This window comes from Micromonospora humida, from assembly GCF_016901255.1.
Taxonomy (GTDB): domain Bacteria; phylum Actinomycetota; class Actinomycetes; order Mycobacteriales; family Micromonosporaceae; genus Micromonospora; species Micromonospora wenchangensis.
On sequence record NZ_JAFEUC010000006.1, the window covers coordinates 343,020 to 396,722 of the forward strand.

The 53,703-nt window shown below is 72.0% G+C and carries 58 protein-coding genes, 2 tRNA genes and 1 riboswitch (2 of these 61 running past the window's edge); of the genes, 35 read left to right on the plus strand and 25 right to left on the minus strand.

The window, feature by feature from the left end:
* On the plus strand, positions 1 to 265 hold the final stretch of the coding sequence (locus JQX11_RS14975; protein ID WP_204925562.1) for a YceI family protein. It extends 314 nt beyond the left edge of the window; only the last 265 of its 579 coding nucleotides appear in the window; the start codon falls outside the window, past its left edge; it ends in the stop codon at positions 263 to 265.
* A 233-nt stretch (positions 266 to 498) separates the two neighbouring features.
* Positions 499 to 1,977: a glutamate-cysteine ligase family protein gene (locus tag JQX11_RS14980; RefSeq protein WP_204925563.1), complete on the plus strand. Its 1,479-nt coding sequence runs from the start codon at positions 499 to 501 to the stop codon at positions 1,975 to 1,977.
* Positions 1,978 to 2,038: 61 nt separating this feature from the next.
* On the opposite strand, the gene JQX11_RS14985 is transcribed toward JQX11_RS14980, so the two are convergent.
* A complete protein-coding gene (locus tag JQX11_RS14985; protein WP_204925564.1) occupies positions 2,039 to 3,424 on the minus strand; it encodes a hypothetical protein in 1,386 nt (461 codons plus the stop codon).
* A gap of 114 nt (positions 3,425 to 3,538) precedes the next feature.
* Here JQX11_RS14985 and JQX11_RS14990 point away from each other — a divergent pair, with 114 nt between their 5' ends.
* Positions 3,539 to 4,219, plus strand: coding sequence for a PASTA domain-containing protein (locus JQX11_RS14990; RefSeq protein WP_204925565.1), 681 nt, complete (start codon positions 3,539 to 3,541; stop codon positions 4,217 to 4,219).
* Positions 4,220 to 4,364: 145 nt separating this feature from the next.
* A complete protein-coding gene (locus JQX11_RS14995; protein WP_204925566.1) occupies positions 4,365 to 5,162 on the plus strand; it encodes a PASTA domain-containing protein in 798 nt (265 codons plus the stop codon).
* 10 nt (positions 5,163 to 5,172) lie between these two features.
* Here JQX11_RS14995 and JQX11_RS15000 read toward each other — a convergent pair whose 3' ends face one another.
* Together JQX11_RS15000 and JQX11_RS15005 are read right to left on the minus strand one after the other, a co-directional pair.
* The gene (locus tag JQX11_RS15000; RefSeq protein ID WP_372444591.1) at positions 5,173 to 5,709 is read right to left on the minus strand and encodes a hypothetical protein; all 537 of its coding nucleotides are present in this window, start codon (positions 5,707 to 5,709) and stop codon (positions 5,173 to 5,175) included.
* 107 nt (positions 5,710 to 5,816) lie between these two features.
* Positions 5,817 to 6,101 carry a hypothetical protein gene (locus JQX11_RS15005; protein ID WP_088645737.1) on the minus strand — a complete coding sequence of 95 codons (285 nt, stop codon included), beginning with the start codon at positions 6,099 to 6,101 and terminating at the stop codon, positions 5,817 to 5,819.
* 637 nt (positions 6,102 to 6,738) lie between these two features.
* On the opposite strand from JQX11_RS15005, the gene JQX11_RS15010 reads away from it, so the two are divergent.
* The 3 genes from JQX11_RS15010 (at position 6,739) to JQX11_RS15020 (ending at position 8,362) form a co-directional block, all read left to right on the plus strand.
* Positions 6,739 to 7,620 carry a helix-turn-helix domain-containing protein gene (locus JQX11_RS15010; protein WP_204925568.1) on the plus strand — a complete coding sequence of 294 codons (882 nt, stop codon included), beginning with the start codon at positions 6,739 to 6,741 and terminating at the stop codon, positions 7,618 to 7,620.
* Positions 7,590 to 7,811, plus strand: coding sequence for a DUF397 domain-containing protein (locus JQX11_RS15015; protein WP_091253343.1), 222 nt, complete (start codon positions 7,590 to 7,592; stop codon positions 7,809 to 7,811). The genes JQX11_RS15010 and JQX11_RS15015 overlap by 31 nt, the downstream gene beginning before the upstream one ends.
* Positions 7,812 to 7,963: 152 nt before the next feature.
* On the plus strand, positions 7,964 to 8,362 hold the full coding sequence (locus JQX11_RS15020; protein ID WP_204925569.1) for a hypothetical protein: 399 nt from the start codon (positions 7,964 to 7,966) through the stop codon (positions 8,360 to 8,362).
* On the opposite strand, the gene JQX11_RS15025 is transcribed toward JQX11_RS15020, so the two are convergent.
* The 4 genes from JQX11_RS15025 to JQX11_RS15040 form a co-directional block, all read right to left on the minus strand.
* The gene (locus tag JQX11_RS15025) at positions 8,330 to 8,950 is read right to left on the minus strand and encodes a hypothetical protein (protein ID WP_232377859.1); all 621 of its coding nucleotides are present in this window, start codon (positions 8,948 to 8,950) and stop codon (positions 8,330 to 8,332) included. The genes JQX11_RS15020 and JQX11_RS15025 overlap by 33 nt on opposite strands.
* Before the next feature lie 158 nt (positions 8,951 to 9,108).
* A complete protein-coding gene (locus JQX11_RS15030; RefSeq protein ID WP_204925570.1) occupies positions 9,109 to 9,915 on the minus strand; it encodes a WecB/TagA/CpsF family glycosyltransferase in 807 nt (268 codons plus the stop codon).
* The gene (locus tag JQX11_RS15035) at positions 9,912 to 11,033 is read right to left on the minus strand and encodes an NAD-dependent epimerase/dehydratase family protein (RefSeq protein WP_204925571.1); all 1,122 of its coding nucleotides are present in this window, start codon (positions 11,031 to 11,033) and stop codon (positions 9,912 to 9,914) included. The genes JQX11_RS15030 and JQX11_RS15035 overlap by 4 nt, the downstream gene beginning before the upstream one ends.
* A gap of 64 nt (positions 11,034 to 11,097) precedes the next feature.
* Positions 11,098 to 11,183 (minus strand) — tRNA-Leu (locus JQX11_RS15040).
* A gap of 228 nt (positions 11,184 to 11,411) precedes the next feature.
* Here JQX11_RS15040 and JQX11_RS15045 point away from each other — a divergent pair.
* The 7 genes from JQX11_RS15045 to pknB are packed head-to-tail and all read left to right on the plus strand — an operon-like array spanning position 11,412 to position 20,447.
* On the plus strand, positions 11,412 to 12,209 hold the full coding sequence (locus JQX11_RS15045) for an FHA domain-containing protein (protein ID WP_204925572.1): 798 nt from the start codon (positions 11,412 to 11,414) through the stop codon (positions 12,207 to 12,209).
* Between the two features lie 6 nt (positions 12,210 to 12,215).
* Positions 12,216 to 12,704: an FHA domain-containing protein FhaB/FipA gene (locus JQX11_RS15050; RefSeq protein ID WP_088645730.1), complete on the plus strand. Its 489-nt coding sequence runs from the start codon at positions 12,216 to 12,218 to the stop codon at positions 12,702 to 12,704.
* Positions 12,701 to 14,143, plus strand: a complete 1,443-nt coding sequence (locus JQX11_RS15055; RefSeq protein ID WP_204925573.1) for a PP2C family protein-serine/threonine phosphatase — start codon at positions 12,701 to 12,703, stop codon at positions 14,141 to 14,143. Before JQX11_RS15050 ends, JQX11_RS15055 begins: the two co-directional genes overlap by 4 nt.
* Positions 14,144 to 14,172: 29 nt before the next feature.
* A complete protein-coding gene (locus JQX11_RS15060) occupies positions 14,173 to 15,663 on the plus strand; it encodes an FtsW/RodA/SpoVE family cell cycle protein (RefSeq protein ID WP_372444592.1) in 1,491 nt (496 codons plus the stop codon).
* Positions 15,660 to 17,165: a peptidoglycan D,D-transpeptidase FtsI family protein gene (locus JQX11_RS15065; protein ID WP_204925574.1), complete on the plus strand. Its 1,506-nt coding sequence runs from the start codon at positions 15,660 to 15,662 to the stop codon at positions 17,163 to 17,165. The genes JQX11_RS15060 and JQX11_RS15065 overlap by 4 nt, the downstream gene beginning before the upstream one ends.
* Position 17,166: 1 nt before the next feature.
* Complete coding sequence (locus JQX11_RS15070; RefSeq protein ID WP_204925651.1) at positions 17,167 to 18,645, plus strand: serine/threonine-protein kinase; 1,479 nt, start codon at positions 17,167 to 17,169, stop codon at positions 18,643 to 18,645.
* Positions 18,642 to 20,447: a Stk1 family PASTA domain-containing Ser/Thr kinase gene (gene pknB, locus JQX11_RS15075; protein ID WP_204925575.1), complete on the plus strand. Its 1,806-nt coding sequence runs from the start codon at positions 18,642 to 18,644 to the stop codon at positions 20,445 to 20,447. The genes JQX11_RS15070 and pknB overlap by 4 nt, the downstream gene beginning before the upstream one ends.
* 156 nt (positions 20,448 to 20,603) lie before the next feature.
* Here the strand turns inward: pknB and JQX11_RS15080 are convergent, their stop codons facing one another.
* From JQX11_RS15080 to JQX11_RS15095, 4 genes are read right to left on the minus strand one after another with little or no spacing between them, the layout of a single operon-like run.
* Positions 20,604 to 21,254, minus strand: a complete 651-nt coding sequence (locus JQX11_RS15080) for an aminodeoxychorismate/anthranilate synthase component II (protein ID WP_204925576.1) — start codon at positions 21,252 to 21,254, stop codon at positions 20,604 to 20,606.
* A gap of 4 nt (positions 21,255 to 21,258) precedes the next feature.
* A complete protein-coding gene (locus JQX11_RS15085; protein WP_204925577.1) occupies positions 21,259 to 21,537 on the minus strand; it encodes a hypothetical protein in 279 nt (92 codons plus the stop codon).
* A gap of 5 nt (positions 21,538 to 21,542) precedes the next feature.
* Positions 21,543 to 22,733: a class E sortase gene (locus JQX11_RS15090; protein WP_204925578.1), complete on the minus strand. Its 1,191-nt coding sequence runs from the start codon at positions 22,731 to 22,733 to the stop codon at positions 21,543 to 21,545.
* The gene (locus JQX11_RS15095) at positions 22,730 to 23,536 is read right to left on the minus strand and encodes a DUF881 domain-containing protein (RefSeq protein WP_204925579.1); all 807 of its coding nucleotides are present in this window, start codon (positions 23,534 to 23,536) and stop codon (positions 22,730 to 22,732) included. The genes JQX11_RS15090 and JQX11_RS15095 overlap by 4 nt, the downstream gene beginning before the upstream one ends.
* A gap of 228 nt (positions 23,537 to 23,764) precedes the next feature.
* Between JQX11_RS15095 and JQX11_RS15100 the strand changes: the two genes are divergently transcribed.
* Positions 23,765 to 24,028 carry a cell division protein CrgA gene (locus JQX11_RS15100; RefSeq protein ID WP_204925580.1) on the plus strand — a complete coding sequence of 88 codons (264 nt, stop codon included), beginning with the start codon at positions 23,765 to 23,767 and terminating at the stop codon, positions 24,026 to 24,028.
* Between the two features lie 288 nt (positions 24,029 to 24,316).
* The gene (locus JQX11_RS15105) at positions 24,317 to 26,533 is read left to right on the plus strand and encodes a (Fe-S)-binding protein (RefSeq protein WP_204925581.1); all 2,217 of its coding nucleotides are present in this window, start codon (positions 24,317 to 24,319) and stop codon (positions 26,531 to 26,533) included.
* Positions 26,534 to 26,628: 95 nt separating this feature from the next.
* Here JQX11_RS15105 and JQX11_RS15110 read toward each other — a convergent pair whose 3' ends face one another.
* On the minus strand, positions 26,629 to 27,306 hold the full coding sequence (locus tag JQX11_RS15110) for a GOLPH3/VPS74 family protein (protein WP_204925582.1): 678 nt from the start codon (positions 27,304 to 27,306) through the stop codon (positions 26,629 to 26,631).
* A gap of 117 nt (positions 27,307 to 27,423) precedes the next feature.
* On the opposite strand from JQX11_RS15110, the gene JQX11_RS15115 reads away from it, so the two are divergent.
* The 4 genes from JQX11_RS15115 (at position 27,424) to JQX11_RS33435 (ending at position 32,276) form a co-directional block, all read left to right on the plus strand.
* Positions 27,424 to 28,758 carry a hemolysin family protein gene (locus tag JQX11_RS15115; RefSeq protein WP_204925652.1) on the plus strand — a complete coding sequence of 445 codons (1,335 nt, stop codon included), beginning with the start codon at positions 27,424 to 27,426 and terminating at the stop codon, positions 28,756 to 28,758.
* On the plus strand, positions 28,751 to 29,755 hold the full coding sequence (locus JQX11_RS15120) for a hemolysin family protein (protein WP_204925583.1): 1,005 nt from the start codon (positions 28,751 to 28,753) through the stop codon (positions 29,753 to 29,755). Before JQX11_RS15115 ends, JQX11_RS15120 begins: the two co-directional genes overlap by 8 nt.
* A gap of 177 nt (positions 29,756 to 29,932) precedes the next feature.
* Positions 29,933 to 30,931, plus strand: coding sequence for a C40 family peptidase (locus JQX11_RS15125; protein ID WP_204925584.1), 999 nt, complete (start codon positions 29,933 to 29,935; stop codon positions 30,929 to 30,931).
* A 155-nt stretch (positions 30,932 to 31,086) separates the two neighbouring features.
* Positions 31,087 to 31,223: riboswitch (cyclic di-AMP (ydaO/yuaA leader) on the plus strand.
* 12 nt (positions 31,224 to 31,235) lie between these two features.
* The gene (locus JQX11_RS33435; RefSeq protein WP_204925585.1) at positions 31,236 to 32,276 is read left to right on the plus strand and encodes a C40 family peptidase; all 1,041 of its coding nucleotides are present in this window, start codon (positions 31,236 to 31,238) and stop codon (positions 32,274 to 32,276) included.
* Between the two features lie 49 nt (positions 32,277 to 32,325).
* On the opposite strand, the gene dcd is transcribed toward JQX11_RS33435, so the two are convergent.
* Positions 32,326 to 32,904 carry a dCTP deaminase gene (dcd, locus tag JQX11_RS15135; protein WP_204925586.1) on the minus strand — a complete coding sequence of 193 codons (579 nt, stop codon included), beginning with the start codon at positions 32,902 to 32,904 and terminating at the stop codon, positions 32,326 to 32,328.
* 146 nt (positions 32,905 to 33,050) lie between these two features.
* Here dcd and JQX11_RS15140 point away from each other — a divergent pair, with 146 nt between their 5' ends.
* Positions 33,051 to 33,605: a pyridoxamine 5'-phosphate oxidase family protein gene (locus tag JQX11_RS15140; protein WP_204925587.1), complete on the plus strand. Its 555-nt coding sequence runs from the start codon at positions 33,051 to 33,053 to the stop codon at positions 33,603 to 33,605.
* Positions 33,606 to 33,679: 74 nt separating this feature from the next.
* Here the strand turns inward: JQX11_RS15140 and JQX11_RS15145 are convergent, their stop codons facing one another.
* Positions 33,680 to 34,714 (minus strand): zinc metalloprotease, encoded by a 1,035-nt coding sequence (locus tag JQX11_RS15145; protein ID WP_204925588.1) that lies wholly within the window; start codon positions 34,712 to 34,714, stop codon positions 33,680 to 33,682.
* A gap of 233 nt (positions 34,715 to 34,947) precedes the next feature.
* Here JQX11_RS15145 and JQX11_RS15150 point away from each other — a divergent pair.
* A tRNA-Gly gene (locus JQX11_RS15150) sits at positions 34,948 to 35,021 on the plus strand.
* An 89-nt stretch (positions 35,022 to 35,110) separates the two neighbouring features.
* Here the strand turns inward: JQX11_RS15150 and JQX11_RS15155 are convergent.
* A complete protein-coding gene (locus tag JQX11_RS15155) occupies positions 35,111 to 35,458 on the minus strand; it encodes a hypothetical protein (RefSeq protein WP_204925589.1) in 348 nt (115 codons plus the stop codon).
* 709 nt (positions 35,459 to 36,167) lie between these two features.
* Here JQX11_RS15155 and JQX11_RS15160 point away from each other — a divergent pair.
* A complete protein-coding gene (locus JQX11_RS15160; RefSeq protein ID WP_204925590.1) occupies positions 36,168 to 36,431 on the plus strand; it encodes a bacteriocin immunity protein in 264 nt (87 codons plus the stop codon).
* Between the two features lie 65 nt (positions 36,432 to 36,496).
* Complete coding sequence (locus JQX11_RS15165; protein ID WP_204925591.1) at positions 36,497 to 37,378, plus strand: LLM class flavin-dependent oxidoreductase; 882 nt, start codon at positions 36,497 to 36,499, stop codon at positions 37,376 to 37,378.
* Positions 37,379 to 37,403: 25 nt separating this feature from the next.
* Here JQX11_RS15165 and JQX11_RS15170 read toward each other — a convergent pair whose 3' ends face one another.
* On the minus strand, positions 37,404 to 37,835 hold the full coding sequence (locus tag JQX11_RS15170) for an ASCH domain-containing protein (protein ID WP_204925592.1): 432 nt from the start codon (positions 37,833 to 37,835) through the stop codon (positions 37,404 to 37,406).
* A gap of 101 nt (positions 37,836 to 37,936) precedes the next feature.
* Here JQX11_RS15170 and JQX11_RS15175 point away from each other — a divergent pair, with 101 nt between their 5' ends.
* The gene (locus tag JQX11_RS15175; RefSeq protein ID WP_204925593.1) at positions 37,937 to 38,479 is read left to right on the plus strand and encodes an alpha/beta hydrolase; all 543 of its coding nucleotides are present in this window, start codon (positions 37,937 to 37,939) and stop codon (positions 38,477 to 38,479) included.
* A gap of 14 nt (positions 38,480 to 38,493) precedes the next feature.
* Here the strand turns inward: JQX11_RS15175 and JQX11_RS15180 are convergent, their stop codons facing one another.
* Positions 38,494 to 39,042: a phosphoribosyltransferase family protein gene (locus JQX11_RS15180; protein ID WP_204925594.1), complete on the minus strand. Its 549-nt coding sequence runs from the start codon at positions 39,040 to 39,042 to the stop codon at positions 38,494 to 38,496.
* A 157-nt stretch (positions 39,043 to 39,199) separates the two neighbouring features.
* On the opposite strand from JQX11_RS15180, the gene JQX11_RS15185 reads away from it, so the two are divergent.
* The 4 genes from JQX11_RS15185 (at position 39,200) to JQX11_RS15200 (ending at position 43,529) form a co-directional block, all read left to right on the plus strand.
* On the plus strand, positions 39,200 to 39,871 hold the full coding sequence (locus tag JQX11_RS15185; protein WP_232377860.1) for a septal ring lytic transglycosylase RlpA family protein: 672 nt from the start codon (positions 39,200 to 39,202) through the stop codon (positions 39,869 to 39,871).
* 87 nt (positions 39,872 to 39,958) lie between these two features.
* Positions 39,959 to 41,086, plus strand: coding sequence for a PP2C family protein-serine/threonine phosphatase (locus JQX11_RS15190; protein WP_204925595.1), 1,128 nt, complete (start codon positions 39,959 to 39,961; stop codon positions 41,084 to 41,086).
* 116 nt (positions 41,087 to 41,202) lie between these two features.
* Positions 41,203 to 43,059 carry an acyl-CoA dehydrogenase gene (locus tag JQX11_RS15195; protein ID WP_204925596.1) on the plus strand — a complete coding sequence of 619 codons (1,857 nt, stop codon included), beginning with the start codon at positions 41,203 to 41,205 and terminating at the stop codon, positions 43,057 to 43,059.
* 200 nt (positions 43,060 to 43,259) lie between these two features.
* Positions 43,260 to 43,529 carry a DUF6458 family protein gene (locus JQX11_RS15200; RefSeq protein ID WP_067300694.1) on the plus strand — a complete coding sequence of 90 codons (270 nt, stop codon included), beginning with the start codon at positions 43,260 to 43,262 and terminating at the stop codon, positions 43,527 to 43,529.
* A 137-nt stretch (positions 43,530 to 43,666) separates the two neighbouring features.
* Here the strand turns inward: JQX11_RS15200 and JQX11_RS15205 are convergent, their stop codons facing one another.
* Positions 43,667 to 44,197, minus strand: coding sequence for a SixA phosphatase family protein (locus JQX11_RS15205; RefSeq protein ID WP_204925597.1), 531 nt, complete (start codon positions 44,195 to 44,197; stop codon positions 43,667 to 43,669).
* A 125-nt stretch (positions 44,198 to 44,322) separates the two neighbouring features.
* Here JQX11_RS15205 and JQX11_RS15210 point away from each other — a divergent pair, with 125 nt between their 5' ends.
* A complete protein-coding gene (locus JQX11_RS15210; RefSeq protein WP_088645703.1) occupies positions 44,323 to 44,613 on the plus strand; it encodes a DUF6458 family protein in 291 nt (96 codons plus the stop codon).
* A gap of 86 nt (positions 44,614 to 44,699) precedes the next feature.
* On the opposite strand, the gene trhA is transcribed toward JQX11_RS15210, so the two are convergent.
* A complete protein-coding gene (gene trhA, locus JQX11_RS15215; protein WP_204925598.1) occupies positions 44,700 to 45,377 on the minus strand; it encodes a PAQR family membrane homeostasis protein TrhA in 678 nt (225 codons plus the stop codon).
* 107 nt (positions 45,378 to 45,484) lie between these two features.
* Between trhA and JQX11_RS15220 the strand changes: the two genes are divergently transcribed.
* From JQX11_RS15220 to JQX11_RS15230, 3 genes are read left to right on the plus strand one after another with little or no spacing between them, the layout of a single operon-like run.
* On the plus strand, positions 45,485 to 46,096 hold the full coding sequence (locus tag JQX11_RS15220) for a 5-oxoprolinase subunit B family protein (protein WP_204925599.1): 612 nt from the start codon (positions 45,485 to 45,487) through the stop codon (positions 46,094 to 46,096).
* Positions 46,093 to 46,968, plus strand: coding sequence for a 5-oxoprolinase subunit C family protein (locus JQX11_RS15225; RefSeq protein ID WP_204925600.1), 876 nt, complete (start codon positions 46,093 to 46,095; stop codon positions 46,966 to 46,968). The genes JQX11_RS15220 and JQX11_RS15225 overlap by 4 nt, the downstream gene beginning before the upstream one ends.
* Positions 46,952 to 47,701, plus strand: a complete 750-nt coding sequence (locus JQX11_RS15230) for a LamB/YcsF family protein (RefSeq protein WP_204925601.1) — start codon at positions 46,952 to 46,954, stop codon at positions 47,699 to 47,701. Before JQX11_RS15225 ends, JQX11_RS15230 begins: the two co-directional genes overlap by 17 nt.
* 10 nt (positions 47,702 to 47,711) lie before the next feature.
* Here the strand turns inward: JQX11_RS15230 and JQX11_RS15235 are convergent, their stop codons facing one another.
* Genes JQX11_RS15235 through JQX11_RS15245 form a run of 3 tightly spaced genes read right to left on the minus strand, consistent with a single transcriptional unit; the run spans position 47,712 to position 50,146 of the window.
* Complete coding sequence (locus tag JQX11_RS15235; protein WP_204925602.1) at positions 47,712 to 49,544, minus strand: NHL domain-containing thioredoxin family protein; 1,833 nt, start codon at positions 49,542 to 49,544, stop codon at positions 47,712 to 47,714.
* A gap of 45 nt (positions 49,545 to 49,589) precedes the next feature.
* A complete protein-coding gene (locus JQX11_RS15240; protein ID WP_307826193.1) occupies positions 49,590 to 49,844 on the minus strand; it encodes a flavin reductase in 255 nt (84 codons plus the stop codon).
* Positions 49,841 to 50,146, minus strand: coding sequence for a hypothetical protein (locus tag JQX11_RS15245; protein WP_204925603.1), 306 nt, complete (start codon positions 50,144 to 50,146; stop codon positions 49,841 to 49,843). Before JQX11_RS15245 ends, JQX11_RS15240 begins: the two co-directional genes overlap by 4 nt.
* Positions 50,147 to 50,580: 434 nt before the next feature.
* Between JQX11_RS15245 and JQX11_RS15250 the strand changes: the two genes are divergently transcribed.
* Positions 50,581 to 51,378 carry a helix-turn-helix domain-containing protein gene (locus JQX11_RS15250; protein ID WP_204925604.1) on the plus strand — a complete coding sequence of 266 codons (798 nt, stop codon included), beginning with the start codon at positions 50,581 to 50,583 and terminating at the stop codon, positions 51,376 to 51,378.
* Positions 51,369 to 51,560: a DUF397 domain-containing protein gene (locus tag JQX11_RS15255; protein ID WP_204925605.1), complete on the plus strand. Its 192-nt coding sequence runs from the start codon at positions 51,369 to 51,371 to the stop codon at positions 51,558 to 51,560. The genes JQX11_RS15250 and JQX11_RS15255 overlap by 10 nt, the downstream gene beginning before the upstream one ends.
* A gap of 77 nt (positions 51,561 to 51,637) precedes the next feature.
* Here JQX11_RS15255 and JQX11_RS15260 read toward each other — a convergent pair whose 3' ends face one another.
* From JQX11_RS15260 to JQX11_RS15270, 3 genes are all read right to left on the minus strand, one after another.
* Positions 51,638 to 51,991: a nitroreductase/quinone reductase family protein gene (locus tag JQX11_RS15260; RefSeq protein WP_204925606.1), complete on the minus strand. Its 354-nt coding sequence runs from the start codon at positions 51,989 to 51,991 to the stop codon at positions 51,638 to 51,640.
* A gap of 318 nt (positions 51,992 to 52,309) precedes the next feature.
* The gene (locus tag JQX11_RS15265) at positions 52,310 to 53,182 is read right to left on the minus strand and encodes a transglycosylase SLT domain-containing protein (protein WP_204925607.1); all 873 of its coding nucleotides are present in this window, start codon (positions 53,180 to 53,182) and stop codon (positions 52,310 to 52,312) included.
* Between the two features lie 51 nt (positions 53,183 to 53,233).
* On the minus strand, positions 53,234 to 53,703 hold the 3' portion of the coding sequence (locus tag JQX11_RS15270) for a hypothetical protein (protein ID WP_204925608.1). Its footprint extends 346 nt past the window's final position; the window shows 470 of its 816 coding nt (coding positions 347-816); its start codon lies off the right edge, out of view — the gene reads right to left on this strand; it ends in the stop codon at positions 53,234 to 53,236.

Here is a 53,703-nt window from a genome sequence, read left to right on the forward strand (position 1 = left end):
CGTGAAGTCCCACGACGGCAACGAGTTCGTCCTGCTCGGTGACCTGACCATCAAGGGCGTCACCCGCCAGGTCGAGCTGGAGGTCGAGTTCGAGGGTGTCGGCCGCACCCCGTTCGGCACCGACGTGTTCGGCTTCACCGCCAGCACCGAGATCGACCGCGAGGACTTCGGCCTGACCTGGAACGTCGCCCTGGAGACCGGTGGCGTGCTGGTCGGCAAGAAGATCAAGATCGAGATCGAGGGCGAGGCCATCCGGCAGGCCTGAGCCCGGCACGCCGAGGCCCCCGCTCGCCGCGAGCGGGGGCCTCGGCGTCTGCGCGTGCGGATTGTCACTGCCCGGCGACGGCGACATCCGGTGCTGGTGAATGGCCGCTGGGTAGAGAAGCGGGACAGCGCATACCCGGTGGGCACTGGCCCCGGCGCGTGGGCGCTCTTATGGTGGTTCACACTGCGCGCCGGGACGGTCACCGTCCCGCGCGTCTCACGCCTGGAGGAAACATGGGTAGGGACGTCGAGCAGGGCGCGTTCTCCCGGGAGGACCGGGTCCGCTACCGGCAGAAGGTGCGGCGCTGCCTGGACGTCTTCGCGCTGATGCTCGACGACTTCGGCTTCGACGCCGACCGGCCGATGACCGGACTGGAGATCGAACTCAACCTGATGGACCCGGACGCCGAACCGGCGATGCGCAACGACGAGATCCTCGCCGCCATCGCCGACCCGCTCTTCCAGACCGAACTGGGACAGTTCAACCTGGAACTGAACGCGGCACCCCGGCTGATCGAGGGGGGCGGCTTCGCCCACTACGAGAGCGACCTGCGCAGCAGCCTCACCCGGGCCGACGAACGGGCGGCCCGGTCCGACGCCCGGATCGTCATGGTCGGCATCCTGCCCACCCTGACCGAACGGCACCTGGTGGCCGACAACCTCTCCACCAACGAGCGGTACCGGGTGCTCAACGACCAGATCGTCGGCGCCCGGGGCGAGGACATCGAACTGGACATCAGGGGGGTCGAACGGCTGCGGACGCACACCGACTCGATCGTCCCCGAGGCCGCCTGCACCAGCCTCCAGTTCCACCTCCAGGTCGCGCCGGACAGCTTCGCCGACTACTGGAACGCCTCCCAGGCCATCGCCGGCGTCCAGGTCGCCGTCGGCGCGAACTCGCCGTTCCTCTACGGCCGGCAACTCTGGGCCGAAACCCGGATCGCCCTGTTCCAGCAGGCCACCGACACCCGCCCGGACGAGCTGAAGGCCCAGGGGGTACGCCCCCGGGTGTGGTTCGGTGAACGCTGGATCACCTCGATCTTCGACCTGTTCGAGGAGAACGTCAGGTACTTCCCGCCGCTGCTGCCGATCTGCGCCGACGAGGACCCGGTCGAGGTGCTGCACGCCGGTGGCGTCCCGCAACTGTCCGAGCTGCGGCTGCACAACGGCACCGTCTACCGCTGGAACCGCCCGGTGTACGACATCATGGACGGCCGTCCGCACCTGCGGGTGGAGAACCGGGTGCTGCCGGCCGGCCCGACCGTGGTCGACATGCTGGCCAACGCCGCCTTCTACTTCGGGCTGGCGCGTGGGCTGGCCGAGTCCGACCGGCCGATCTGGAGTCAGCTCACCTTCAGCTCCGCCGAGGAGAACTTCCACGCCGCCGCCCGCCGGGGCATGGACGCCGTGCTGCACTGGCCCCGCCTCGGCGAGGTGCCGGTCACCAAGCTGGTCCTCGACACCCTGCTGCCGAAGGCGGCCACCGGGCTGGACCGGTTCGGTGTCGCCCCCGCCGAACGGGACCGGCTGCTCGGCATCATCGAGCAGCGCTGCCGTACCGGCCGCAACGGGGCGGTCTGGCAGACCGAGACGGTGTGGGCCGCGCAACACCACCGCAACCTCGACCGGGACGCGGCGCTGCGCCACATGGCCAACCGGTACGCCGAACTCCAGCGCAGCAACGAACCGGTGCACACCTGGCCGGTGGACTGAGCCATCCGGTAGGAGGGCCGGCGTCCCGGAGTTACGTCCGGCCGGGGAGGCCGTTGCCGGGTCAGGGGGTGCGGCGTCCGGCGCGGGGCTTGGGCACCGGGCCCGGTCCCGTCGGCGGGGCCCCGCTCCCCTGGTCGACGCCCTGCTGCCCGCCGTCCGGCGAACCGTGGTGCTGGTCGGTAACCGGGCCGGACGGCGCTGCCCCGGCGCGGGCGTCACCGGCCGGGGCCGCACCGGGTGACGGAGCCGGCGGGGTGCTCCGACCCCGGCGGACCGGTCGGGCCCGGCCCACGGCCGGAGGCCGGGAATCGTCACCGGGTTCCGGCACCGGCGTCGCGGAATCCCCGGCCGGGTCGTCCGCCGGGCCAGAGGTGGCGGGTGACGCGGGCGGCCCGGGAGTGACCTCCGAGGTGCCGCCGGGGCCCGGGTTGTCGGCCGTCGGGTGGTCGGTCCCCCGACCGGGAACGTCCGGTTCGGAGGGTGCGGTCGGGTCGGTGCCGGCCGGCAGGTCGTCCGGTGCCCCGGTGCGGGGGTGCGGCACCGACGGCGTCGTCCGTGCGGCGGCCCGTCGCTCGGCCCGCTGGGCGAGCGAGGCCACCAGCACCGAACCGGCCGCGCCGACGATGACCGCGTACGGCGCGACGAGGTGGGCCGAGACCTGGGCCGGGGAGATCGTGGCCAGCCGGGGCACGGCGAGGAAGTAGGCGACCGCGACGAGCAGCGGCCCGGCGGCCCCGGAGACCACCGCACCGAGCCGCAGCTCGGGCGTCCGGGCGGCCCGTCGGGCGGCCGACGCGCCGATCAGCAGGGCCGAGCCCAGGGCGAGCAGTGCTCCCGGCCAGTAGAGGTGGTCCCGCCACCAGAACCGGGGGCTGTCCTGGGCGATCTGCCAGATGCCGAGCTGGGCGCTTGTCAGTCCCCGACCGGCCAGCACCCCGTCGACGACGGAGACGACGGCCAGCAACCACAACCAGCCGACGGTGGCGATCACGTTCGTCGCGGCGGCCCGCGAGTGCAGCGCCCAGACCGCGACCACCAACCCCACCAGCACACCCACCCCGGCGTAGCCGGCCGCGACGGTCTGCGGCGAGAAGGTCTCCGGTACGGAGGCGGCCCGGGACGGCACCGCGACCAGCAGGACCGTGATCAGCGCCCCGACCGCGCCCGCGACCGCGAGGGTGACCCGGTGCAGGGTGCCACCGGTGTCGACGTCCCCGCTGCGCTCGTGCAGCCGTTGGGCGCAGATCGCCCCGGCGACGGTGGAGACGGCGGCGATCCAGGTCGCCCAGGCGAGGCTGGCGAACCAGGACGGTTCGGTGGCACCGGCGTCGGCCGGCGCCCAGTTGATGATGCCCAGGCCGTAGCCGAAGCCCAGCTGCGCGGCGCCCACACCGGCGGCGACGCCCAGCGCGGTGAGCACCGATCCTCCCCAGCCCCGTCCCGCCATGTCGGGACTGTAGCGTTCCCTGGTCGAGGCGGCGAGTCGGACGAGCGCCGGAGCACGGCCGGTGACCGCTGGGCGGCGGCCGGTACCGTTTCGGGGACGAGGCGGGGGAGCGGCATGGACGACGACGAGTACACCGGACAGGACACCGCGGGCCGGGGCCGGCCGGGCCGGGGAAAGATGCTGCTCGGCGGCGCCCTGGCGACGGTCCTGCTGGCCGCCGTCGGGGGCACCGTCGGGTGGGTGCTGGCCGACCCCGGCGACCCGGAGACCGGCGCCACCCCGGCAGCGGCGGCCAGCGGACCGTCCACCCCGGTCGACGCGCCGACCACCGCCGGGCCGACCGCCGCGCGGACCACCCCGCCACCCGCCGCCACCGGTGGCGGGCTGACCGTGCCCCGGCTGGTGGGGCTCGACTTCGAGAAGGCGCGGGACACCCTGCACGACCGGAAGCTCGGCTGGCGGCTGGTGTTCGGCACCGGGTCGGGCCGGACGGTGACCCGTACCGTGCCCGCCCAGGACACGTCGGTGAAGCCGGGCACCACCGTGCGGGTGGAGGTCAGCGGGCCGGCACCCGAGGTCGAGGTGCCGGACCTGGTCGGCGAGGACTGCGACGACGCCGCCGACGAACTGGGCGACGTGGGCCTGTTCCCCCGGTATCCCACCGGGAACCGTGGCGAGGTCACCGCCCAGGTGCCTGCGGCCGACGCGACCGCGCACTGGAACGACCAGGTCGCCATCTCCTGCGGTGACCAACCGACGCCGACCGCCGAGCCGACACCGACGCCGACGCCCTGACGGGCGGGTCGCCGCGCCGGTACCGGCGATTGCCGGCGTCGACCGTTACCGTGGTGGGGCCGAGTGCCACGACCGCCGGGCCGGCCCGGGGCCTCGCCCGGTGGGTCGAGCGCCCGCCGTCCGCCAGGTGGCGAGAGGACGTGCGATGAGCGACGACCGCCAGGACCCACCCGCCGACGACGCGACCCGCCCACTGCCCCGTCCGCCCGACGACGCGACCGGCCGACTGCCGGCTGCGGACCGGACCGCGCCGTTGCCGGCGGACCGGCCCCCGGCGGGCGGGCCGTCCCCGGTCGACGCCACCGCCCGGCAGGAGCCGGTGGACGCGACCCGCCCGCTGCCGGCGGCCGACGGGCCGCCGCCCCGTGCGACGGACGCACCGGTCTGGTCCGGCCGGGCCGGGGTGCCACCGGCACGGGCGGACGACCCCCGCGAGTCGGCCGAGTGGTACGCCGAGGAGCAGCGCGGCCGACGCTGGTGGACGCCGATCCTGCTGGGCGTGCTCGGGCTCGTGCTGCTCGGGCTCGTCGGGGTGGGGAGCTGGCTGGTCCTGCGGGCGGTGGACACCTCGTCGGACGGGACACCGACCCCACCGCCGACGGCCGTGCCGACGACGGGTGCCGCCCCGACCACCGCACCACCCAGCACCCCACCGACCACCGGGCCGCCGACGACCCCACCGACCACCGCGCCGACGACCGAGCCCGCCGGAATTCCGGTGCCGCCGCTGGTCGGTCTCTCCCAGGAGACGGCGGAGGCCCTGCTGGGGCGGCTCGGGTTGTCCTCCCGGGTGCAGACGCGGGAGTCGGACCGGCCACCCGGCACCGTCCTGTCCACCGAGCCGGGCGCGGGTCAGACGGTGTCGCCGGGGGACGAGGTGACCCTGGTGGTGGCCGCCGAGCCGTCGGCGTCGCCGTCCGGCACCGCCACCCCGACCGGGTGACCGGCCCGGCTCACCACATCCGGCGTCTGGCCCCCACCAAGCCCAGCCCGGCCAGGGAGATGGCCAGCCCGAGCAGGCCGGAGTAGAACAGCGACCGGGCGACGGTCTGCCGGTCGTCCGACGGGTGCCGGGGCTGGGCGAGGGCGGACGCACCGCCACCGCCGACCCCGGACTGCGCGGTCCCCGGATCGGCCGCGATGCTCCCACCGGGACCAGCCGTCGGGTCGTCCTCGGCCGTAGGGTCGTCCCCGGTCCGCACAGCGTCCCCGGGCGGGTTTCCGGCCCCGCCGTCGGTGTCGGCCCAGAGCGGGGTGCGGGCGCGCCGGTCGGCAGGTAGGGCCGGATCGGGCGGTGTGCCGTCGGCGTCGGTGGGCTCGGCCACGGTGATCTCGGGGGCCGGCACCGGCTCGGCGAGCCGGGTGGCCGACTCGGCCGGGTAGCGGGTCACCACCACGAGGGTGAGGACCACGCCGACCAGGGCCAGCAGGCCGAAGGCGGGTCTGAGGCGGGACCTGTGGTGCCGCCGCGCGGCGGGCAGATAGACCATGGCCATCCCAGGTTCAGGGGCCGGATACGCGCGGGGTGGAGACTTCGCCGGGGTGGGCGTACCGATTCTATGGCGACGGCACGCCCTCCGGCCGGGTAATCGGGGAGTCAGCCCACCGCGATCGGCGCGCGGTTGACCGGCCGGCGCGACCGTGCGGTGTGCTGACGCGGTACGGCCGCGGCCCGCAGCTGGGTCAGTCCGGCCCGCTGGACGAAGATCGAGCGGCGGCTGACCGCGTCGCCTGCGGCGTTGAGCTGGTAGCCGTCGAGCCAGAGCCAGCCGTCGTACGTCGGCCAGTCGAGCACCCGGATCACCCGGAAGGTGATCGGTCGGAGGAACTGCACACTGGCGGCGCGGGTCACGTGCAGAACGTCACCGGAGCGGGGAAGCACATGGGCTCCTGGGAGGATATGGCCGGCGTCGCGGGGCCGGTCGGTGCGGAACGGGGACGGATGCGGGTCCGGCGACGGGGTTGTGCCTCGCGGGCCGGTGCTCGGTGTGGTGGTGGCCGGGGGCGTACCCGCTGGTGGTGGATCGCACCACCCGGCCATCACCCGGCTGCTCACGGGTGTTACCGCTCCCGCCGCCGCAGCCTTCGGGCGTGCAGCGGCGGGGTCATCAACCCGGGGCGGGCCTCGTGGATTCCTGCGGCCCGGGGCATCCATCCGGCCGGGCGAGCCCGGGGCGATGATCACACCCGGAAATCGACCGGAAACGGTGAGTGACTCGAACCATACGGACAGAGTGCATCAGTGTGATGCGGGATGCAAGTTGCACGTCGACTTTTGCCGATACGTGAGGGCGACACGTGAACCGGGCGCTTGATCACGCCGACTCCGGAGCGGCACACTGGACGCGGTTCGCCCGCCGCGGCCGGTCGACGACCGGTTCCACCCCTTGCCGCGAACGATCGCCCGCCGTCCGTCGGTCGCGCCCCCGGCGGGTGTGGACGCAGGCGCGACCGACCGGAGGTAACCGGGTGAGCGCGAGGCACCAGCTTCCCCCGTCATCGGCACCTGGGGCGATGCGATGAGCGAACGGCGGAGCCCCACCATCCGGCGTCGTCGGCTCGGGGCCGAGCTACGCCGCCTACGCGACGGTGCCGGCATCACCATAGAGGTCGTCGCCGAGCAGCTGGAGTGTTCCGCCTCCAAGATCTCGCGGATCGAGACCGGCCACACCTCCGTCACGCCCCGTGACGTGCGGGACATGCTCCGCATCTACGGGGTGGTGGGCGCGGAGAGCGAGGAGCTGGTGCAGATCGCCCGCGAGGCGAGGCAGAAGGGGTGGTGGCATCCCTACAGCACCGTGCTCGTCGGGGCGTACGTCGGCCTGGAGGCGGCGGCCGGCCACATCCGCGCGTACGAGCAGCAGGTCGTGCCCGGTCTGCTGGAGACCGAGGAGTACGCCAGCGCGATGATCCAGGCGGCCCGCCCGGACTTCACCGCCGACCAGGTGCAACAACGGGTGCGTGTCCGACTGGGCCGTCAGTCGTTGTTGACCCAGGACGATCCGGTCGATCTGTGGGTGGTGCTCGATGAGGCGGTGTTGAGTCGGCCGGTGGGCGGTGACGCGGTGATGCGTAACCAGCTCAGGCGGCTGGTGGAGGTGGCCGAACTGCCGAACGTGACGTTGCAGGTCCTGCCCTTCGAGGTGGGGGCGCACGCCGGCATGGACGGGACCTTCACCATTCTCAGCTTTCCCGAATCGGTTGATCCGGATGTCGTGTACGCGGAGAACGCCACGGGTGGGCTCTTCCTGGAGAAGAGCGACGAGCTACAGAAGTACAGCTTCATCTTCGATCACATTCGAGCAGCAGCCCGGCAGCCGGAGGAGTCCATAGCACACATCGCAGAACTGGCAGAGGAGCCGTTGTGGAAATGGCGACCAAGAGGTTCCCCGAGGACCTGACGCAGGCGACCTGGTTCAAGAGCTCAAAAAGCGGGCCGAACTGTGACAACTGTGTCGAGGTGGCTTACGTGATCGGGGCGGTCGGGGTACGGGACTCGAAGGACAAGACAGGTCCCGCCCTCGTATTCGCCCCCGGGGAATGGAACGCCTTCGTCGCCGACGCTCGGAACGGCGCGTTCGGCCAACACTGACCAACGCAGCGTGGCGTTGACTGCGGGCCGGCCGGGGACACTCCCCGGCCGGCCCGTCGCCACTTCCGCCCCGGGTCGTTGAACCCTCGGTACGGCGCTGGTCGACGATCCGCCGCAGGTGGCGGCAACCGAGCGAGGCAGGCGATACGCAGATGACGACGATCGGCTCAGACAACCTCACCCATGGCCCCGGCAAGACCGAACGGTTCGGCGGGAAGTACCGCAGCGCCCGGCGCGACACGATGCTCACCGAGGTGGGTGCCGGTGACACCGAGGTGGGCCGCGACGGTTACCCCGGATCCGAGCACGGCGGACCCCTGCCGCTGCCCTCGTCGCACCCGGGGCCGTTCGCCGAGCCGTCGCTCCGACCGGCCAGCTGGCCCATGGAGCCCTCCGAACCGCTGATCGACCACCCGCTGTTGCGGGGCCTGCTGCTGGAGCTGCCGCCCAAGGGCAGCGTCCCACCGCCCGGCTGGCTGGACCGGTGGTTCGAGGCGACCCGGGCGATCCTGGAACTGCTATACGTGCAGGGAGCCGGCCGCGGCCGATGAGGCGGGCAGCCCGGCCAGTGCGGGGCGGGTGCCCGGCAGGGTCCGCTCGGCGAGCCGGTTGTGCCGCAGCCCATGGCGTACCCCGATGGCGAGGACGGCCAACCCGCCGAGGATGAGCGTCACCCCGGTCACCCCGTTGCCGGCGCTGAGATCGAGCCCACCGGCCCGCAACAGGCCCGGCAGGGTGGCCAGCGCGGTCACCTGCACGGGCAGGCCGATCAGCGGATGACCGGCGGCGGCCCGCAGGCCGTACGGCGCGGGGGTCTCCGGCGCGGCGGTGAACGCGCCCGCCCCGGCCCGCAGCCGGCGGACCCGGCGCACCGTGCAGGCGGCCACCGCGAGCGCCGGCACCGCCACCAGCGGGAGCTGCCCGGCCGCCCGGTCGACCGGGGTGTCCCCGCCGCTGATCGTGCCGGCGACCAGCACCGTCGCGGTCAGCGCGAGCCCGGCCACGGAGAGGGCGAGCAGCCATCCGGTACGCCGTCGCAGGGCGCGGGCCCGGTCCAGCCGGGGTAGTCCGTCCGCCACGACGCCGGCGGCGAGCCAGACGGCGGCGATCGACAGCAGAACGATGAGATGCCCATCCATGGACACAGCCTTGCCCACAACGGCGGGCGGCGAATCCGGGACGAGCCCCTGTTCCCACCCCGGAGCATCCCGTAGGGGTGGCCGCGTCCCGGCCGATCGGCCCGGCGGCACGGAACCGACCGGGTTGTCGTACCGGCCGGTCGGCCGTCGTGGACGGATCAGACCGCGAAGGTGGCCGGCCGTTCGGTGGCCGGAGCCGGCGGCCGGGCCTTCCACAGTCCGGTCTTCTGGCCGGCGAGCCGGGTCAGGTAGGCCGGGTTGAGGATGACGTACCGCCGCCAGAGCCGCTTCGGCTCCAGCCCGAGCCGCCAGAACCACTCCAGGCCCGCCCGCTGCATCCACGGCGGCGGCTGCCGGAGCAGGCCGGCGTGGTAGTCGAAGGCCGCGCCGACGGCCATCAGCGGCATGTCCAGCAGGGGCCGCATCGCGTACGTGAAGACCTCCTGGCGGGGGCAGCCCAGGCCGACCAGGACGAGCCGGGCGCCGCTGGCCCGGATCCGGTCGGCGATCTCGACGTCCTCGCCGGGCTGCACGGCACGGAACTTCGACGGCTCCACCCCGGCGATCTTCAGGGCCGGGAACATCCGCTCCAGCGCCGGGATGAGCTTCGTCAGCGTCTCCTCGGTCGAGCCGTACAGATAGACCGGAAGGCCCTCGTCGGCGAACCGGCGCAGCACGTGCAGGGTCAGCGTCGGGCCGTAGACCCGGTCGGTCAGCCCGGCGTGGTGCAGCAGGTTGAGCGCCCAGCGCACCGGCTGGCCGTCCGGGGTGACCACGTCGAAGGAGTTGAGCCGGGCGTTGTGCGCCGGGTCGAGCACCCCGGTCATCACCCCGTGCACGGCCAGCGCGGTCAGCGCCAGCGGCCGGCGTTCCCGGGCCGCCGCGACCACCTGCTCGGTCGCCGAGGCGTAGTCGGTGGCGTCGACCAGGACGCCGAGGACGTTCCGCTTGCCCTGTGCGGTCATGCCCCCGGCACCCACTTGTCGACGTTGGCCTGGTAGATCTCCCGCATGATCATGGGTACGTCGTAGACCTGCTTCCAGCCCGGGTAGTCGGCCTGGAACGCCTCGTTCGAGCCGATCCACCACTTGTGGTCGCCGATCCGGTTCGCGTCGACGTACTCGGTGATCATCTCCTGACCGGTGATCTCCTCGGCCAGGGCGAACGCCTCCCGGTTGGAGGTGTTGGAGTGCCGGCCGCCGCCCAGGTTGTAGACCGCCGCCGAGCGCGGCTCCCGGAAGAACGCCTCGAACGCCGTCACCACGTCCGAGCTGTGGATGGCGTCGCGCACCTGCTTGCCCTGGTATCCGAAGATCTTGTAGGTGCGGCGTTCCATGTTGGCCCGCATCACGTACCCGAGGAAGCCGTGCAGCTCGGTCGCCGAGTGCGCCGGGCCGGTCAGCGTGCCGCCCCGGAAGCAGGCGGTCCGCATGTCGAAGTAGCGGCCGTACTCCTGCACCATCACGTCGGCGGCGACCTTGGAGGCCCCGAAGACCGAGTGCAGGCAGGCGTCGATCGACATGTCCTCGCGGATGCCCTGCTCGTACGGGTGCCCCGGCTCGATCTCCCAGCGGGTCTCCTGCTCCACCAGCGGCAGGCTGTTGGGCCGGTCGCCGTAGACTTTGTTCGTCGAGCAGTGGATTACCGGCGCCCCGATGCAGTGCTCCCGCACGTTCTGCAGGATGTTGAGGGTGCCGCCGGCGTTGACGTCGAAGTCGGTGAACGGGTCCCTCACCGCCCAGTCGTGCGACGGCTGGGCCGCGGTGTGGATCACCACGGCGATGTCCCGGCCGTACCTGGCGAAGAGCTTGCCGAGGCTGTCCCGGTCGCGGATGTCGATGCTGTGGTGCGCGTACGCCGACCCCAGCTCGTCGGTCAGCCGCCGGACGTTCCACGCGGTCGAGGCCTCGGCGCCGAAGAACTCCTGCCGCATGTCGTTGTCGATGCCGACCACGTCCAGGCCGAGCCCGGCGAAGTGCCGGACCGCCTCGGAACCGATCAGACCGCCCGACCCGGTCACCAACGCGACACTCACACGACACTCCTGGTCAAGGTAGGAGGCTGGAAAAAACCATCGGAGCATAGCCTGACGTCCGGTACGCCCCGATACGAAGTGAGGGCCCCGCGACTGCGGAGCCCTCGTCTGGTGGTGGGGATGGGGGGAGTTGAACCCCCACGTCCTTTCGGACACACGGACCTGAACCGTGCGCGTCTGCCATTCCGCCACATCCCCGTGGCACGACCCTCGAACGTCGTAGTTCGCGTCGACCCCGCCGTCTCCGGCGGGCCCGGAACATCCTACCCGGTCCTGCGGTCTCGCCCCGACCGGTTACCGTTCCTACGAGCGGTCACCCTTCGTGGCGGACGAAAGAGTAGCACGGTCCGGACGGCCGTTCCGAACGGGCCGCCGCGCGGTGGCCGAGCGGCGCGCGAGCTGCATGCGCGCCGTCCAGATACCATCATGTCCTCGGGACCCGAGGAGGAGCCGGTGAGCGTGCTGCAACGCTTCGAGAAGCGTCTGGAAGGCCTGGTAGAAGGGGCCTTCGCCAAGGTCTTCAAAGGGGTGGTCCACCCCGTGGAGATCCTCAACGCCATGCAGCGGGAGGCCGAGGCGCACAAGGCCATCCTCGCTGGTGGCCGCACCCTGGTGCCGAACCGCTACGTGATCGATCTCTCCCCGTACGACCACAGCCGGTTGGCGCCGTACGCCGCCGCGCTGGCCCAGGAACTGGCCCAGTCGCAGGCGGAGTTCATCGGCGAGCAGGCGTGGACGGTCTACGGCGACGTGATCGTCGAGGTCGAGCGGGGCGAGGGGCTGGACACCGGCATGTTCCGGGTCACCGCCGAGGTCTACACCGGCGGCGAGGTCGCCCCGGTCTCCTCCCCGGGCGGCTACGACCCCGGTCCGCCGGCCTACCCGTCGTACGACCAGGGGGGCGGCTACGGCCCGCCGCCCGGCCACGGCGGCGGCGGCGCGCGCAACGTCCGGCTGGTCTCGGGTGACGGCCGTACCTATCCGTTGCAGATGGGCTCGACCGTGATCGGTCGGGGTGACCAGGCCAACCTGCGCCTGCCCGACGTCGGGATCTCCCGGCGGCACGCCCGGCTGGACTTCGACGGCGGCCAGGTCGTGCTGACCGACCTCGGGTCGACCAACGGGACGATGGTCAACGGCCAGCGGGTCTCGGCCGTCGCCCTGAACCCGGGCGACATGATCCAGCTCGGCACCACGACGCTGACCTTCCGCGTGGACGGCTGACCCGCCTTGCCGGAACTCGTCATCACCGTCGCCCGGTTCGGGTTCCTCATCCTGCTGTGGATCTTCGTGTTCACGGTGGTCGGTGTCATCCGTCGGGATCTCTTCGCGGGCGCCCGGTCGGGGCGGCTGGTGGCCGCGCCGCGCGCGGTCGGGGCCTCCACCCAGCAGCAGGCGGCGAAGCCGGCGAAGGTGAAGCGGGGTCGGGCGGCCCACCAGCTGGTGGTCACCGCCGGCCAGCTCGCCGGCACCCGGATCACCCTCGGTGAAGCGCAGATCACCATCGGCCGGGCCGAGGACTCCACCCTCGTCATTACCGATGACTACGCCTCCGCCCGGCACGCCCGGCTGGTGCCCCGGGACGGGCAGTGGTTCGTCGAGGATCTCGGTTCGACTAACGGCACGTACCTCGATCGCGCTAAGGTCACCGGACCAACCCCCGTCCCCCTCGGCGTGCCGATCCGTATCGGCCGCACCTCTCTCGAATTACGGCCATGACTCTGACCCTGCGCTATGCGGCCCACAGCGACCGCGGTCTGATCCGAGACGGAAACCAGGACTCCGTCTACGCCGGGCCGCGGCTCCTCGCCGTCGCCGACGGCATGGGCGGCATGGCCGCCGGTGACGTCGCCAGCAACATCGTCATCGGTGCCATGGCGCCGCTCGACGAGGACGTCCCGGGGGACGCGCTCGTCGACGCGCTGCGATCGGCCGTGGGCACCGCCAACCAGCAGCTCCGCGACACGGTGGATGCCAACCCGCAGTTGGAGGGGATGGGCACCACGCTCACCGCGACCCTCTTCTCGGGCAGCAAGCTCGGCATGGTCCACATCGGTGACTCGCGGGCCTACCTCCTGCGCAACGGCGAGTTCGCCCAGATCACCAAGGACGACACCTACGTCCAGATGCTCGTCGACGAGGGGCGGATCAGCGCGGAGGAGGCGAGCAGCCACCCCCAGCGCTCGCTGCTCACCCGCGCCCTCGACGGCCGGGACATCGACCCGGAGTACAGCGTCCGGCAGGTGCTGCCCGGCGACCGCTACCTGATCTGCAGCGACGGCCTGTCCGGCGTGGTCAGCGCGGAGACGATCGGCGACAGCCTCCGCGAGTACACCGACCCGCAGCAGTGCGTCGAGCGGCTGGTGCAGCTCGCCCTGCGCGGCGGCGGCCCGGACAACATCACCGTGATCATCGCGGACGCCACCGACCAGGACATCGTCGAGGCGAGCCCGATCGTCGGCGGGGCCGCGGCCCGGGACCGGGGGATGGCCACCGCCGCCGACGACTCGACCCCGGCCGCCCGCGCGTCGGCGCTGTCCGCGCCGCGCCCGCCCGCCCCGGAGGAACCGGCGGCCAGCCGGGACGACGACCCGGAGCGCCCGCGCCGGCCGCTGCGTACCGCTGCGATGCTGACGGCCCTGCTGGTCATCCTCGGTGGCGGCCTCTTCGCCGGCTGGAGCTACACCCAGCGGCAGTACTACGTCGGGGCGACGGACAGCGGGCAGCTCGCGGTCTTCCGCGGGGTTCCCGGCCAGGTGGCCGGCCTCGACCTGTCGAGCGTGCACTCGACCAGCCAGGCCAAGCTCGACGACCTCACCCTGGCCGCCCAGGAGCAGGTCAAGCAGGGCATCCAGGCCAAGAGCCGACCGGACGCGCTGCGCCGGCTGGCCGAGTTGACCAGCGACGACCCGACCAATCCGAACCTGAAGCCGGTCTGCCCGCCGGTGCCACCGCTGGTCACCGGCTCACCCGTGCCGGCGAACTCGTCGGCGCCGGCCGTCCCGGGCTCACCCAGCCCCGGCGTGACCGGGCTTCCGACCGCCACCAGGCTCCCGGGCACCACCGGCACTCCCACGCCGCCCACCACACCCGACGCCTCGGCCTCCGACGCGGTTCCGCCGGCCGGAGACCCGGCGGGCTGCCGGTCGCCCGAGTGACCGTCGGCTGAGATCCGAGGGACACCTCCTTGACCGCAGCGGCCCACCCGGTAGTCTCGCCCGTCACGACGGGCGAGCGGCCCGGCGTACGTCTGGCGCGGTCCCGGCGTAACGCCGAACTGTCCCTGCTGGTGCTGGCGATGGTGCTGGTGGCCGCGTACGGGGCGATCGTCGAGGCCAACCTGCTCGATACCGTCACCCGCGACTTCTGGATGCCGGCCGCCGCGCTCGGGCTGGTCTTCTTCGGCATGCACCTGGTGATCCGGTGGCTGGCGCCGTTCGCCGATCCGGCCCTGCTGCCGGCGGTCGCCCTGCTCAACGGCATCGGGGTGGGCTTCCTGCGCCGGCTCGACCTCGGCAAGGCCGCCCCGGCCGACCGGGAGACGCTGGCCATCTTCGCCGGCACCGGCGGGCGGCAGCTCGCCTGGACGCTGGCCGCGGTGATCCTCGCCGCCGGCCTGCTGGTGCTGATGCGCGACCACCGGGCGGTCTCCCGGTACGCGTACACGCTGGGGCTGGCCGGCATCGTGCTGGTGATGATCCCGGCGGTGCTGCCCGGCCGGTTCTCCGAGATCAACGGCGCGAAGCTGTGGATCAGGGTGGGCGGGTTCAGCATCCAGCCCGGTGAGTTCGCCAAGCTGGCGCTGCTGGTCTTCTTCGCCTACTACCTGGTCCGCAAGCGTGAGGTGCTGTCGCTGGCCAGCCGCCGCATCCTCGGTATCGACTTCCCGCGTGGCCGGGATCTCGGCCCGGTGCTCGGGGTGTGGATGATCAGTCTGCTGGTCCTGGTCTTCGAGAAGGACCTCGGCACCTCGCTGCTCTACTTCGGCATGTTCGTGGTGACCCTCTACATCGCCACCGAACGGGTCAGTTGGCTGCTGATCGGTCTGGTCCTGTTCTTCGGCGGCGCCTACCTCGCGTACGTGCTGGGCGGCACGGTGGGTGGCCCGTTCGCCAACTTCTACACCCGCGCCGAGATCTGGCTCGACCCGTTCGCCGAGCCGTACGACCGGGGCTACCAACTGGTGCAGGGCCTGCTCGGCCTGGGCAGCGGTGGCCTGTTCGGCTCCGGGCCGGGTGCCGGGGAGCCGCTGGAGATCCCCGAGGTGCAGAACGACTTCATCTTCGCCGGCATCGGCGAGGAGATCGGCCTGTTCGGGTTGACCGCCCTGCTGGTGGTCTACCTGCTCATCGTCGAGCGGGGGCTGCGGGCCGGGCTGGCGGTGCGGGACTCGTTCGGCAAGCTGGTCGCCGGTGGTCTCGCCTTCACCCTCGGGCTCCAGGTCTTCGTGATCGTCGGCGGGATCAGCAAGCTCATCCCGCTGACCGGTCAGACCACCCCGTTCCTGTCCGCCGGTGGTTCGTCGTTGATGGCGAACTGGCTGCTCATCGCGGTGCTGCTGCGCATCTCTGACGCCGCCCGGCGGCCGGTGACCCAGGGTGGCGGCCCGGCTGGCCGACCCGGCGGCGGGCCGCCGGAACAGCTGCACGGTGCTCCCACGGAGGTGATCCGCCCGTGAACGCGCCCCTGCGCCGCGTCGGCGTCGTCGTCATGGTCCTGTTCGGGCTGCTCTTCGCCAACCTCAACTGGATCCAGGCCTACAAGGCGGACGAATACCGCAACAGCGACTACAACGGCCGGGTGCAGGTGGCCGAGTACGAGCGCCGACGGGGCAACATCGAGGCCGGCGGCACCGCCGTGGCCACCAGCAAGGAGACCGGCGGCAAGCTGCGGTTCCAGCGCAGCTACCCGGCGGGGACGAAGTACGCGCACGTGCTCGGCTACAAGCCTGTCAACCTGGCCGACACCGGCATCGAACGGCTGGAGAACGACTTCCTCGCCGGCACCAGCGACGCCCTGCTCGGCAACCGGATCAAGGACATGTTCACCGGCGACGAGAGTGGCGGCGGCAACGTGCTGCTGAGCATCTCCAAGCGGGCCCAGGACACCGCCTACGAGCAGTTGCGCAACAACCGCAACGGGGTGAAGAAGGGCGCGGCGATCGCCATCGACCCGCGTACCGGTGCGGTGCAGGCACTGGTCTCGATGCCCAGCTTCGACCCGAACCCGCTTGTCGACCACGACACCAACGTGGCGTCGGCGGCCTACAACAAGTACGAGCAGGACCCGGAGGGCCCGCTGAAGAACCGGGCGCTGTCGGAGACCCTGCCACCCGGCTCCACCTTCAAGATCGTGATCGCCGCCGCCGCGCTGGAGAACGGGGTCGGCAAGGACACCGAGATCCCGGCCGGGCCGAGCTGGACCCCGCCGACGTCGGGCACCGAGATCCGCAACGCCGCCCCGTCGATCTGCCCGGAGGCGCAGGTCACCCTGATCGACGCGGTCACCGAGTCGTGCAACACCGGCTTCGCCCAGCTCGGCGTGCGGCTCGGCGCGGACACGGTGAAGGAGAAGGCCCGGCAGTTCGGCTTCGAGCAGGACGACCTCTCCGTCGGGCAGCTCGGCGAGGGGGGCCTGCCGGTGGCGGCCAGCCGGACCGGCGACATGCAGAACCCCGACGGCGGCACCGACCCGGCCGCGCTGGCGCAGTCCTCGATCGGCCAGAACAACGTCCGGATGACCCCGCTCCAGGGCGCGCTGATCGCCGGTTCGGTCGCCAACAAGGGCCGGCAGATGCGCCCGTACCTGGTCAAGCAGCTCCTCGGGCCGGACCGCACCACCAGCTACTACAACGCCCAGCCCCGCGAGCTGCGCCAGCCGGTCAGCGGTCAGGTCGCCGACGACCTGCGGGACATGATGGTCAGCGTGGTGAAGAACGGCACCGGCAGCTCGGCGGCCATCGACGGCTACACCGTCGGTGGCAAGACCGGCACCGCCCAGTCCGCCCCGGACCGCCCCGACCACGGCTGGTTCATCGGCTTCGCGCTGGACAAGAACGGCAACGCCGTCTCCGCGGTCTGCGTGGAGCTGGAGCAGGCCGGCAGCGGCGGCAGCGCCGAGGCGGCCCGGATCGGTGGCAAGATCATGCAGGCGGCCATCGCCGATGCGGGGGGCCGCTGACATGCTCAGCCCCGGGGTGCAGCTCGGCAACCGCTACCGCCTCGACGAGCGGATCGCCAGCGGCGGCATGGGCGACGTGTGGCGCGGCACCGACCAGGTGCTGGGCCGTACGGTCGCGGTGAAGAGCCTGCTCCCGGCGCTGCTCGACGAGCCCGGCTTCGCCGAACGGTTCCGCGGCGAGGCGCGCACCATGGCCACCATCAACCACCCAGGCGTGGTCGACGTCTACGACTTCGGCAGCGACCAGGAGATCGCCTTCCTGGTGATGGAGTACGTCGAGGGCGACGCCCTGTCGGCGACGCTCAGCCGGGTCGGCCGGCTCACCCCGGCCCGGACGATGGCCCTGCTCGCCCAGGCCGCCGACGCCCTGCACGCCGCCCACGAGAAGGGCATCGTGCACCGCGACGTCAAGCCGGGCAACCTGCTCGTCCGGCCGAACGGCACGCTGGTGCTGACCGACTTCGGCATCGCCCGGTCCGAGCTGGTCGGCCAGCTCACCGCCGCCGGGTCGGTGCTCGGCACCGCCTCGTACATCTCCCCCGAGCAGGCCACCGGCGCGGTCGCCACGCCCGCCTCCGACGTCTACGCCCTCGGTGTGGTGGCCTACCAGTGCCTCGCCGGCCGGCGGCCCTTCGAGGGTGACAACCCGCTCGAAATCGCGATGAAGCACGTGCGGGACACTCCCCGGCCGCTGCCCGGGGACATCCCACCGCAGGTCAAGGCGATCGTGGACCGGGCGATGGCCAAGGAGCCCGGCCACCGCTGGCCCAGCGCCGCCGCCCTGGCCTCCGTCGCCCGGCAGGCCAAGCAGGCCCTCTCCCAGCAGGCCCGCGCCGGTGGCGGCCACCCCGGCCCGGTCTCCGGTGGCCCGGTCTCCGGGGCCCCGGCGTCCCCGGCCGGCCCGATGGCCCGTGCCCAGGTGCCCGCCGTACCCCGGCAGCAGCCCGGCGCGCCGGTCCACCCGCACCGGCCGGCGGTCAGCGGGCAGGCGCGGCCCCCGATGGGCGGACAGGCCCGACCGCCGATGGGCGGACAGGCCCGGCCGCCGGTCGCGGCCCGGCACCCGCAGCCGCCGCCGGTGACCCCGCAGCGTCCGCCGGTCCAGGCCACCCCGATGACCCGGCCCTATCCGCAGCAGCCCCGGGGGGCGGCCTCCGTCCCGCCCGCCCAGCTGCGTGCCGACCGGCCCGTGTACGCCCGACAGCCCCTTCCGCCCCCCGCCCCACCTGCCCGTTCCCGGTCCGGCATGGTGACCCTGGCGATCCTGCTGGCGGTGCTGGTGCTGGTCTGCTCGGGTGTGCTCGCGTATGCGAGCCGGCAGGGCAACCTGGCCACCGACCCCGGTGCGCCGGGTACGACGTCCGGCGCGCTGAGTGCCCTCGGACGCGACGATCCGGCCGGAACGTCGTACCGTCGGGTGGTACGGCTCGGACCGGGTGACGGCGAGACGACGACGAGCGAAGGACGACGAACGCGATGACAGCCCAGGCCCGCCTGCTCGGTGGCAGGTACCAGGTCGGCGAGCTGCTCGGTTACGGCGGCATGGCCGAGGTGCACCGCGGTCGGGACCTCCGGCTCGGTCGGGACGTCGCGATCAAGATGCTCCGGACCGACCTGGCCCGGGACGCCACCTTCCAGATGCGGTTCCGCCGGGAGGCGCAGAACGCCGCCTCGCTGAACCACCCGGCGATCGTCGCCGTCTACGACACCGGCGAGGAGACCGCCCCGACCGGGGAGACCCTGCCGTTCATCGTGATGGAGTTCGTGAACGGGCGGACCCTCAAGGAGGTCCTCGGCGTCGAGGGGCGGCTCCAGCCGCGCCGGGCACTGGAGATCTGCGCCGACATGTGCGCGGCCCTGGAGTTCAGCCACCGGCACGGGATCATCCACCGGGACATCAAGCCCGGCAACGTCATGCTGACCCAGACCGGCCAGGTCAAGGTCATGGACTTCGGCATCGCCCGCGCGCTGGCCAGCGGTGCCACCACGATGACGCAGACCAGCGCGGTGATCGGCACGGCCCAGTACCTCTCCCCCGAGCAGGCGCGCGGCGAGGCCGTCGACGCCCGCTCCGACGTGTACGCCGCCGGCTGCGTGCTGTTCGAGCTGGTCTGCGGCCACCCACCGTTCGTCGGTGACAGCCCGGTCAGCGTGGCGTACCAGCACGTACGGGAGGCCCCGCCGACGCCGAGCGACATCAACCCGGACGTCACCCCGGCGATCGACGCGATCGTGCTCAAGGCGCTGTCGAAGAACCCGCTCAACCGCTACCAGAGCGCCGGCGAGATGCGGGCCGACCTGCTCCGCGCCGCCGCCGGCCGGCCGGTGATGGCCACCCCCGTCCTGAGCCAGGACGAGACGACCCCGATGGCCGCGGCGGCGAGCGGCTACCCGACCCAGGTGGTCGGCCAGCAGACCCGGCAGATCCCGGCCCGGGTCGGCGACCCGCAGCGGCGTAGGAGTTCGGCGTGGGTGATCGCGGCGTTCGCGGCGGTCGGTGTGCTGGCGGTGATCGCCCTGGTCGCGGCGCTGCTGATGAACGGTCAGGAGCCGAAGAAGAGCCCGGTGCCCAACCTGGCGGGCAAGACGCAGGACGTCGCGTTCGCCGAGATCCGCAATTCCGGCCTCGTGCCGGCGACCGGCGACCAGGTCTTCGACAGCACCTGCAAGGTGGGCACGGTGGTCAGGCAGGACCCGCCGGCCGGCACCGCGCTGGAGGAGAACAGCCAGGTGACGGTGAGCCTCTGCGGCGGCAAGCCCGAGGTCAGCATCCCCAACGGCCTCAAGGGCAGCAAGGTCGAGAGCGCCGAGACCCGGCTCAAGGACGACAAGTTCAGGGTCAAGGTGGTGACGAAGGACAGCGAGGAGAGCGAGGACATCGTCCTCGACGTGTCCCCGCCCGAGGGCGAGAAGGTGCCGGAGGGCACCGAGGTGACCCTCACCGTCTCCCGGGGCAACGTCCGGGAGGTGCCGGACGTCAAGGACCTCAGCCAGGCGGAGGCCACCCGGACCCTGCAGAACGCCGGTTTCAAGGTGAACCCGGAACTCGGCTCGGAGGTTCCGGCGGACGAGGCCGGGAAGGTGCAGAGCCAGAACCCGAAGCCCAAGACCAAGAAGGCCACGGGAAGCACGGTCACCATCGTGGTGAGCGTGCCGGAGGTGACCGAGTCGCCGACGCCGCCGACGCCGACCACGCCGGTGCCGACCACCACGCCGCCCGGCGACGGCACGGGTGGCGGGTTCCCGCTGCCCACCCCACCGTTCCGCAGCGACGACGACTGACCCGTACCGCCCGTCGTGCCGGGCCCGGTCCGTAGGGGCCGGGCCCGCCTCTGTCGGGGCCACGGCGGGCGCGGGTCAGGGCGGACGTTCGTCGGGGACGGCGGGCACGGATCTGCCCGCCGGACCGGACAGGACGGGAGCGGGTGCGGCGGTCCGTCAGAGGGTGGCGAAGGCGGCCCGGCGGCGGGCGTCGACCTCGGCGGCCAGCTCCGGCGCGCGCTCCAGGGCCTCCGGGTGGCCGCAGGCGGCGACCCAGTTGGCCAGCATCAGGTGGCCGCCCTCGGTGAGCACCGACTCCGGGTGGAACTGCACCCCCTCGATCGGCAGCGTCCGGTGCCGCATCGCCATCACCACGCCGGAGGCCGTCCAGCCGGTGACCTCCAGCTCGTCGGGCAGCGTCTCGGGCAGCACCGCCAGCGAGTGGTAACGGGTGGCGGTGAACGGGTCGGGCAGGCCGGTCAGCACCCCGACCGAATGGTGCCGCACCTCGGAGGTCTTGCCGTGCAGCAGCTCCGGGGCCCGGGTGACGGTGCCGCCAAACGCCTCCCCGATCGCCTGGTGACCCAGGCAGACGCCGAAGATCGGCAGCTCGCCGGCGTACCGGTGGATGACGTCGAGGCAGATGCCGGCGCGGTCCGGGCTGCCCGGCCCCGGCGAGAGCAGGATGCCCGCCGCGTCGACCCGGCCGACCTCGGCGACGTCGATCTCGTCGTTGCGCCGGACCTCGCACTCCACTCCGAGCTGGCCGAGGTACTGCACGAGGTTGAAGACGAAGGAGTCGTAGTTGTCGATCACGAGGATGCGCATGGGCTCACCGGCTCGGGGAGGGGGCGGGCGGGGTGTTGTTCCGGTCGGTGTCGTACGGCAGGTCGTGCCCGTCACCGGCCGGCGCGTCCGGGTCGACCGCGGAGTCACCACCGGGGTTGCCGGAGTCCTGGGTGACCTGCACGTCGTCGAAGGGCAGCAGCGGCTCGGCCCAGGGGAACACCACGAACCAGAGCAGCGCCACCGTCGCGGTGGCGAGCAGCACCGAGCCGGCCAGCTTGCCGGGCAACCCGAAGGGCAGCTTGCGCCAGATCCAGGAGTACATCGTCGTCAGCCCTCCAGCTCCGGCGGCGGGCCCTGCGACTTGGGCTGCGTACGGTCGAGTTCGGCGTGGACGATCAGCCGCTGGTAGTTGTCGAACTTCGGGTTGCAGGTGGTGAGGGTGAGCAGCTTGCGGGTGGCTTTCGCGTTCGGCTCGCCGGGCACCGGAGCCACCACCTCGACCTGGTCGGGGCGGACGATCCGGGACTGGTACACCTTGTAGACGTACCAGTCCTGCTTGCCCTCCAGGAGGATCGCGTCGCCGGACTTCAGCTCGTCCAGCCGCCAGAAGGTGGCCCGGTTGCGGTGCCCGGCGACGGAGAAGTTGCCCACCTCGCCGGGGAGCGCGCTCTTCGGGTAGTGGCCCGGGGCGTACCGGATGTCCTCCTGGGTGACGCCCTCGACGACGACCCAGTTCTTGTCGAGGCTGGGGATGTATAGCCCGGCGATCGGCTTGCCCTCGGCCGGGGCGACCGCCTTGGCCGGGCCGGTCGGGCTGACCGTCGGATCGCCGGTCGGCCCCCACGCCTGGGCGAGTTGCTGGTTGAGCTTGCTCTGGTGGGCGTCGACCAGGACGGACTTGCCCCAGATCTCGTACCCGGCGAAGAGGAGCACCACCAGGCCGAAGGTGATCAGCACCTCGCCGCTGACCCGGACGCCGGTGCGCAGCCGGGAGGCGAAGGTGGGCCGGGTCAGCTCCGAGTAGACGCTCTTGTAGCCCTTCCCGGTCTGCTCCGGGCGTAGCTGCACCACCCGTTCACCCCGGCGGGGCGGGGGTGGGGGCGCGACGGGGTCGTCGGACCCGCTCGGCTCGGGGGCGGGTGGCACCGCACCCATCAGGGCGGTGGAGTCCATCGCCGGAGCGGTCGGCCGGGCCGGCAGCACCGGGAGCAGCGCCGTCGCCGCCGGGTCGACCGTACGGCCCGGCTGCTGACCGGGGGGCACGGGCGGGGCGGGGCGACCTGGCCCGCCCGGCGGCTGCTGCCGGTCGTCGGGCGTGGGCCGGGCGGGGCGGCCCGGCCAGGCGGGCGGCGGCTGGCGGGTGGGTAGCACCGGTGCCGGCCAGGGGCCGGCGGGCTGCGGGTGGGCGGGTGCCGGGCGGGCGGTGGCGGGCGGCGTGGACCGGTCGACCGGGGGGAGGAAGGCGGTCGGCCCGTCGTGCTGGTCGCCGTGGCGCTGGTCCCCGCCCTGCCGGGTCATCGCGGCACCGTCGCCGATCGCAGCGCCGTCGAGTCCTCGAACGCGGGCACGGTGACGGAGCCGACGTTCTCGGAGTAACCGAGCTGGTAGTGGTCGACCGCCTGCTTGAACAACCCGACTCCCTGAGAGCCGGCGAGGGCCTGCTGGAGGGCAGCGGGATCGCCGATTGCTACGATCTTGAATGGTGGCGAGTACACCCGGCCGTGCAGCAGCAGGGTGTTACCGACGCAGCGTACCGCGCTGGTGGAGAGCACGCGGACGTTCATGATGGACATGGCCTCCGCGCCTCCGGCCCACAGCGCGTTGACCACCGCCTGCACGTCGCCCTGGTGGACGACCAGGTCGTCGTTGGTGGCGCCCTTGGGCAGGGTGCCGTCGCTGCGGCGGGGGGCGTCGTTCAGTTCGACGGTCACCCCGGGCCCGGCGAGCGCGGTGAATCCGGCCGCCTGCTGGAGCGCCCGGGCGCGGTCGCGCTGTTCCTTGATCGGTTCGTCGGTGTCGGCCAGGGTCGCGGTCTCGCTCTCCACGTCGGCGCGCAGCCGGGCGGCCCGCAGCTCGCTTTCGGCCACCTGTTCGCGGCGGTCCTCGATGAGCTGGGTGAGCTGGGGTCGGCGGTCCTCGCGCAGGGCGGTGCCGCCGGCGGTGGTCGCCGTGGTGGTGAAGAGCAACCCGGCCGCGGCGGCGATCAGCGGCACGCCGATCGACCAACCCGGCCGGCGCTGCCGGGGGCGGCGTGGCAGGAAGGCGGCGACCGCCCGGCGCATGGCCTTCTGCCAGGACGCCGCACCGGATGTGTACTCCACCGAGCGTTCCTCTCCCGTCGTGTGGTGACGCCCGTCACGACGCTGGGCGGTCACCGGCGTCGCGTCGACCCGCCCGAAACCGGTCACCGCGTGCACCGGATCGACCCCATTCATGGCCTGGAGCGGCCTTCCGGACTACGCTAGCTGTCGAACATTATTGGCCATGGACCGTCGCCCCCGCGCCCGGTTGTCAGGCCGGACGAGGTCGTCACCCCTCTGGAGAGCGTCGTGCCCAAGTCTCAGGTCCGTAAGAAGAAGGTGTACACCCCGCCGACGGACGTTCGTCCGACGACGGCGGCGGCGACGCGCAAGCCTAGCCCGGTGTGGCTGCCGGCGATCGCTGTCGCGCTGATCGTCGGCGGCATCGGCTGGCTGGTGGTCTACTACCTCTCCGAGCAGGAGTACCCGGTCGCCTCGTGGGGCTACTGGAACCTCGCGGTCGGCTTCGGCGCGATGGTGGGTTCGCTGGTCCTGCTCTCCCGCTGGCGTTGAGCGCGGCGCTCCGGCGCTTCCCGCGACACGTCCCAGGTCACCCCGGACGGCCCCGACCCGGCGCTTCGGCGTCGGGAGCCCTATGGTGTCCGCAGGGCGGCGTGGCCTGGTGCGAGAAGACTCACGTTACCGTTGGGTAACTTTCGCGTAGGCTGCACTGCATGACCGAGCGGAGCGAGGTCATCGACCGGTCCGGTCGGGGGTGCGGCGGCGGCACGCCGGCCACCCCCTGAGCCGGCCCCCGGTCGCCGAGCCGCTCGACAGGCAGCAGACCGGGAGGCCAACTCGATGGGCAGCGTCCAGATCGTCACCACGGTCCTCGCCGCCGCCATCACCGCAGTGGCGGTGTGGCTCGCGGTACGCGCGGTGCTGAAGATGGTGGCCGTCATCCGGCTGGGGCAACCCGCGCCGGAGCGGTTCGCCGACAAGGGCACCCGGGCGAAGACGATGCTGGTCGAGACGGCCGGCCACACCCGGATGCTCCGGTGGGGCGTGGTGGGGGCCGCGCACTGGTTCGTGATGGTCGGCTTCATCGTGCTGTCGCTGCTGGTGCTGGAGGCGTACTTCGAGGTCGTCTCGCCGACCGGTGGCCTGCCGCTGATCGGCGGCCTCGCCGTCTACGGCCTGGTCACCGAGGTGATCGCGGTGCTCGGCACGGTCGGCATCCTGGTACTGATCGCGATCCGGGTCCGCAACCGGCCGACCCGGCCGGGCGGGCGCTCCCGGTTCACCGGCTCCACCATGTGGCAGGGCTACTTCGTCGAGGCGGTCGTCCTCGCCGTGCTGGTCATGGGGTTCGTGATCCGTGGCTTCAAGGTCGCCACCGACCACTTCGAGTACCCGCTCTGGGCCACCCCGGTCAGCCACGCCCTCGGCGCGCTGCTGCCCGCCTGGCCGGCCGGCGTGAGCGTCGCCGCCCTCATCAAGATCGTCATCTCGATGACCTGGCTGATCGTCATCGCGTTGAACGTGACGATGGGCGTCGCCTGGCACCGCTTCCTGGCGTTCTTCAACATCTTCTTCAAGCGGGAACCGGCCCGGCCCGCCGGCTCCGGGCTCGGCCCGCTGCGCCCGATGACGAGCAACGGCAAGCCGCTCGACTTCGAGGAGGCCGACCCCGAGAAGGACCAGTTCGGCGTCGCCCAGGTCGAGCAGTTCACCTGGAAGGGCCTGCTCGACTTCAGCACCTGCACCGAGTGCGGGCGCTGCCAGTCGCAGTGCCCGGCCTGGAACACCGGCAAGCCGCTGTCGCCCAAGCTGCTCGTGCTCAGCCTCCGCGACCACGCGTACGCCAAGGCGCCCTACCTGCTGGCCGGCGGCGGCAAGGATCTCACCGGCGAGGAGAAGGCCACCGCGGCGCAGCTCGCCCACCTCGACGTGCTGACCCTCGCCGAGGCCGACAAGCCGCTGATCGGCGACGCCGAGGCCGGCGGCGTCATCGACCCGGACGTGCTGTGGTCCTGCACCACCTGCGGGGCCTGCGTCGAGCAGTGCCCGGTCGACATCGAGCACGTCGACCACATCGTCGACATGCGGCGCTACCAGGTGCTGATCGAGTCGAGCTTCCCGTCCGAGGCCGGCGTCATGCTGCGCAACCTGGAGAACAAGGGCAACCCGTGGGGCGCCCCGCAGAACACCCGCGAGGACTGGACCAAGGGGCTGGGCTTCGAGGTGCCCCGGGTCGGCGAGGTCGACGACTTCGAGTACCTCTTCTGGGTGGGCTGTGCCGGCGCGTTCGAGGACCGGGCCAAGAAGACCACCCGCGCGGTGGCCACCCTGCTCAACGAGGCGGGGGTCTCCTTCGCCATCCTGGGCGAGGGCGAGACCTGCTCCGGCGACCCGGCCCGCCGGATCGGCAACGAGTTCGTCTTCCAGATGCTCGCCCAGCAGAACGTCGAGACGCTCAACGAGGCGTTCGAGGGCCGGGAGCAGGCCAAGCGCAAGATCGTCGCGACCTGCCCGCACTGCTTCAACACCCTCGGCAACGAGTACGGCCAGCTCGGCGGCGAGTTCGAGGTGGTACACCACACCCAACTCCTGGCCCACCTGGTCAGCACCGGGCGGCTCACCCCGGTGCAGCCGGTCGACGGCGGCGTCACCTACCACGACCCCTGCTACCTGGGCCGGCACAACCGGGTCTTCGCCGCCCCCCGGGAGGTGCTCGGCAGCGCCATCAACGGCGGCGGCAGGGCCGACACCGACCTGATCGAGATGCCGCGCAACAGCGAGCGCTCCTTCTGCTGCGGTGCCGGCGGCGCCCGGATGTGGATGGAGGAGAAGATCGGCAAGCGGATCAACGTGGACCGGGTCGAGGAGGCCATGTCCACCGGGGCGCGGACGGTCGCCGTCGGCTGCCCGTTCTGCTCGACGATGCTCAACGACGGCGTCAACGGCAAGGGTGCCGGCGAGCAGGTCGAGGTGGTCGACGTGGCCAGCGTGCTGCTGCGCTCGGTCAGGCCGGACACCGCGCCCGGCCAGCAGGAGACCGCGCCGACCGCCGGCTGAGGCCGTACCGTCGCCCTCGGGGCGGACGCACGACGGCGGCGGCACCCACCGGTGCCGCCGCCGTGGCGGTGCTCAGGTCGTCGTGACGGTCACGGTCAGGACGTCGTGGTGATGATGGCGGCCGTGGTGGTGACCGTGGTCGCCATCATGATCGCGGCCTGGGTCTCCTCGATCGCCTTCTTCGTCGCCGCGGACGCCCAGTCCCCGTCGGCGATCTCCGTGGTGCGCGCCTTGAGCCGCTCCTTCGGCAACTCCCGGAAGAGCTTGCGGTCCAGCCCCACCGCGCGGGTCAGGCCGAGCAGCGCGGCCGTCCGGGCCTCCACCGGGCCGTCGGCGAGCAGCGCGTCGATCATCCGCTGCCGGGCCGCCGTCTCCGCCGCCGGCTCCGCGCCGGTCGGCGACGGATAGCGGGTACGCGGGAAGACCAGCAGCACCCGGTCGGAATCCCGGCGCAGCACCCCCGCGTCGACCAGGCCCGACAGCACCTGGTCGGGCAGCCCCTTGGCCAGCCGGCTGATCCAGTCCTTGGGCCGGCGGCGCTTGCCGTCGGCGGCGACCCGGGCGAGGGCGTCGTCGAGCAGCGGGTGGCCGACCGGCGTCGGATCCTCCACCACGAGCCGGTCGTCGGTCACCTCGACCCGACCGGCGAGCGCCAGTTCGAGCAGCACCGCGCCGGACAGCCCGTAGTCGAGGTGCGGCCGGCCCAGCCGGTTCACGCCGGTGTCGTCGTAGGCGAGCAGGACCAGTTCGTCAGCGAGGGTGAGCGGTGCCATGCCGTTCACGCTAACCCCGGAACGCGAACCCCGCCCGTGGGCGGCCCGGCGGCGACACCGGTGACCGTGTGCCACGCCCCGGTGACCGCCGGGGGCGGATCTGAAACAATCACACCCATCGACTCACTGCTGCTCGGCACGCTGCTTCCCCTGGCCGGCTTCGTGCTGCTGACCGCCGGCAACGCGTTCTTCGTCGCGGCCGAGTTCGCCCTGGTCACCGTCGACCGGGCGGAGATCGACAGGCGGGCCGAGGCCGGCGACGCCACCGCCGTCACGGTACGCCGGGCGCTGCGCGAGTTGTCCTTCCAGCTCTCCGGGGCGCAGCTCGGCATCACCCTCACCGCGCTGCTCACCGGCTACCTGGCCGAGCCCGCCCTGTCCCGGCTGTTCGCCCCGCTGCTGGCCCCGCTGGGCGGTGCCGACCGGTTCGGTCCGCTGCTCGCGCTGGCGCTGGCCACCCTGCTGTCGATGCTCTTCGGTGAGCTGGTGCCGAAGAACCTGGCGCTGGCCCGGCCGATGCCGGCGGCGCTGGTCACCGCCGGGCCGATGCGGGCCTTCTCCCGGGCCTTCGGCTGGCTGATCAGAGGGCTGAACAACTCGGCGAACCGGCTGGTCCGCCAGCTCGGGGTGGAGCCGCAGGAGGAACTGGCCAGCGCCCGCTCCCCGGAGGAACTAGGGCTGCTCGCGGCCATCTCGGCCCGGGCGGGCGCGCTGCCGCCGGACACCGCGATGCTGCTGCGCCGGACCATCCGCTTCGGCGACAAGCGGGCCGCCGAGGCGATGACCCCCCGGGTGGACGTGATCGCGTTGCGGGCCACCGCCACCGTCGCCGAGCTGCTGGACCTGTCCCGGCGGACCGGCCGCACCCGGTTCCCCGTCTTCGAGGAGACCCTCGACCTGGTCACCGGGGTCGCGGCCGTGCCGGACGCGCTCGGTGTGCCGCTGGCCGCGCGGGCCCGCACCACCGTCGCCTCGGTCGCCCGCGAGCCGGTGTACGTCCCGGAGAGCCTGGACCTCGACGGCGTGCTGGCGGCGCTGAAGGCCGCCGGGTCCGACCTGGCCATCGTCGTCGACGAGTACGGCGGCACCGACGGGGTGGTGACCGTCGAGGACCTGGTCGAGGAGCTGGTCGGGGAGATCGCCGACGAGTTCGACCCGGCCACCGTGGACGACGCCCACGCCACCGGGCTGACCGTGCCGGGCGGGGAACGGACCGTCCTGGTCGACGGGGTGCTGCGCGGGGACGAGCTGTTCGAGCAGACCGGCTTCCGGCTCCCCGAGGGCCCGTACGAGACGTTGGCGGGCTTCCTGATGGCCCGGTTGGGGCACATCCCGTTGCCGGGCGAGACGACCTGTGCGGACGGCTACGCGTTCACGGTCGTGGAGGTGGAGCGGCACCGGATCGAACAGGTGCGGGTGGTCCGTCCCGAGGAGCCGCACGCCGATGACTGAGCTACTGGTCGCGGTGGTGCTGCTGCTCGGCAACGCGTTCTTCGTGGGCAGCGAGTTCGCGCTGATCGCGTCGCGTCGTACGGTGGTGGAGCCGTTGGCCGCCACCTCCCAGCGGGCCCGGTGGGCGTTGTCGGCGATGAACCAGATCCCGCTGATGATCGCCGGTGCGCAGCTCGGCATCACCGTCTGTTCGCTCGGGTTGGGTGCGATCGCCGAGCCGGCCCTGGCCCACCTGCTGGAGCCGGTGTTCCACGCGGTGCCGCTGCCGGCGGGCGCGGTGCACCCGGTCTCCTTCCTGATCGCCCTGGCCGTGGTGGTGTTCCTGCACACCGTGGTGGGCGAGATGGTGCCCAAGAACATCACCCTGGCCGGGCCGGAGCCGTCGGCGCTCTGGCTGGGGCCGGCGATGTTGGCGTTCTGCCTGGCCACCAAGCCGTTGCTGCTGGCGATGAAGTGGGCGGCGCGGCAGGTGCTGCGGCTGTGGGCGGTGGAGGCGACCGACGCGGTCAAGACGGTCTTCACCGCCGAGGAGCTGTCCGGACTGGTCGCCCAGGCCCGCACCGAGGGGCTGCTCGACGCCGAGGAGCACGCCCGGATCACCGGGGCGCTGGCGTTGCACGACCGGACGGCGGCCGACGCGTTGCAACCGTGGTCCACGGTGACCACGGTGGCCGAGGACGTCTCACCGGCCTCGCTGGAGGTGCTGGCGACCAGTACGGGCCGGTCGCGGTTCCCGGTGGTGCAGCGTTCCACCCGCCGGGTGCTGGGGTTCGTGCACGTCAAGGACGTTCTCGGGTACGCCGGGGTGGCCCGTCGCGCGCCGGTGCCGGCCGAGGTCTACCGGCCGCTGGCGGTGGTTCCGCCGGACCGTACGTTGGCCGATCTGCTGCTGGCGATGCGGCGCGAGCGGCGGCACATGGTGCTCGTCAGCGACGGTCGCCGTCCGCTGGGCGTGGTCACGCTCGACGATGTATTGACTGCCATCGTTGGAAATTGAATGGACACCCTTTGTGTGCAAGCGATTGCACTGATGTGATGGAGTGCCCACCCGCCTTGATTCCCCACCGTGACTGCCCCTAATGTTGCACCGGCCGCTGTGGGACGTCTGCCTCCTTCTTCCCCTTAGCGAGGCGCCCGGCGGTCGGTTGCAAAGGAGTCGACGCCGGTGGCAACCATGCCCCCTCACCGTCACGCCCAGGGCCAGCCGCCCGCCCGGCCGGCAGCCCTCCGGCGGGTCGCCCGCCGCCTGCTCACCCTGGTCGCGGCGGTCGCCGTCGGTGCCGGGATGCTCGCGGTGCCGGCCCACGCCGCGCCGTCGCCCGAGGAGATCGAGGCGGCTCTCGACAAGCAGTGGGAGCAGCTCGAACCCACCATCGAGGACTACAACAAGGTCCGGGCCCAGCTCAAGGTCAACCGCAAGAAGTCGGCCGACCTCCAGAAGAAGATCGAGCCGCTGGCCCTGCAGAGCGAACTCGCCCTGGGCCGGGTCGGTGACCTCGCCTCCCGCTACTACAAGTCCGGCCCCTCGCAGGAGCTGAGCGCGCTGCTCACCACCACCAAGCCGGGCACCCTCGCCACGCAGCTGACCATCCTGGACCGGCTCGCCGCCGAGCAGCGCCGGGAGGTCGAGGCCGTGCTCGTGGTCCGCCGCAAGTACGACGCCGAGAAGCAGAAGCTCGACACCCTGATCGCCGCCGAGGTGAAGCAGGAGAAGGAGCTCGCGGCCAAGAAGACCCAGATCAACACCGAGATCAAGCGGTTGCAGGCGGCGATGCCGAAGACCACGGTGAAGGTGAACGGCTGCCCCACGATCAACGGCGTGGTCAGCTCCGCCGCCCGGACCGCGATCGCGACCGCCTGCGCGCAGGTCGGTGACCCGTACGTCTGGGGCGCCACCGGGCCGAACTCGTTCGACTGCTCCGGGCTCACCCAGTTCGCGTACAAGGCGGCAGGCATCTCGCTGACCCACTTCACCGGTGCGCAGTGGAACGAGGGCAAGGCCATCCCGCGCTCCGAGGCCCGCCCCGGAGACCTGGTGTTCTTCTTCAGCGACCTGCACCACGTCGGGCTCTACCTGGGCAACGACATGATGGTGCACGCGCCCCGGACCGGTAAGCCGGTCCAGGTGACCAGCATCAACTACATGCCGGTGGCCGGCTTCCGCCGCCCCTGACCAGCACATACGTCAACCCCCGGCCCGATGGGCCGGGGGTTGCGTGTTTTCCGGTCACGGAGTGTGCCGGCCCGGCGGGTTGCGGATCGATAACGAGCGTCTCTACTCTGGTCAATCGTCGGTCGGCACCAGGTCCGCCCCGCCCGGGGTGGCGTCGACCGGCACCGCCGAGTCGCCTCCGGGCGAGCCGGGGACCCAGGTACGCCGGGGTGAATCCGCGACCACCGCGGTAGGGCGCTCCCTTCCCGCCCGAACCCGTCAGCTAACCCGGTAGGCGGTCGAGGAAGAAGGAGCCCGGAGCCCGGTGGCACACCATGCCCCGCGGCCACCGTCGCACCGGACGACCCAGGTCGCCCGGAACACGACGGTGCCGCGCCCACGCTGGTCCCGCTTCACCACCACCCTCGCCACCCTGGCCGCCGCCGCGGTCGTACTGACAGGTGGCCCCACGGCAGCGCACGCCGACCCCTCGGTCGCCGAGATCGAGCGACAGATCGACCAGGACTGGAACAAGCTCGAACCGCTCATCGAACAGCACAACGCCACCCGCATCGACCTCGCCGCCAAGCGCCGGCAGGCCGACGCGCTCGGCAAGCGGATCGCCCCCCTGCAACGCCGCGTCGACCAGGCGATGAACCAGGTCAGCGGCCTCGCCGTGCAGGCGTACAAGGGCGAGAACGTGTCCACCGTCAACGCCCTGCTGGGCAGCCGCAGCCCGAGCCAGGTGGTCGAACAGTTGGGGCTGCTGGACCGGTTCGCCAGCCGCCAGCAGCGCGAGGTGCGGGAGGTCGCCCAGCTCCGCGACGAACTCGCCGCGACCAAGGCACCGCTGGACGAGATGGTCGCCCAGCTCACCCGTACCGAAGCACAGCTCGCGGCCCGCAAGAAGCAGATCAACACCGAGATCGACCGGTTGCAGAAGCTGCGGCTGACGGTCTACGGCAACGGCGGCGGCGGCAAGCTGCGCCCGGCCCCCTGCCCCGCCGGCTACCCCGGTGGCCCGGCCGGTACGGCGGTCAAGTTCGCCTGCGCCCAGATCGGCAAGCTGTACGTGTGGGGCGCGGCCGGCCCGAACAACTACGACTGTTCCGGGCTGACCATGGCCGCCTGGGCGAAGGCCGGGGTGTCGTTGCCGCACAACGCCCGGCAGCAGCGCCAGGTCACCGACCGGGTGAGCCGGGCCGACCTGCGCCCCGGCGACCTGGTCTTCTACTACTCCGACCTGCACCACGTCGGGATGTACGTCGGGGACGGCTGGGTCGTGCACGCCTCCCAGGCGGGCAAACCGATCACGATGAAGCGGGTCGACGACGGGCCGGTCAACAGCTACGGCCGACCCGGCTGAGCCACCGTGTCCGGGCCCCGGACCCGGGGCCCGGACACGGCACGCCGCGTCAGCCGATGGGCCAGGTGCGCCAGTTCTGCCAGGAGCGGCTGGGCGTCGGCCCACGCTGGCCCTGGTAGCGCGATCCGTACACCGCGGAGCCGTACGGGTGCTCGGCCGGCGAGGAGAGCCGGAAGATGCAGAGCTGGCCGATCTTCATGCCCGGCCAGAGGGTGATCGGCAGGTTGGCCACGTTCGACAGCTCCAGCGTGACGTGGCCGGAGAAACCCGGGTCGATGAAACCGGCGGTCGAGTGGGTGAGCAGCCCCAGTCGGCCGAGGCTCGACTTGCCCTCCAGCCGGCCGGCGAGCTGGTCGCCGAGCGAGATGACCTCGAGCGTGGAGGCGAGCACGAACTCGCCCGGGTGCAGCACGAACGGTTCGCCCGCCGGCACCTCCACCATCGACGTCAGGTCGTCCTGCTGCATCGCCGGGTCGATGTGGGTGTAGAGGTGGTTGTTGAACACCCGGAACAGCTTGTCGAGGCGCACGTCGATGCTGGAGGGCTGCACCAGACTCGGTTCGAACGGCTCCAGCGCCAGCGCGCCCGCCTTGATCTCGGAGACGAGGTCCCGGTCGGAGAGCAGCATCGGGACACCATATCCAGCGCCCCGGCCGGACCCGCCCACCGGGCCGCCCCACCGGCCGGCGTCGTCGCTGGCTCCGAGGCGTACGTCGGGCCGTTCGACCTGCGTGTCGGACTGATTTTAGAACGTCTGTTCGATAGGATGACCGCATGGCATCCTGGTCCGCATTCGCCGCCGACGAGCCCCGCCTCGCCGACGGGATCCGCCTTCTCCTCCAGCAGTACGGGTCGGGTTTCGGCTACCTGGCCACCGTCCGCGCCGACGGCGGTCCCCGGGTGCACCCGGTCTGCCCGCTGGTCACCGACGGCGGGTTGTTCTGCTTCGTCGTCGACTCGCCCAAGCGGCGTGACCTCGAACGCGACGGCCGCTACGCGCTCCACTCGTTCCCGCCGGAGGAGAGCGACGACGAGGCATACGTCGCCGGTCGCGCCGAGCCGGTGACCGATCCGGCCCGGGTGGCGCTGGTGGCCGAGATCGGTCGGGCCGCGCCCCAGGTCGACTGGCGGCTCTTCGAGTTCAGTGTCGACGTCGCCATGCTCACCCGGCGCGAGCACGGTGCCCCGTTCGGCGGCGACGCCGGGCGTCCCGCCGTGCAGGTCTGGCTCGACCCGGTTCCCGGTCGGCACGGTGTCGCCGGCCTGCCCGACCAGCGACCGTCCCGGCGCGGCCGGCACGGGTTCGACACCCGCCGCACCGCCGCCTGACCCCGGAAACGACGGTGCCGGCCCCGTCCCCAAGGGACGGAGCCGGCACCTGACGCTGTGCCGTGCCAGCCGGGTCAGGCCGACGCGCGGTACGCGCTCCAGGCGTTCACCATGCGGCTCGCCTGCCCAGCGGTGAACTGGTACATGCACGAGTCGTAGGTGTAGTCCATGAAGTTGGTGATCGGGTCCTTGCCGGTCGCGGTGCAGGTGTCCCGACCGGTCGGGCACTGGTAGGCCGGCTCACGCTCGGCCGGGGTGTCCGAGACGCCGTCGCCCGACCCCGAGCAGCCACCCTGGAAGGTGTGGTAGAGGTTCAGCCAGTGGCCGACCTCGTGGGTGCCGGTGTCGCCCAGGTTGTAGTTGGTGGCGGTGCCGTTCGGCAGCGACTCGCCGAGCACCACGACGCCGTCCATCACGTCCAGGGTGCGCTTGGGGAAGGTCGCCCAGCCGAGCAGGTCGTCGCTCAGCTCACCCAGGTACATGTTGAGGGTGTTCTTGCCGCCGGTGCGCAGCGAGGTCTTCATCGCCCGCTCGGCCGAGGAGCCCTGCACGATCGGGTACCACGAGGCGTTGGTGACCCGGTTGATCTTCTGGAGCTGGAAGGTGAAACCCGTGGCGGCCCCACCGGTCGCACCGCTGTACGCCTGGTTGAGCACGCTGATCTGCGAGTTGATCATCGAGTCGGGGATGTTGCCCCCGGCCCGGGTGCTGTCCCGCTGGATGACGTGCACGACGACCGGGACGTTGATCCCGGCCAGCGCCACCGTCGTGCCCTCGGTCGATCCGGTGCGGTAGCTGGACTTCGACCGCAGCTTCGCGTTGCGCAGGGCGGCGGCGAACTCCGCCTCCCGATCCTGGACCTGCTTGGTGGTCAGCTCGTTCGGGTCGTGCCGCTTGTGGGCGGCCTTGCTGCCGCCACGGACGCGGGCGTCGGAGTGGACGTCAGCGTGGGCGTCGGCCGGCTCCGCACAGGACGTGTTGTCGGGAGCTGCGGAGTACGCGGAAGCCGCAGGTACGACGCCCACCGCAGCGGTGCTCAACAGCAGCGCGAAGGTCGTCGACGCGACACCGGCGGCACGCCGGGTCAGCAGGTTGGGACGCAGTCCCATGGGCCCACCTCTTTCTGGCGGCGCGACAGGGGGTATGTCGCACCGAGGTCGTGAACGTGGGGGTGACGTTACAACTGATCGACACGTTTGAGAACGTCCCCAAACCGCTTGTGTGAAACATCTGACCGTTTCTTTTGCACCCTTCGTGTTCTGATGGTCACGACCGGTGTCGACGACGCGCGGGGGTGCCCGGGTGCGCGGGTGTGGTCACCTCAGGTACAGTGGTGCCGCTTGCGGGTGTAGTTCAATGGCAGAACATCAGCTTCCCAAGCTGACAGTGCGGGTTCGATTCCCGTCACCCGCTCCATCACGAAGGCCCTGACCAGGATGCGAATCCGAGTCAGGGCCTTCGATGTTTAGCGGCCAACCAGGGCGCACCGTGCCGATGGCAGGCGATTACGGGCCGGTCGGCGGTGGTGGCGACGGCCCCTGTTCGGCGGGGCCGGTAGCCACTTTCGTCTGCTGGCTCTGCGGTTCGCCACTCACCCCACCGGGGTCTCTGGCTGCCGACACGGCGATCCCGTGAAGGCCGCGCGTGATGATCCGCCAGGGCAGCAGCACATCTCCCCAGCTCCTGATGTCGAATGCCTCGATGACCTTCGGGGCTTGCCGAACGAGCACCTCTCCGTTGGGCAGTCGGGCGATCGCGTAGCAGAAGGTGAGCCAGGCGACGAACGAAAGGAAGATGATCCCGGCGAGTAGGAGCAAAAGCACGCCAAAGGCGTGGATCGTCTCCGAGTTCAAGGCGTTGATCCTTTACGTAGCTGTACTGACGAGCGGGCATGCGGGACGCAGGGGCAGGTGCCCGGCGTACCGCGTGCGACCCTGAGGTCGCGGCTACGTCTCCCTTCGCTCCTCTGGCCCTTTTTCGTCAGCGCTACGTGGCGCCGATATCGAGCGCCCTCGCTTCAGGCCCGGTGGTCGGGCACTGACGAGGGAACCCCATATCGAGTCACGTTTCGCTCACTGAATGATGACATGCCCGACCGACCTTCACCAGGGCTCGTGATCCGGCGGAGCGGTATCGCACCCCCACACCGCACCGGAACTGAACACCTGCGTGAAGTGGCTCCGGCCGGCGAGTTGTCAGGGCTGACGCTACCCAGGCGGTGACCCCGGCGGCCTGAAGCCGTCGGGGCCAGTATTGCGGGGGGAGCGGACACACACGTGCGGGTCCTTTAGACCTGATGACGTGAACGATTCACACCGACGGCCGAAGCGGTGTCGACGTCAGCAGAGCACGTCGTTCGTCGCCTGCCATCCGCCGGGCCACCTGTCACGCCCCACTCACCGTGCCTGATTCGTTGACGACATCAGCTCGAAAGGACGCGCCAGGACCACCCGACCCGCGCACTCCCGGGCCGACCCGGACGACAGCCTGGGGCGGAAACCTCGACACTTCCCCGTCGAGGATCATGTGGGGTGCCATCGACCCTGCTCCGAGGAGGTCGCCGTGCCGGCGAAGCTGACCCGGGACGAGGCCGTAGCCCTCGTCGAGCGGATCATGCGGCTCGACTATGCCGACGACGGCGAGCTGAACGACTGGCTGGACAGACTCGAACGCGACCTCGTCTGTCCGGACGTCTCCGATCTGATCTTCACGACCACCCCGGAGTTGACGGCCACCGAGGTCGTCGACCGCGCGCTGGCCTACCGGCCGATCGCGATGCAGGCGGTCCCGTGGTCGGAGACCGAGGAGCAGACCCGACCTGCCTGACCCACGTGCGCGCGGGCACCCGGCGCGGGAAGGGCGGGGGCGGGGCGGGACGTACGCTGGCGATCATGCGGATTGGCATCGTGATCCTTCCCGACCAGCGCTGGCTGGAGGCGCGTCGGCGCTGGCAGCAGGTGGACGAGTGGGGCTTCGACCACGCCTGGACGTACGACCACCTGGGTTGGCGGGACCTGGTCGACGGTCCCTGGTTCGACTCGATGTCGACGCTCACCGCCGCCGCCATGGTCACCGAACGGGTCCGGCTGGGCACCCTGGTCGCCTCGCCCAACTTCCGGCATCCGGCGGCGTTCGCCCGGCAGGTCACCACCCTCGACGACATCTCCGCTGGGCGGCTGCTGCTGGGCCTCGGCGCGGGTGGCATCGGCTTCGACTCGGCGGTGCTGGGCGGGGAGACGCTGCCGCCCCGGCCGAGGGTGGACCGTTTCGGCGAGTTCACCGAACTGCTGGACCTGATCCTGCGGGAGGACGGCACCACCTGGCGGGGAGACTGGTTCAGCGCGGTGGACGCCCGCAACAACCCGGGCTGCGTGCAACAACCCCGGGTGCCGTTCGTGATGGCCGCCAACGGTCCCCGGTCGATGCGGTTGGCCGTCCGGTTCGGTCAGGGCTGGGTCACCACCGGAACCGGTGAGGAGGAGCTGACGGCCTGGTGGGACGGGGTGGCGACGCTCTGCGCCCGGATGGACCGTACCCTCGGCGAGGTCGGCCGCGACCCGGCGGGCCTGCCCCGCTACCTCTCCCTGGACTCGGCACCGGTCTTCTCACTGCGCAGCGCCGACTTCTTCGCCGAGCAGGTGGCGCGGGCGGCGGCGCTCGGCTTCACCGACGTGATCACCCACTGGCCCCGGGCCAGCAGCTGGTACGCGGGCGACGAGGCGGTCCTGGCCGACGTCGCCACCCGGCTGCTGCCGGAGCTGCGGACGGCCTGACCGGGGTGCCGTCCCCGGGGGCTGTTCAGGTGCCGAGGTCGCCGGTGGGCGTCCCGCCGTCGCCGGCCGAGACCAGCCGGAACCGGATACAGACGATCTCGGTGTCGTCGGTGACCGGGGTGCCGACCCGCGCCCAGTAGCCGGCGTGCCCCGCCCGCCAGTCCTCGATGGACCGGTCCCCCTCCCCCTCGGAGCGGGCGAAGTCCCAGGAGACCCCGGCGAAGGGGACGACCTCGATCCCGGTCACCTCGACCACCCCGACGAGGGCGTCCCGGTCGTCGACCAGGACCAGCCGTTCGCCGACGTGCTCCAACTCCTCGGTCTCGTCGGCGTACTCGGTGAGCAGGCCGGCGGTGGCCGTCTTCACCCCGGCCAGTACCAGCGTGTTGAGCGTGGTGCGCAGCTCGCCGGGGGTGCCGAGGGCGAGCGTGCGGAGTCCGCCGATCCGTGGCCACATGCGGCCGAGGCTACCGCCGCGCCGTTCGCCCGTCGCCCGGTTTCGACGCCCCCACGGTCGGCTCCGCCGTCGCTACGGTGGGTCCGACGACGGGAGGAACCATGGACCGACGCGCGGTACTCGTCCCCGGACGGGGCTACGACACCCACTACCCGCTGTTCGCCTACCCGGGTGAGGGCCTGCGCAGGGCGGGCTTCGACGTCCACGAGATCGGCTGGCAGCCGCCGGAGGGGATCGGGATGGACGGCGCGCCCCCGTCGGTGGCGATGGACTGGGTCGCCGGGCAGGTCGCCCCGACGCTCGGGACACCGACTGATCTGCTGGTTGCCAAGTCGCTCGGCACCCTGGCCGCCCCACTCGCCGCCGACCGGGGGCTGGCCGCGATCTGGTTGACGCCGCTGCTGCACCGGCCCGAGGTGGTGGCGGCGCTGGACCGGTCGTCCGCGCCGTTCCTGCTGGTCGGCGGTACGGCCGACGGGGCGTGGGACGGCGCGGTGGCGCGGCGGCTCACCCCGCACGTGCTGGAGGTGCCGGACGCCGACCACGGACTGCTGGTGCCCGGCCCGCTGGCCCGCTCGGCCGAGGTGCTCGGGCAGGTCTGCACGGCGGTCGAGGAGTTCGTCCGGCTCACCTGGCCGGGCTGACGCCGGAGCGTGGGTCAGGGCAGGTCGGCGGGGGTGAGCAGCCCGTGTGCGCCCAGTTCGGCGGCGACCGGGTCGGGCAGGTCGACGACCACGGCGGCGACGCCCACCCAGTGCGCGCCCCGGGCGGCGCACAGGTCCCGTACGGCCCGCACCTGGGCGCCGGTGGCGACCCAGTCGTCGACCATGAGCACCCGGTCGTCCGCGCCGAGCCGATCGTCGCGTACCGCGAGGTCGACCTGCCGGCCCCGGAAGTCGGGGGGACTCTGGGCCCAGGTCAGCGGGCCGGCGGGGAGGCGTCCGTCGCCGGGCTTGTGGGCCGGGACGAAGCCGACGCCCAGCGCGGTCGCGGCGAGCGGCCCGAGCATCAGCCCGGTCACCGCGGGGGCGACGACGACGGTGGGCCGACCGGTGCGGAACGGCGCGACCAGGGCCGGACCGAGCCCGGCCAGCACCTGCGGGTCCCGCCACCAGCGGGAGACGTCGCTGACCAGGTGGCTGCTGCCGGGTCCCGGATCGACCCAGGTGAACAGCTCGGCCAGGCGGTCACGCAGTGCGACGGTCATGCCCACATCCTCGGTGCTGAATGCCAACGGTGGCATTCTGGCCCGTGCGGCCCAGCGGTCCTCGACTGATCGGTCACACGTATCACTGTAATTCCGGGCATACCACCATGATCACGTTGACTTCGGAAGTGCTTCTGTCGTTACGGTCCGAGCCGTCATGCAGGCATACGAAAGGACCGAGCCGGTGGTCGGCAGGCATACCCGTACCCGGATCTTCTCCTCGCCCGCCGGCATCGCCGCGACCGCCGCGATCGGTGTCGCGCTCGCCGTCGGCGGCACCGTCGGCGCGGTGCAGTTGACCGCCGACGACGCGCCGGCCCCCGTGGTCGTGGACACGTTCGCCCCCGGCGCCGTCGCCACCACCGACGCGCCTACCCCGAGCCCGTCGGCGAGCGCCACCGCCTCCCCGAGCGCCAGCCCGTCGCCCACGGTCACCGCCAGCCCGAAGGCCACCCGCACCCAGGCCGCCTCCCGGAGCAAGCCGCGCACCCCCGCGCCCAAGCCGTCCGCCACCACCAAGAAGGCGGCCCCGAAGAGCACCGTCGTCGACAGCGGCTCCTGCGGCGCATCCTTCTACGACGAAGGTCAGTTGACCGCCAACGGGGAGAACTTCGACCCGAGCGCGTTGACCGCCGCCCACAAGACCCTGCCGTTCAACACCAAGGTCCGGGTGACCAACCCGGCCAACGGCAAGTCCGTCACCGTACGGATCAACGACCGTGGCCCGTTCATCGACGGGCGTTGCATCGACCTCTCCCGGGCCGCCTTCGCCACCATCGCCTCGGTCGACGTGGGTGCGCTGACCGTCAGGTATGAGGTGCTGGGCTGACGGCGAACGGTGGCAGCAGCGGGACGGGTGGGTAGAACACCCTCAATCGTGGGGCTAGGTTCATTCTCCCGTCCGGTTCCATCAGGCATGCTGTCCCACGTACGTAAACATGCCTTCCAGTTGGGCCGAGGCCCACTGAGTCCCGGGTCCCGCGCCGGCGTCGGCGCGGCCGTCGGGCTGCTCGCGCTCGTCTCGGCGATCGAGTCGGCCGACGGCCGCGCGGTGCACTACGTCGCGCTGATGACGGTGGCGCCGATCCTGGCCGCCGGCTTCGCCTCGTGGCGTGCGGTGGCCGGGGTGGGTTTCCTCGCGCTGCTGGTCGGGGCCGGTTTCGCGGTGGCCGATCCGGCGATGGAGCTACCCACGGCGGTGTCCCTGGTCGGGATCGCCGTCGCCACGGTGGTGGCGGCGAGCGTGGCGGCGGTCCGGCAGGGGCAGGTGGAGCGGATCGGCGAGTTGTCCAGGTTGGCCTCGGTGGCCCAGCAGGCCGTGCTGCGTCCGCTCGGCCCGCAGGTGGGCACCCTGGCGGTGGCGGCCCGGTACATCTCCCCCACGGCCACCGCCGAGATCGGCGGCGACCTGTACGAGGCGATCGACACCCCGTACGGCGTTCGCATGATCATCGGAGACGTGCGGGGCAAGGGGCTGGACGCGGTCCGGCTCGCCAGCATCGTGCTCGGCTCCTACCGGCACGTCGCGTACGAGCGGCCCGACCTGCGGGCGGTGGTGGCCGACCTGGACCGGGCGGTGGCCCGCAACGTGGGGGACGAGGACTTCGTCACCGCGGCCGTGGTCGAGGAGCGCGGCGGGACGCTCACCATCGTCAACTGCGGCCACCCGGCGCCGTTGCTGCTGCGCCGGGGCTCGGTGATCCCGCTGGAGCCGCCCGCCCCCGCCCCGCCGCTGGGGTTCATGCCGGTGGTCCGGCCCCGGGTCGAGCGGCTGGAGCCGGGGGACCGGCTGTTGCTGTTCACCGACGGCCTCGGCGAGGCGCGCCGCGACGGCGAGTTCTTCCCGACCGCCGACCGGGCCTGGCGGCTGCTCGGCCACGGCACGGTCGGCGACGGCCTGGCCTCCCTGGAGACCGCGCTGGTCGAGTGGGTGCACGGCCGGCTCGACGACGACATCGCCCTGGTCCTGATGGAGTACACCGGCCCGCGCAGCGGGGTGACGGTGGCGGTGCCCTCGTGGGAGGTCGGCGCGGCCGAGAGCTGAACCGCCGGGTGTGTAATCGCCGTCACTTCCGTGACCGGGTTGTCGCTGCCTACCCGTGAGTAATACAGTGGGGGTTACTGATCGGTAACACCTGTCCGGAAGCGGGGCCAGCGAACATGACCCACTACAAGAGCAACCTTCGGGACCTTGAGTTCAACCTGTTCGAGGTCTTCGGGGCGGACCAGACGTTCGGCCAGGCGCCGTACACGGACCTGGACGTCGACACCGCCCGCAGCTTCCTCTCGGAGGTCGACCGCCTGGCCCGCGAGGACCTTGCGGCCAGCTACACCGACAGCGACCGCAACCCGCCGGTCTTCGACCCCGCCACGCACACCGCGCCGCTGCCGGAGTCGTTCAAGAAGTCGTACCAGGCGTTCATGGACTCCGAGTTCTGGCGGCTGGACCTCCCCGAGTCCCTGGGCGGCAGCAGCGCCCCGCGTGCGCTCTGGTGGTCGCTCGCCGAACTCGTGCTCGGTGCCAACGCCCCGGTCTGGATGTACGCCTCCGGCCCGTCCTTCGCGCACGTGCTGCACGTCGAGGGCACCGAGGAGCAGCAGAAGTGGGCCAAGCTCTTCATCGACAAGCAGTGGGGCTCCACGATGGTGCTGACCGAGCCGGACGCCGGCTCGGACGTCGGCGCGGGGCGCACCCGCGCCGTCCAGCAGCCGGACGGCTCCTGGCACATCGAGGGCGTGAAGCGGTTCATCACCTCCGGTGAGCACGACCTGAGCGACAACATCGTGCACTACGTGCTGGCCCGTCCGGTCGGTGTGGAGGGCGTCGGCGGGCCGGGCACCAAGGGTCTGTCGCTGTTCGTCGTCCCGAAGTTCCACTTCGACGCCGAGACCGGTGAGCTGGGCGAGCGCAACGGCGTTTTCGCCACCAACGTCGAGCACAAGATGGGCATCAAGGTCTCCAACACCTGCGAGGTGACCTTCGGCGAGCACGGCGTACCGGCCAAGGGCTGGCTGCTGGGCGACAAGCACGACGGCATCCGGCAGATGTTCATGATCATTGAGTACGCCCGGATGATGGTCGGCACCAAGGCGATCGCCACCCTGTCCACCGGCTACCTCAACGCCCTGGAGTACGCGAAGAACCGGGTGCAGGGCGCCGACCTGATCCAGCAGGCCGACAAGGCCGCGCCCCGGGTCACCATCACCCACCACCCGGACGTGCGCCGTTCGCTGCTGATGCAGAAGTCGTACGCCGAGGGCCTGCGCGCGCTGGTCTGCTACACCGCCACCTGGCAGGACCGGGTCGCGGTCGCCGAGGCGGCCGGTGACGAGGCGGCCACCAAGCTGGCCAAGCGGGTCAACGACCTGCTCCTGCCGCTGGTCAAGGGCGTCGGCTCGGAGCGGGCGTACGAGCTGCTCGGCCACGAGGCGCTGCAGACCTACGGCGGCTCGGGCTTCCTCCAGGACTACCCCCTGGAGCAGTACGTCCGGGACGCCAAGATCGACACCCTGTACGAGGGCACCACCGCGATCCAGAGCCTCGACCTGATCTTCCGGAAGATCGTCCGGGACAACGGCCGGGCGCTCACCGCCGTCGCCGGAGAGATCCAGGAGTTCATCACCACCGAGGCCGGAAACGGGCAGCTCAAGGAGGAGCGGCTGGCGCTCGGCCGGGCGCTCGCCGAGATCCAGAACATCCTCGGCGTGCTGACCGGCTGGCTCGGCGAGGCCCAGGGCGGCGACACCCGCAGCCTCTACAAGGTCGGTCTGAGCAGCCGCCGCTTCCTGCTCGCCCTCGGCGACCTGGTGGTCGGCTGGCTGCTCCAGAAGCAGGCCGACGTGGCGCTCAAGGCGCTGGCCGGCGAGGTCTCCGCCACCGACCGGGCGTTCTACACCGGCAAGGTGGCCGCCGCCCGGTTCTTCGCCCGCGAGGTGCTCCCCCGCATCGGCGCGGACCGCCGGATCATCGAGGGTGCCGACCTGGACATCATGGACCTCCCGGAGGAGGCGTTCTGATCCCGGCCGGTCGATAGTTCGCAACGGGGCCGATGTTGCGGTATCCGAACGCCTGGATACCGCAGCATCGGCCCCGTCCCACCTGCCGCCCCCCAGATTGCCCGCCCCGATCCCGATAGCCGGGAGGCTGGGCGGGTAAGCCGCGCGGACCACGTCGTCAGGGCACGCCCAACGGCCACCGCACGGGGAGTGCAGCGCACATGGGTATTGGTAGCGGCATCTTTCTCATCGCGCTCGGCGCGATCATGACGTTCGCCATCCGGGCCAACGTCTGGTGGATCGACCTGCGCGCGGTCGGCTGGGTGTTCATCCTGGCCGGGCTGGCCGTACTGCTCACCACGCTGTGGTTCTGGCAGGACCGGCGCAAGCGCGCCCGCACGCTCATCGTCGAGGAGAACCGGCTCTCCCACCCGACCGCGATGATGCCGCCGCCGCCCGACCCGCCGCCGCCCACCGCGCCCCCGTCCTGACCGCGCGGCTGGTCCGCTGCCGCTGCCCGTGGCCGGGTTGTGGGTCCGCTGTCCGTCACCGGCCGGGCCCGCCGCCGGTGCCCGCGCCCGGCCCGCTGCCCGCGCCCGGCCCCGACCGGTGCGGCGGCCCGAGAGGGTCAGCCGCGGGCGGTGTGCCGGTCGACGATCGGGGCGCCGCCGGGGGTCAGCTCTGTCCACGGCTTCCCGGTGCGGTGCACCACCAGGTCGCTGGTCCGTAGCCCCTCCCGGTCGGCCCGTTCCGGGTCGAGCAGCGCCGAGAGCAGCGAGACGCCCGGATTGTGCGCGACGAGCAGCACCGTGCCGGCCTCCGGTTCGACCGTCCGCACCAGGTTGAGCAGGTCGTCCGGGTGTGCCTCGTACGCGGCGGCGGCGTACCGCACCACCGGAGCCGTCCCCGCCGGGCCACCCTCGGACCCGGTCATGCCCAGCGCCACGTCGTGCCAGGTCTGCCTGGTGCGCCGGGCCGCCGAACAGATCACCACGTCGGGGAGCAGACCCTGCCGGGCCAGCCACGCCCCGGCGGCGGCGGCGTCGGCGTGACCGCGTGCGGTGAGCCTGCGCTCCACGTCGGGGCCGGTCGTGGGCTGTTCGGCCTTGGCGTGCCGGAGCAGCACCAGTGTCCGTGTCTCGGCCTCGCCGTCCGTCATTCCCCCAGCTTGCCTGATTGGCGCGGGTGTCGCCTGGGTAAGTCGATGGATGCCACTCGCTCATCGATGCCCTCGATGGCCGTGGCGGGTGGGTAACGCCAGCTGACAGCCAAGGAGGCGACGTCATGGGCATCGGTGCCAGCATCTTCCTCATCGCGGTGGGCGCGATCTTCGCGTTCGCCGTCGACGCCAATCTGGGATGGCTCAACCTCGACGTGGTCGGCTGGGTGCTGATGCTCGCCGGCGTCGTCGGGCTGCTGACCACCCTCTACTTCTGGAACAGCCGCCGCCGGGCCGTCGTCACCACCGCGGTGCGGCAGGACCAGGTCGTCGCCGACCGGGTCGTGCCGGTGCAGGGCGGCCAGGTGGTGCGCGAGGAGTACCGCGAGACGCGCGGCTCGGGTTACCCGGTCTGACCGTCCCGCACCCCACGAACTCGAGGGCCCCGCAACGGCGCGGGGCCCTCGAACTGTCTGCGGTTCTTTCTTGAGATCAGGTGGGGTCAGGCGAAGAGGGCGAAGTAGATCGCGATGTGGTGACAGAGGGCGGCGATCAGGGTGCAGGCGTGGAAGAACTCGTGGTGGCCGAAGACGGTGGGCCACGGGTTCGGCCGGCGCAGCGCGTAGAAGACGGCACCGATGCTGTAGATCGCCCCGCCGACGGCGAGCAGCACCAGCACGGTGACCCCGCCCTGGCGCAGGATCTGCGGGAGGATCGCCACCGACACCCAGCCGAGGGCCAGGTAGAGCGGCGCGGAGACCCAGCGCGGGGCGTGCGGCCAGATCAGCTTGACGGCGACACCCGCCAACGCCCCGCCCCAGACCAGGCCGAGCATCAGGACGGCCGTCGACCGGTCGAGCAGCAGGACGCAGAGCGGGGTGTACGTCCCGGCGATGAACACGAAGATCATCGAGTGGTCCATCCGGCGCATGACCTGGTAGCCGCGCTCCGACCACACCCGGCGGTGGTAGAGGGCGCTGGTGCCGAACAGACCGCAGACTGTCACGCTGTAGATCAGGCAGCTGACCAGGGGTGTCCAGCCGGGCCGGGTGGCCGCGACGGCGCTGAGGACGATGCCGCAGACGAGCGCGACGAAGAACGCGTAGGTGTGCAGCCAGCCGCGCATCCGGGGCTTACCGATGTCGACAGGCTTGAGTCGAAGCGGTGCGGAGGTGGTCACGTAAACAGGTTACGGCACCGTAGGTTACTTCTAGGTAGTGCGACAGGTCACCACACCGGTCGGGTCGACCTACCCTGGACGGCGCATCGATCAGAGAGTATGGCGCAATGCGGATCCGACCCGTGGGCCGGCACGCCCTTTTGCTCGACTGCGACGACCCCGCCCAGGTGGAACAGTGGCGGGCCGAGCTGTGGCGACGCCGGGAGGCCGGTGAGCTGAGCGCAGCCGAGATCGTCCCGGCCGCCGGCACCGTCCTGCTCGACGGGGTGCCCGACCCGGGGTCGACGGCCGCCCGGATCGCCCGCTGGACCCCCGGCCCGGCCACCGTCGCCGCCGACGTCACCACCGTCGAGGTGCCCACCGTGTACGACGGGGAGGACCTGCCCCGGGTCGCCGCACACTGGCGGGTGACCGTACCCGAGGTGGTGCACCGCCTGGCGAACACCGAGTTCCGGGTGGCGTTCTGCGGGTTCGCCCCCGGCTTCGCCTACCTGACCGGGCTGCCCCCGCGGTACGCGGTGCCCCGACTGCCCACCCCGCGCCCCCGGGTGCCGGCCGGCTCGGTGGCCCTGGCCGGGCCATACGCGGGGATCTACCCGAGCGCGTCGCCGGGCGGTTGGCTGCTGGTGGGGCGGACCACGCTGACCCTGTTCGACGTGTCCGCCGACCCGCCCGCCACCCTCACCCCGGGCACCCGGGTCCGGCTGGTGACCGGATGACCGCAGCGCAGGACACCGCAGGCGCGGTCGAGGTACGGCGGGCGGGGCCGCGTACCACCGTGCAGGACCTGGGACGGCCCGGGTGGGCGCATCTCGGCGTACCCCGGTCGGGGGCGCTCGACCCGGCGGCGCTGGCACTGGCGAACCGACTGGTCGGCAACCCGGCGGACGCCGCCGGCCTGGAGCTGACCCTCGGCAGGTGCGAGCTGCGGCTGACCCGGGCCGGCACGGTGGCGGTGACCGGGGCCGACGTCGACGTCCGGGTCGACGGTCGGCCCGGTGACGTGGGCCGGCCACTGGCGGTGCCGGCGGGCGCGGTGCTGCGGATCGGCACGCCCCGGCGCGGGCTGCGCAACTGGCTGGCGGTCGACGGCGGGATCGCCGTCGCGCCGGTGCTCGGCAGCCGGTCCACCGACACCCTCGCCGGCCTCGGCCCGCCCCCGGTCCGCGACGGCGACCTGCTCCCGCTCGGCCGACCGGGCGGCCCACCCGCCCCGGTGGACTTCACCGTCGGCCGGCCGGTGCCGGACGAGCTGGGGCTGACCCTGCGCCCCGGCCCACGCGCCGACTGGTTCACCGTCGGGGCGATGGCGCTGCTGCTCGGTACGGCGTACACGGTGAGCCCGGTCAGTGACCGGGTCGGTGCGCGACTGGTCGGCGCGGCGCTGCCCCGCGCGGTGGCCGGGGAGCTGCCCAGCGAGGGCGTGGTGCTCGGGGCGGTGCAGGTGCCCGCCGACGGCCAACCGTTGATCTTCCTGGCTGACCATCCGACCACCGGCGGCTACCCGGTGATCGGGGTGGTGGACGACGTGGCGGGGCTCGCGCAGGCCCGGCCGGGGACTACGGTGAGGTTCCATGGACCTCAACGCTGACCTGGGCGAGGGATTCGGCATCTGGCGGCTCGGCGACGACGAGGCGCTGCTCGACCTGGTCACCTCCGCCAACGTGGCGTGCGGCTTCCACGGCGGCGACCCGTCGACCATGCGGCGGGTCTGCGCCGCCGCCGCCGAACGCGGTGTCACCGTCGGCGCGCAGGTCGGCTACCGGGATCTGGCCGGTTTCGGCCGCCGGCACATCGCGTACGGCTTCGACGAGCTGCGCGACGACGTCACCTACCAGCTCGGGGCACTCGACGCGTTCTGCCGGCCCTACCGGACCCGGGTCCGCTACCTCAAGCCGCACGGCGCGCTCTACCACGCGGCGGCCACCGACGAGGTGCAGGCCGCCGCCGTGGTCGCCGCCGTCACCGGGTACGACCACGAGCTGCCGATCCTGTGCGCGCCCGGCTCCACCCTCGCCCAGCTCGCCGTCGGCGCGGGACTACGGGTGGTCGCCGAGGGCTTCGCCGACCGGGGTTACCTGCCCACCGGGGCGCTGGTGCCGCGTACCGCGCCGGGCGCGCTGGTCACCGACCCGGAGGAGGTGGCCGTCCGGGCGGTGCGGATGGCCACCGAGCGGACGGTGGTGGCGGTCGACGGGACCGTGGTGCCGTGCCCGGTCGCCTCGATCTGCCTGCATGGGGACAGCCCCGGCGCGGTCGCCTCGGCCGCCCTCGTGCGGGCCGCGCTGATCGACGCCGGGGTCACCCCCACCCCGTTCGCCTGACGGCTGGCGGTCAGGTGTCCAGGCCACGCAGGACCAGCGGGACCCGGGTCGCGCCGTCGTCGACGACCCGCACCGGGACGCCCCAGTCCTGGCGGGTCAGGTGGCAGGCGGCATGTTCGACGTCGGCGTCGCAGGTGGCGGCCTGGGCGGTCACCTGGAGCACCCCCTGCGGCACGGCCGGGTCGATCACCAGCCGGCGGGACAGTTCGGTGCCGGTGCCCGCCCCCTCGACCAGCAGCTCCGGCGGCGAGGCCGAGACGACCAGCCGGGTCGACGGCCCGTACGTCTCGTCCAGCTTCTGCCCCGGCGCCGGCGTGAAGATCACCTCCAGGGTCACCCCGCCGGCCGCGACGTCGGTGGGTTTGCGCTCCAGCCGGTGCCGGGGACCGTTCACCGTGTCCGCCCCGGCGGCGGTCAACGCGCCCGGGGCGAGCCGGGTCAGCCGGTGCGCGGCCGACTCCACCACCAGCACCCCGCCGTCGGCGGTGAGCACCAGGTCGCTCGGCTCGGCCAGCCCGTCGGCCACCGTGGCGACCAGGCCGGTCGCCGGGTCGAAGCGGCGAACCGCGCCGTTGTAGGTGTCGGCGATCAGCACCGAGCCGTCGGGCAGCGCGCACACCCCCAGCGGATGCTGAAGCAACGCCCGGTCGGCCGGCCCGTCCACGTGCCCGAAGTCGAACAGCCCCTGCCCGACGGCGGTACCGAGCACGCCGTTCTGCACGTACCGGATGGCGCTGGTCTCGCTGTCGGCCACCCACAGCCGCGCGCCGTCGGCCGAGACGGACAGGCCGGACGGCTGGGCCAGCCACGCCTCGGGCAGCGGCCCGTCACGCAGCGCCTCGACGGTGGTGCCCGCCCACATGCCGGCGGTCCGCTTGACCGGGTCGAACCACCAGAGCTGGTGGATGCCGGCCATCGCCACGATGACCTTGTCGTCGTACCAGGCCAGGTCCCACGGGGAGGAAAGGTCGACGGAGAGCGCGTCGTGGGCGTGGTCGTCGACCGTGGAGCGCCACTGCCGGCCGGTGCCGGCGACCGTGGTCACCTCGCCGGTGTCCAGGCGTACGCCGCGCAGCAGGTGGTTGACGGTGTCGGCGACCAGCAGGTCGTAGCCGGCGACCTCGGCGACGTGCGCCGGCAGCAGGCAGAGCCCCTGCGGCTCGGCGAAGCCCGCCGAGGCGGCCGGCCCGTCGACCCGACCCCGCTCACCGGAACCGATCCGCCGGATCAGCGTCTCGCCGTCCGGGGCCAGCTCCACCAGGCTGTGCCGGGCCGAGTCGGAAACCAGCAGGTTGCCGCCGTCGAGCAGCACCGCCTTGCCGGGGAAGCGCAGCGTCGTCTCAGGTGGCGTCGGCGGCACGTACGGCCCGTCGCCCCGGTGCAGGGTGCCCTTGGCCTCGTGGGCGGCGATCAGGTCGTCGACCAGCCGGATCAGCCCCTCGGCGTGGCCCTCGCCGGCCATCGTGGCGACCACGTACCCCTCCGGGTCGACCACCGCCAGGGTGGGCCACGCCTTCGCCGCGTACTGCTGCCACATGTCCAGCTCGGGGTCGTCGAGCACCGGGTGGTGCACGCCGTACCGCTCGACGGCGGCGGCCAACGCGGCCGGGTCCTTCTCGTGCTCGAACTTCGGCGAGTGCACCCCGACGACGACCAGCACGTCGGCGTACTTCTCCTCCAGCGGGCGCAACTCGTCGAGCACGTGCAGGCAGTTGATGCAGCAGAAGGTCCAGAAGTCGAGCAGAATGATCTTTCCCCGCAGGTCGGCGAGCCTCAGCTCCCGCCCACCGGTGTTCAACCAGCCCCGACCACGCAACTCTGGTGCCCGTACCCGTGCGCTCATGCCCCCATCGTGCCGCACCGCCTGCCGACGGGTCGCACGAAGGGCTCAGTGGTCGGGTGGCTGTGCCCAGGACAGGAAACGGTCGGTGAGGTTGTTGGACCGGCCGCTGTCGAGCTGGGTCAGGTGGTCTTCCGCCTCCCGTTGCAGCCTGGACAGCAGGGTCAGCAGAGCCGGCCGGTCGTCGGCGAACGCGGCGAGCAGGACGAGTTTCGCCTCCCCGCACGGCCACGGGTTCGCGTCGAGGCGGCACAGCCAGATCGGGCGCAGCGGTCGGTGGGCGAGCCCGTCGAGCGGCGTCACGCCGGCACCGCCGAGTCGCGAGCTGCCGACCTGGTCGCTGCATGTGGCGCGGGCGGCCGGGTCGCGGCCGGAGGCGGACAGGGGAGCCAACGCACCCCGGCGCGGCGGACGTACAGCTCGCGCCGTCGTCGGGCCAGGCCGTCCGGCCCCAGCTCGTACGCCTCGATCCAGGTCCAGCCGTCGTACGTGTGGCGGTCGGTCAGCTCGCGGATCACCCGTACCGTGATCGGCCTGACGAACTGCGGGCTTGCCTCACGGGTCAGGTGGACCAGGTCGCCGCCCCTCAGTCTCGGTTCCCTCATCGCCCCGGCCCTCGGTTCCGGCTCTCCGTCCAGCGACCCGGCACGACGACGTTCGTCATCCGGCCCGGCCCCCGGTAGGGCGGGATGAACGGCCCGATCGGGCCGGGGACGATCGGCGGCGCGGGCGGTGGTGGTGGGGGCGGCGGGGTTGGTTGGGGTTGGGGCTGCGGAGCGGGCTTCGTCTTGTCGTCCGTCGGCATGGTGGTCCCCTCTGTCCGATGTCAATGGGAGGAGGCCAGTGGCCCCTCCGCCGAAACCGTTTCGTCGCAGCGGGCGTCAACAGCGGTTTCGTTGGTGGAACTCTCGTCGGCGAAGCCCTAGTCTCGGAAGCAAATCGGCCAACATGGAGAGCCACTGACAGGATGCGGTACCGCTGCTGGAGGCCGATTGACGTAAGTCCGTCGGGTATTGGGGGAGGCTTGGGGAATGTGAGCATGTCGGCGGCGGAGATCCTGCTCGACGAGTTGCGCCATGCTCGGACGTCGCGGGGAATGAACCAAGGTGAGTTCGGCAAGTTCATCCGCTACTCGGGCACACACGTCAGCGCGGTAGAGACGGGCACTCGTCCGCCCACAGAGCACTACGTGGCGGCGATCGACAAGGCGCTCAGGACGGGTGGCATGTTCGGGCGACTTCTGGAGAGACTCGCAGCGCTCGACATGGCTCCGGTATGGCTACGTGAGTGGATCAACTTCGAAGATCAGGCCAAGGCCCTGCGATGGTACGAGCCAGCATTCGTCCCCGGCATCCTTCAGACGGAGACGTACGCGCAGGCGACGCTTCGGGCCAGCGGCCTACTCGGCGCTGAGGAAGTCTCTCACCGAGTCCGGTCCAGGATGGAGCGCCAGTCGATCCTGAGTAGGGAGGACCCGCCGCACGTGGTGGTCGTTCTTGACGTGGCTGTGCTTCGCCGGACGGTCAACGGCGACCGGCCCCTTATGCGCGAGCAAGTTGATCACCTTGCTTCTGTCGCCGAACTCCCGCACGTCCAAATTCACATCGTCGCGGACGATGCCGGGCTCTACCCTGGCTTGCAAGGCGGCTTCATCCTCGCCACGATGCCTGATGAGACCACCGTCGGCCACATCGATCATCAGGTGAGATCGCAGACCGTCAGCGGAACAACCGAGATTGCTACGCTCCAGAAGACCTGGGAGGCGGTTCTGCGGGATGCGCTTCCCCGTAGGCCGTCTCTGAGTCTGATAAAGGAAATGGCGGAGAAATGGACATGACCGGCGCGCGATGGCGCAAGTCCACGAGGTCCGGCACCAACGGCGGCAACTGCGTCGAGGTGGCCGACAATCTGCGCGTTGTGGTCGGCGTACGGGACAGCAAGGACCCGAACGGCCCTGCTCTCGCCTTCACTCCCGAAGCTTGGCGGGCATTCGTCGCCCGAGTCCCTGATCGAGTCTGATCGACCGGCCACCGGTCATGAGTGCACGTCGCCCCGGGACGGACCGGGCATCGTGACCCGGACGACGGTCGCCGTTGTCAGCGGTTTAGGTCGACGGTGACGGTGACCCGGCCCCGGTCGTCCCGGCGGGCCACCGCGTGCCCGGCCCGGTCGGCCCCGTCGAGGTTCAGCGAGATCGGGCCGCCCTCGCCCAGGAAGTTCCGCCACCACTGCTTGGCGTCGGGCATCGCGACCTGGATGACCACCGCGTCGCCGGTTTGTCGGTACGCGACAGGCGTGCTGAACGTCCGCCCGGAACGGCGACCGGTGTAGGTGACCACGGCCAGGTGCCGCCGGAGAAAACGCCCCCAGCGTGGCGACGACCGCAGCGCCATGATCCGGGTGTTGAACGACCGCGCCAGTCCCGAGGGGAACGATCCTCGTTGACCCATCCGGGCCTCCGTCGTCGATGTGAAAGCTCCACGCCGACCGTAACACCGCCCGGTTCCCGGCAAACATCAGTGAGAACCCCGACCGCCGGCCGCCACGGGGCCAGGGAGAGTGGTAGCGGCGTACACCGGTATGCCTGTCAGGCATAAATATGCCTGACAGGCATACCGCTCTCCAGGCAACGCATGGGTCGCCGCCGCCGCGCCCGTGGGGGCGAGGTGTGACCGCCGCCGAGCCAGAAGCGAGGGGGCAGGAGCGGCGGTCACGGTGGAGCCGCGCGGGTGGGTCCGACCCTGCCCGCGCGGCCCCGGACGGGACGGTCAGCAGCGACCGACCATCGTCTTCACGTCGTAGGTGGTGTTGACCCAGGTGTCGGCCACGTAGCCCGTCACGCCCGTCGCCGGGTTGGTGATCCGGTCCCAGGTGGACGACGGCCAGTAGCCGCCGCTGACGTACTCGCCGAAGGTGTAGCAGGCGATCCGCACGGTGGCGCCGTAGTTGACGGAACCGGCGATGCCGTAGGTGGTGCCCGGCCCGGTGCGGATGTTCAGCGACGGGTTGGCCAGGATCGTGCCCGTCACGGCCGGCGGGTCGCCGGTGCCACCCAGGCGGGCCACCGCCGCCTGTGCGGCGGACAGGTAGGCGGCGTACGCCCCGTTGTTGTACGTCGACCAGGGCTGCCAGTTGCTGCCGCCGCTGGAGATGCTGTAGGCGGCGTTGGCGTTGCACTGGGAGTTGTAGGCGCAGGTGTCGTTGACGGTGGGGTGGTAGCAGTTGTTGATCTGCCACAGCCCTCGGTCCAGCGAACCGTTGGGGCAGCCGGCGGTGGGGCCGTTGCTGCCGACCGCCGACGGGTTGCAGGAGGACTCGGCCATCGCCACGGCCACGGCGGTGACCAGCGGGTTGTTCCGGAACCCGGCGGCGTACGCCACCTGGGCGCACAGGTCGATACCGACCGCGTTGACGCCCACCCGGTTCGCCTTCGCGCTGATGGCGGGGCCACCGACGCTGGCCGGCCTGGCCTGGTCGGCCGGGCGGGGGGCCGACGCGGCGTGGGCGGCCGGGCCGGTGGTGGCGGGTGCGGCGGTGGCGGGGGTGGGCATGGCGCTGACGCCGACGACGGCGGCCAGCGTCAGGCCGAGGGCCAGACGCAGGGCGCGTCGGGCCGCGGGGACGGCAAGGGGGAGACGCATCGTGATCCTTTCAGCGGACGACCGGGAGGGGAGCCGGGCAGGGTGGGGGCGTCAGCGCCCGGTCCACTCCGGGTCGGCGTAGGACCAGCCGAGGTACGGCGCACCGGGCCAGGTCTGCGAGACGCGGCGGACGGTGGCCGCCGAGGTGATGTAGTTGCCGTTGCCCTCGGAGAGCATCACGTGGCCGTAGTAGCCGTTGATCGACGCGGCGGCGTAGAAGACCAGCGCGCCGGACGGCGGGGTGCCCGTGGTGCGGATCATGCCGCGCGAGAGCAGCGCGTTGTAGTGCACGATCGCCGACGCGTAGCCGCTGGCGGCCCGACCGTAGGCGTGCCCGACGAAGTTGTCGCACCAGCCGTCCCACGGGTGGTTGGAGTCACCCAGGTCCCCGTTGGTGTACGCCTGGCCGATGACCGACCGGGCCCAGGCCATCGCCCGGTCCTCGCGGGTGCCGGTGGGCGGCGGGGTGGTGGTGCACTCCGGCTCACCGGGCAGGTACTGGTTGAACCCCGGCGTGTTGG

Coding starts and splice junctions, on each gene's coding strand:
- JQX11_RS15080 (WP_204925576.1), bottom strand. CDS start 21,254: ATGCGCATCCTCGTGATCGACAACTACGACTCCTTCGTCTTCAACCTC.
- JQX11_RS15165 (WP_204925591.1), top strand. CDS start 36,497: ATGCGGATTGGCATCGTGATCCTTCCCGACCAGCGCTGGCTGGAGGCG.
- JQX11_RS15245 (WP_204925603.1), bottom strand. CDS start 50,146: ATGAGGGAACCGAGACTGAGGGGCGGCGACCTGGTCCACCTGACCCGT.
- JQX11_RS15230 (WP_204925601.1), top strand. CDS start 46,952: ATGGACCTCAACGCTGACCTGGGCGAGGGATTCGGCATCTGGCGGCTC.
- JQX11_RS14985 (WP_204925564.1), bottom strand. CDS start 3,424: ATGGCGGGACGGGGCTGGGGAGGATCGGTGCTCACCGCGCTGGGCGTC.
- JQX11_RS15260 (WP_204925606.1), bottom strand. CDS start 51,991: ATGGGTCAACGAGGATCGTTCCCCTCGGGACTGGCGCGGTCGTTCAAC.
- JQX11_RS15030 (WP_204925570.1), bottom strand. CDS start 9,915: ATGACCGCACAGGGCAAGCGGAACGTCCTCGGCGTCCTGGTCGACGCC.
- JQX11_RS15010 (WP_204925568.1), top strand. CDS start 6,739: ATGAGCGAACGGCGGAGCCCCACCATCCGGCGTCGTCGGCTCGGGGCC.
- JQX11_RS15140 (WP_204925587.1), top strand. CDS start 33,051: ATGGCATCCTGGTCCGCATTCGCCGCCGACGAGCCCCGCCTCGCCGAC.
- JQX11_RS15175 (WP_204925593.1), top strand. CDS start 37,937: ATGGACCGACGCGCGGTACTCGTCCCCGGACGGGGCTACGACACCCAC.
- JQX11_RS15225 (WP_204925600.1), top strand. CDS start 46,093: ATGACCGCAGCGCAGGACACCGCAGGCGCGGTCGAGGTACGGCGGGCG.
- JQX11_RS14980 (WP_204925563.1), top strand. CDS start 499: ATGGGTAGGGACGTCGAGCAGGGCGCGTTCTCCCGGGAGGACCGGGTC.
- pknB (WP_204925575.1), top strand. CDS start 18,642: ATGACAGCCCAGGCCCGCCTGCTCGGTGGCAGGTACCAGGTCGGCGAG.
- JQX11_RS15190 (WP_204925595.1), top strand. CDS start 39,959: ATGCTGTCCCACGTACGTAAACATGCCTTCCAGTTGGGCCGAGGCCCA.
- JQX11_RS15145 (WP_204925588.1), bottom strand. CDS start 34,714: ATGGGACTGCGTCCCAACCTGCTGACCCGGCGTGCCGCCGGTGTCGCG.
- JQX11_RS15170 (WP_204925592.1), bottom strand. CDS start 37,835: ATGTGGCCACGGATCGGCGGACTCCGCACGCTCGCCCTCGGCACCCCC.
- JQX11_RS15020 (WP_204925569.1), top strand. CDS start 7,964: ATGACGACGATCGGCTCAGACAACCTCACCCATGGCCCCGGCAAGACC.
- JQX11_RS15125 (WP_204925584.1), top strand. CDS start 29,933: ATGCCCCCTCACCGTCACGCCCAGGGCCAGCCGCCCGCCCGGCCGGCA.
- JQX11_RS15045 (WP_204925572.1), top strand. CDS start 11,412: ATGTCCTCGGGACCCGAGGAGGAGCCGGTGAGCGTGCTGCAACGCTTC.
- JQX11_RS15110 (WP_204925582.1), bottom strand. CDS start 27,306: ATGGCACCGCTCACCCTCGCTGACGAACTGGTCCTGCTCGCCTACGAC.
- JQX11_RS15000 (WP_372444591.1), bottom strand. CDS start 5,709: ATGGTCTATCTGCCCGCCGCGCGGCGGCACCACAGGTCCCGCCTCAGA.
- JQX11_RS15200 (WP_067300694.1), top strand. CDS start 43,260: ATGGGTATTGGTAGCGGCATCTTTCTCATCGCGCTCGGCGCGATCATG.
- JQX11_RS15205 (WP_204925597.1), bottom strand. CDS start 44,197: ATGACGGACGGCGAGGCCGAGACACGGACACTGGTGCTGCTCCGGCAC.
- JQX11_RS15265 (WP_204925607.1), bottom strand. CDS start 53,182: ATGCGTCTCCCCCTTGCCGTCCCCGCGGCCCGACGCGCCCTGCGTCTG.
- JQX11_RS15085 (WP_204925577.1), bottom strand. CDS start 21,537: ATGTACTCCTGGATCTGGCGCAAGCTGCCCTTCGGGTTGCCCGGCAAG.
- JQX11_RS14990 (WP_204925565.1), top strand. CDS start 3,539: ATGGACGACGACGAGTACACCGGACAGGACACCGCGGGCCGGGGCCGG.
- JQX11_RS15090 (WP_204925578.1), bottom strand. CDS start 22,733: ATGACCCGGCAGGGCGGGGACCAGCGCCACGGCGACCAGCACGACGGG.
- JQX11_RS15035 (WP_204925571.1), bottom strand. CDS start 11,033: ATGCTCCGATGGTTTTTTCCAGCCTCCTACCTTGACCAGGAGTGTCGT.
- JQX11_RS15025 (WP_232377859.1), bottom strand. CDS start 8,950: ATGGATGGGCATCTCATCGTTCTGCTGTCGATCGCCGCCGTCTGGCTC.
- JQX11_RS15210 (WP_088645703.1), top strand. CDS start 44,323: ATGGGCATCGGTGCCAGCATCTTCCTCATCGCGGTGGGCGCGATCTTC.
- JQX11_RS15180 (WP_204925594.1), bottom strand. CDS start 39,042: ATGACCGTCGCACTGCGTGACCGCCTGGCCGAGCTGTTCACCTGGGTC.
- JQX11_RS15255 (WP_204925605.1), top strand. CDS start 51,369: ATGGACATGACCGGCGCGCGATGGCGCAAGTCCACGAGGTCCGGCACC.
- JQX11_RS14995 (WP_204925566.1), top strand. CDS start 4,365: ATGAGCGACGACCGCCAGGACCCACCCGCCGACGACGCGACCCGCCCA.
- JQX11_RS15235 (WP_204925602.1), bottom strand. CDS start 49,544: ATGAGCGCACGGGTACGGGCACCAGAGTTGCGTGGTCGGGGCTGGTTG.
- JQX11_RS15105 (WP_204925581.1), top strand. CDS start 24,317: ATGGGCAGCGTCCAGATCGTCACCACGGTCCTCGCCGCCGCCATCACC.
- JQX11_RS15070 (WP_204925651.1), top strand. CDS start 17,167: ATGCTCAGCCCCGGGGTGCAGCTCGGCAACCGCTACCGCCTCGACGAG.
- JQX11_RS15185 (WP_232377860.1), top strand. CDS start 39,200: ATGCAGGCATACGAAAGGACCGAGCCGGTGGTCGGCAGGCATACCCGT.
- JQX11_RS15120 (WP_204925583.1), top strand. CDS start 28,751: ATGACTGAGCTACTGGTCGCGGTGGTGCTGCTGCTCGGCAACGCGTTC.
- JQX11_RS15055 (WP_204925573.1), top strand. CDS start 12,701: ATGACTCTGACCCTGCGCTATGCGGCCCACAGCGACCGCGGTCTGATC.
- JQX11_RS15195 (WP_204925596.1), top strand. CDS start 41,203: ATGACCCACTACAAGAGCAACCTTCGGGACCTTGAGTTCAACCTGTTC.
- JQX11_RS15220 (WP_204925599.1), top strand. CDS start 45,485: ATGCGGATCCGACCCGTGGGCCGGCACGCCCTTTTGCTCGACTGCGAC.
- dcd (WP_204925586.1), bottom strand. CDS start 32,904: ATGCTGCTCTCCGACCGGGACCTCGTCTCCGAGATCAAGGCGGGCGCG.
- JQX11_RS15015 (WP_091253343.1), top strand. CDS start 7,590: ATGGCGACCAAGAGGTTCCCCGAGGACCTGACGCAGGCGACCTGGTTC.
- JQX11_RS15250 (WP_204925604.1), top strand. CDS start 50,581: ATGTCGGCGGCGGAGATCCTGCTCGACGAGTTGCGCCATGCTCGGACG.